This is a genomic window from Flexivirga endophytica (assembly GCF_014640635.1).
Lineage (GTDB): Bacteria > Actinomycetota > Actinomycetes > Actinomycetales > Dermatophilaceae > Flexivirga > Flexivirga endophytica.
Genome location: NZ_BMHI01000005.1, coordinates 343,067 through 399,239, shown reverse-complemented (window position 1 = coordinate 399,239; position 56,173 = coordinate 343,067). Strand labels below are relative to the sequence as shown.

The following is a 56,173-nucleotide window of genomic DNA, read 5'->3' as shown; positions in this document are numbered from 1 at the left end:
GGGCACGGTTTCGTCTTCACCATCGGCCGCGGCAACGAGGTCGCGGTCGCGGCCATCCGCGCGCTCGAACCCGCATTGGTCGGCAAGGAGGTCGAGCCGTTGCTCACGGACCTCGGTGCGACGTCCGCAGCGCTGATCGGTGACAGCCAATTGCGTTGGCTCGGACCGGAGAAGGGCGTCATGCACATGGCCATCTCCGCAGTGCTCAACGCGTTGTGGGACCTGCGCGCCAAGCGTGCCGGGTTGCCACTGTGGCAGTTGCTCGGCCGCCTCTCCCCGGAGGAGCTGGTCGACCTCGTCGACTTCCGCTATCTGTCCGATGCCCTCACCCGCGAGGAGGCGTTGGAGATCCTCCGTGCCGCCGAACCCGGGCGGGCCGAGCGTGAGGTGCAGCTGCTCCGGAGCGGCTACCCGGCATACACGACCACGCCGGGCTGGCTCGGTTACTCCGACGAGAAGCTGGCCCGCCTGGCGACCGAGGCGGTCGCGGACGGCTTCACGCAGATCAAGCTGAAGGTCGGCGCCGACCTGCAGGACGACATTCGCCGGATGACGTTGGCACGCAAGACCGTCGGGCCCGATATCCGGATCGCTATCGACGCCAACCAGCGTTGGGACATCGAGGACGCGATCGCGTGGACCCGTGCTCTCGCACCCACCGATCCCTACTGGATCGAGGAGCCGACCAGCCCCGACGACGTGCTCGGACATGCTCGGATCCGCAAGGGCGTGCACCCGGTCAAGGTGGCCACGGGCGAGCACGCCCAGAACAGAGTCATCTTCAAGCAGCTGCTGCAGGCCGAGGCGATCGACTTCGTGCAGCTCGACGCGGCCCGGGTCGGCGGGGTCAACGAGAACATCGCGATCGTGCTGTTGGCCGCGAAGTTCGGCAAACCGGTCTGCCCGCACGCCGGTGGGGTCGGACTCTGCGAGATGGTGCAGCATCTGTCGATGTTCGACTTCGTCGCGGTTTCCGGATCGATGGAGGATCGGGTGATCGAGTATGTCGATCATCTGCACGAGATGTTCGTGACGCCTACCGTCGTGTCGCAGGGGCGGTATGCCGCACCGACAGCAGCTGGCTTCTCCTCGGAGATGCATGAAAAGGCTTTGCACGACTACGAATTCCCCGACGGTTCGGTGTGGGCCGAGATCAACTCCGGAGGCAACTGATGGGTGAGTACGACGGCATCAAGGCTCTGGTCACCGGCGGTGGCAGCGGCATCGGCCGGGCGACCGCGGAGCTGCTGCACGCGCGCGGGGCACAGGTGGCGGTGCTCGACCTGGACCCGTCCGGGGCTCCGGAGGGCACCTTCGGCATACGGTGCGACGTGTCGCAGGACGACGAGGTGCGTGCAGCGGTCGAGGCCGCGGCCGAGCAGGGTGGCGGCATTGATGTCGTGGTCAACAATGCGGGCATCGGCGCGCAGGGCGACGTCACCGCGAACTCCGACGACGAGTGGCACCGGGTGCTGGACATCAACGTGCTCGGCATCGTGCGAGTGACACGTGCGGCGCTGTCCCACCTGCGCACGTCGGAACATGCTGCGGTCGTCAACACCTGCTCGATCGCCGGCTGGGCGGGGCTGCCGCAGCGGGCGCTCTACAGCGCAAGCAAGGGTGCGGTCCAGGCGCTGACCCTGGCGATGGCCGCCGACCATGTCCGCGAGGGCATACGCATCAACTGCGTCAATCCCGGCACGGCCGACACACCGTGGGTGGGTCGCCTACTGGAGGCCGCGGCCGATCCGGCGGCGGAGCGCGCCGCGCTGGAGGCTCGGCAGCCCACTGGTCGGCTGGTGTCGGCTGCCGACGTCGCCCAGGCGATCTGCTACCTCGCGTCACCGGGCTCGAGTTCGACGACGGGCACGGTGCTCGCGGTGGACGGCGGCATGTACGGCCTCCGCGTCCGACCCAGCTGAGCCTTGCGCATGACCCCGCGCCGCGTCCCGTTGCCGCGCCGGCCGCAGGTCTCGATCAGCTCGGTCGGGTTCGGCGCCGCGAGTCTGGGCAACCTCTATCACGCGATCTCCGACGAGCAGGCCCAACATACGTGTGCTGCCGTTGCCGCCGCGGGCATCACCTATGTCGACACCGCCCCGCACTACGGTCTCGGGCTGTCCGAGGAGCGCGTCGGCACCTGGGTGCGGGAGACGCCGGACGTGATGATCTCCACCAAGGTCGGTCGCGTCCTGGAGCCGCTCGACGCCCCGTGGTCACGTGACACCGAGGGTTTCGACGTGCCCGCCCGCTACCGCCGGGTGCGCGACTACTCAGCAGCGGGGATCCGCCGGAGCCTCGAGGACAGCCTGGTGCGACTCGGCGTGGACCACGTGCAGGTGGCGCTGCTGCACGACCCGGACGAGGTCTGGGAGCAGGCCGTGGAGCAGTCGATCCCCGAACTCGTCCGGTTGCGTGACGAGGGCCTGGTGGATGCCATCGGCGTCGGCATGAACCAGTCCGCGATGCTGACCGAATTCGTGCGGCGCTGCGACGTGGACGTCGTCATGTGTGCCGGCCGGTTCACGTTGCTCGACCAGTCGGCTGCGGCCGATCTGCTCCCTATCGCGCTCCAGCGTGAGGTCGCGGTGCTGGCCGCGGGCGTCTTCAACTCCGGCATCCTGACGCAACCGGAGCCGCCGGACGACGCGACCTACGACTACGAGCCTGCCGACCGTGGAATCATCGATCGGGCAAGGCGATTGGCGAGTGTATGCCGGGAGCACGGCGTGACACTTCCTGCGGCAGCCGTGCAGTTCCCACTGCTGCATCCCGCGGTGGCGAGCGTCGTCCTGGGCATGCAGTCCCCGCAGGAGGTCGCTGCGGATGCTGCGGCGGCGGGGAGCGCCATACCGCCCGAGTTGTGGCAGCAGCTCGTCCGCGAGGGGCTCCTCTCGGAGGCCGTGGCCGAGGTGCTGGCGTGACGACGATCGATGCGCATCAGCACCTGTGGGATCCACTGCTGCGAGACTACCCGTTCCTCGCCGGTGACGACCTCGCTCCGATCCGTCGACGCTACGACCTGGACGATCTGCGTCGCGTCGCAGCGGAGCTCGGCGTCGACCGGACCGTGCTCGTGCAGACGGTCGCCGATGAGCGTGAGACCCGGGAATTCCTCTCCACCGCAGCTGGATCCGATGGCCTGATCGTCGGTGTTGTCGGCTGGATCGACCTCACCGCCGACGATGTGGCCGACCGGCTCGAAGCACTCCGCGAGTCGCCCGGAGGCGAGCTGCTCGCCGGCGTCCGGCACCAGATCCAGGACGAACCCGATCCGGAATGGGCGCTGCGCCCGGAGGTGCTGCGCGCCATACAACGCATCGGCGCCGCGGGTTCGACCTTCGACCTGCTGGTGCAGACACCGCAGTGGCCTGCCGCGCTGGAACTCGCCCGTGCCTGCCCGGACACGCCCATCGTGCTCGATCATGCCGGGAAGCCACCTCTCGCGAGCGGTGCGCTGGAGGCCTGGTCCCAGTGGGTGCGCACGTTGGCCGAGCAGGACAACGTCATGGTCAAGCTCAGCGGATTGGTGACCGAAGCCGACTGGGATCATTGGCGATCAGCGGACCTGGCGCCGGTGGTCGACACGGTGCTGGACGCTTTCGGTCCGGGACGGGTGATGGTCGGCTCCGATTGGCCGGTGGCCGAACTCGCCGGCCCGGTCGAGCGCAGTTGGCGCACCATCACCGAGCTGGTGCGTTCACGCGCCGGCGAGGAACCACTCGGCGCGACTGCGCAACGGTTCTACTCACTCCCCCGCGACTGACGGTTCGGCCGCGGCGGCCCGACGCAACCAGTCCTCGACCCCCGCGATGTGTACGACGGCCGCTGCCGCGGCGACATCGGGCTGCCGGGCACGGAGTCCGGACAGGATCTGACGGTGCTCGCGGATGGTCTGCTCGGTGGCGCGTTGCTGGGTCAGCCCACGCCAGATGCGCGCGCGATGCGTCGGCCCGGCGATCGTCTCCAGCAACGAGGCGAGCACCGGGTTGCCCGATCCCTTGGCGATCGCGCGGTGGAAGACCAGGTCGGAGTCGACGAGCTCCTCGGGCGTCGGGTCATCCGGCAAGCTGTCCAGATGCGCTGCGAGCGCATCGATCTCGGCATCGGTCAGCTTCGCTGCGGCTGCGGCCGTGGCCGCCGGCTCCAGGATGCGGCGCACCTCCAGGAAGTGCAGCACGGTGTCGTCGTGGTGGAAGTCGACGACGAACTCCATGGCACTCAGCAGCAGCCGGGGCTCGAGACTGGTGACGTAGGTGCCGTCGCCTTGCCGCACGTCGAGCACATGGATCAGCGACAGCGCACGCACCGCTTCACGCAGCGAATTGCGCGACAGGCCGAGCCGCTCGGCGAGGTCTCCCTCGCGCGGCAGTTTCGCACCGGGAGTCAGCTCGCCGTCCATGATCATCTGCTTGATCCTGGTGATGGCGTCGTCGGTGACTGCCACGGAACCTCCCACGGTCGGTGTGCGCTGCTGGTGCACGCGTCGCACCAAGTATCGCGGATCCGTGTCCGCGCCCGGATTCACGCACCGCGGCAATCACAGGAGTCGGTAGTTGCCCACCATCAGCACGTCATCCCGTTGCGGCGGTGCCTCGACCCGACGCGGCAATTCCGCTCTGAACTCTTGGAATGCGGTCAGCGACGGCAACGGTGGTTCGCCGTCGGCGGCGGCCAGATGCAGGAAGGTGCTGTCCCCCAGTCGGAGCGTCGCGTAGCGGAACCCTTCGGGGGCGGAGTCGGCGAGTTCGTCATACACGGCCCGCACCAAGCGCTCGTTCTCGGCGATGTCCGCTGGATGAGTGGTGTACCGGATGGCTTGAAAGATGGTCATGCGCAGGTAGACCGGAGATCGCCGCCGCTTTCACCGGTGAAGATCGGGCTCGCGAGAAGTCGATACCAACAACTGAACTCGTGGAGGACCTCTCATGCAGATCACCGGACCGACCAAACCACGCGCATCACTCGGCTGGGTGCTGGTGCTCACCGCCGCAGCCGCCCTGGTGGTCGCACTGGACCAACTCGTCGTGGCAACGGCGCTGCAACGCATCCGAGCCGATCTGGGCGCCTCGATGAGCTCCCTCGAATGGACCGTCAATGCGTTCAGCCTCAGCTTCGCCGCGCTCCTGCTGCCGGCGTCCGACCTGGGCGATCGTCTCGGCCACAAGCGGGTCTACCTGACGGGCCTGATCGTCTTCGCGGTCGCATCCGCGTCCTGCGCGCTCGCTCCGGACGTGGGGGTGCTGATCGCGGCACGCGTCATACAGGGTGCCGGCGCGGCGCTGATCTCCCCCGCGTCACTGACCCTGCTGACCAGGGCGACGCCCGTCGCGAAGCGGGGAGCCGCGATGGGCCTGTATGCCGCGGTCATGGGCCTGGCCGTCGTCGGTGGCCCATTGGTCGGCGGCGCGGTCGCACAGGGCATCGCCTGGCAGTGGATCTTCTGGATCAACCTGCCGGTCATCGCCCTCGTACTACCGCTCGCCGCGGTTAAGCTCGGCGAGGTCAAGGGCACACCGTCCGGTCCGGATCCGGTCGGCCTGCTGTTGTCCGCGGCCTCCATGTGCGCGATCGTCTGGGCGCTGGTCCGCTCCGGCCCCGCAGGCTGGTCCAGCACGGAAGTGTTGGGCACCCTGATCGGTGGAGGTGTGCTGTTGATGTTGTTCATCGGGTGGGAGCTACGCCGGGTCGAGCCGATGCTGCCGGTACGCATCTTCGCGAACCGGGAGTTCGCCGCGGCGAACGTCTCCGCTCTGCTGCTGACAGCATCGCTCTTCGGCACCGTCTTCTTCCTCGCCCAATATCTCCAGGTGGGGCTCAGCTACTCACCGCTGGATGCTGGTCTGCGATTCCTGCCGTGGACCGTCCTGCTCTTCATCGTCGCACCCCTGGCAGGACGGTTTCAGGACCGTGTCGGCGCCCGACGGCTGATCTCGGTCGGGCTGCTGCTGCAGGGTCTGGGCATGGGGTGGATCGCGGTGACCGCACACCAGCACGAGTCGTATGGCGCCACGGCCGTCGGCCTGGTGATCTCCGGTTTCGGGACCTCGCTCGCGATGCCCGCGCAACAGGCGACCGCGATGAGCTCCACACCGTCGTCCTCAATGGGCAAGGCGGCCGGCACTTTCAACGTGCTGCGACAGGTGGGCGGAGCGCTGGGCATCGCGGTTCTCGCAGCAGTCTTTGCAGCGCACGGAAGTGACCGGACCCCAACGCAATTCGCGTCCGGATTCGCTGCGGCCATGGTCGCCGCTGGTGTTCTGGCCGGTCTCGGCGCACTGTGTGCGCTCTTCGTGCCGACTCGGCCCGGACGGACTGACGCGGGCAACGCTCCCGAGGTCGCGGTGGAAGACCTGACAATCGGTCCGAAGGAGAACCTCGGTGTCCGTTGACAATCGACCGGACGAAGCCTTCGCCGAACTCGCCGACCCTTATCGCCGCGAACTCCTGGCGCACTGCTACCGGATGGTCGGATCTGTGCATGACGCCGAGGATCTCGTGCAGGAAACGTTGCTGCGGGCCTGGCGCGGTTATCCGCGATTCGACGGGCGCTCGTCGCTACGGACCTGGCTCTACCGCATCGCCACGAACACCTGCCTGACCGCGCTCGGAAGCAGCAACCGACGAGTGCTCCCTTCCGGTCTCGGCTCGGGCACCGATGACTCGGAGCATGCCCAGTTGAGACGGCTGGAGACCGTGGACTGGCTGGAGCCGGCCCCCACAGCCGCCCTGACGGCCAATCCCAGCGACCCGGATGCCGTGGTCGCGCTGCAGGAGAGCACCCGACTGGCGCTCATCGCAGCCTTCCAGACACTGCCGGCGCGCCAGCGCGCTGTGCTGATCCTGGTCGATGTCGCGGCATACAGTCCGGCCGAGGCGGCCGACCTCCTGTCGATCACGGTGACCGCCGCCCGCAGCTTGTTGCAACGTGCCAGGGACACGATCCACGCCCGCCGGCCCTCCATGGGTGGGACCACCACAGGCCCGACGCCCGATGAGGCCGTGCTGGGACGCTACCTGCAGGCTTTCGAGTCCGCGGACATCGCACTACTCACCGAGTTGCTGCGCGCGGACGTCGAGTACGAGATGCCTCCCCACCCGGTGTGGTTCGTCGGCCGGGAAGCGGTGCTGGATCACCATCGACGACGCGTCTTCCACGAACCATCGCGAGCGCTGCCCACCTCCGCGAACGGCTTGCCTGCCCTCGCCACCTACAGCCCGTCGGCCGGCGGCAGTTTCACCGCGCACGCGATCCACGTGATCGAATCGGAGGACGGGGCGATCTCCCGAGTCACCGTCTTCCTGGACGCGGGACTCTTCGACAGCTTCTCGTTGCCCCACACACTGTGGGCCCGATGAGGAGGGGACCGACATGACCACCCGCCTCACGTTGCAACAATTCGCCGAATGGGGCGCACGGCTTCGAATTCGGTGAATAATCGAGGAAAGTCACGGAATCGCGGCTATTCGTCATAATATGTCGCCATACGATCTTTGCGTCTTTACTGCTTTTTGCAATTTATATACGGGTGATGCATGGCCACTGCTAAACCTTCCGCATGCATCCATTGATACTGCGCTTTGCAGCCCCGAAAACTCTCCTGGTCACCGGAGCAGCCGCCACTCTCGCCATTGCGTCGGCCTCAACGGCATACGCCGCCGACCTGGACACCAGCGCCACCGTGAGCACGAGCCTCAGCGCTCCGTCGATCGTCTCGGTCGGCGACAATTCCTTCACCATCTCGATCACCGCCACCGGGAATCTGCCGAGCGCTCGGTCAGGGACGGCAACCGTCACGACGAAGTACTTCATGGCTGCCGACGGCACCATCACCGCTTCGACGAACACCGCCGACCTGCAGACCCTCCACTTCTCGCCCGGCACCAACTACAGCAGTGACTGCACCCAGCCCAGTCCGGCGCTCGGCTGCTCCACGAACCCGTTCGTGGTGACGGCAGACCTGGTCGTCGCAGCAGGGACGCCGGGCGGGTCCACGGGGACACTGACCGTCGCGGGCACCGGAAGCCAAGGGTTGACGGCGGACACCTCGCCGGCCGTCGGCTACGTGAAGGTCGCCGACAGCAACCACGCGCCGACCGCGCCGGGCGCTCCGACACTCGACGCCTCGTCCACGACGCCGAACAACACCGGGGCCTTCACGATCGCCTGGGCCGCTGCCACCGACCCGGACGTAGGTGACGTCGTCACCTACGCGCTGCAAAAGCGCGACGCCGACGACACGAACTGGACGGACGTCGCAACCGGCCTCACGGCGAACTCCTACTCATTCACCGGCGAGGCCGAGGGCAGCTGGCGCTACCAGGTGCAGGCGACCGACAACCACGGCGCGACCAGCGCGTTCGCCATCGACGGCACTCCGGTCGTAGTCGTCGACGAGACCGCGCCGAATTCGCCTACCGCATCGACGGATTCGGCGCCGGCATACACCGATGGCACCGGGAACAACTGGTACAAGGACAGCGTCACGGTGTTGTTCGCCGCTGCTGGTGACGCGAACCTGACGGATGGCAGTGCGGGCAGCGGAGTCGCGTCCGTCACCCCGTCAGAGTCGTTCAGCTCCACCGGCGTGTTCCACGCACAGGGACACGCCACCGACCACGCCGGTAACTCGTCCGCAGAGGCCTCCCTGGACGGGTATGTCGATGCGACGGCCCCAACGGTGGAGGCGAACTGCCCCACGAACGTCGTGCTCAACGACTCGACCGCGACAGCCTCGTGGACCGCGTCCGACGTCGGTTCGGGTCTCGCCACCGCCTCCTCCGGCTCGGTCCCGCTCGACACCTCGACGGTCGGCGATCACACCGTCGCCGTCCCCGCCGGGACTGCGGCCGACAACGTCGGGCACCTGAGCGGTGCGGCGCAATGCAGCTATCACGTGGGTTACGCCTTCGGCGGGTTCCTGCAGCCGATCAACGACACCGCGCACTTCGTCGGTCAGACCACGAGCGTCTTCAAGGCAGGTTCCACCATCCCGGTGAAGTTCCAGCTGTTCGACGCGAACGGGACCCCGGTCCAGGCGGCCGTGGCGCCGAGCTGGCTGACGCCGGCGAAGGGTTCGGCGCTCGCCTCGACCGTCACCGTCGACGAGTCGACATACCTTGCCACCGCCTCATCGGGCTCGGTGTTCAAGTGGGATGCGACGAGCCAGCAGTACATCTACAACTACAAGACGGACAAGAGCCAGAGCGGCAACTACTGGCGCATCGGGGTCGCGCTCGATGACGGCAGCACGATCTTCGTCAGCGTTGCGCTGAAGTAATCGATCAATCCGTCCGGGAAAAACACTGGCCCGAACGTCATACCCGAGAGGCCACGCCGAGCATCGAACTCGGCGTGGCCTCTTCGGTGCGCTGTGCAGTTGAGTCCAGAAGAACGAGAAAAGGGACCAGGCAAGAAATGCCTGGTCCCTTTTTGGCGATCTGGTGGAGCATAGGGGATTCGAACCCCTGACCTCTTCCATGCCATGGAAGCGCGCTACCAACTGCGCCAATGCCCCAGAGTGGGTGTCGATCCGGAGAACCGGCGACCGACATACTGTAGCCAGCGAGTAGCTGCTGGACCAAATCGGGCTCGACCGGCGAGCGTCAACCCACGGGCGCGGCGGCGTCCTCCGCAGCCAGGTCACGCTTCCAGGTGCGGAACCCCTCCTCGGTGCGGCCGTGGCGCCAGTAGCCCGAGATCGACGCCAACGCCGCCGGGACGCCACGCTCCTTGCGCAGGTAGGGACGCAGCCGCCGCATGATGACCTCGGCCTCGCCGTGCGCGAAGACCTGGACCACACCGTCCGGCCACGGCGCGGACAGGACCGCCTCGGCGAGCGGCGAGTGATCGTCACCGACCCGACGCACCCAGTGCACCTCGAAGCCCTCCGGAAGTGGCAGCGTCACCTCGTCGGAAGCCTCACCGGTCTCGGCATACACCACCCCTCGTGCGGCCGCAGGCATCGCCCGCAGCGCCGCGCTGATCGCCGGCAGCGCGGTCTCGTCGCCGATCAGGAGATGGAAGTCGGCATCGGTGCTCGGTGCATAGCCACCGCCGGGGCCCATCATCGGCAGTTCGTCCCCCGGCTGCGCCTTCGTAGCCCACGGACCTGCGACGCCCTCATCACCATGTATGACGAAATCGACTGCGAACCGGTGCTTCTCGACGTCGACCTGCTGGATCGTGTAGGTCCGCAGCACGGGTTGCGCAGTGGGTGGAAACATCTCCTGCACCACGCCAAGATCGAGCGGTCGCGGGTAGTCGACGCCGGGCTGCAGGAACACCAACTTCACGTAGGCGTCGGTGTGAGCGCTGGCGGCGATCGCCGTGAAACCGTCGCCGGCGAACCAGACGCGGATCAGGTGTGGGGTGATCGTCTCGGTCGAGACGACGTGCAGGGCGTGCGGCACACGACTGCGTGGCATGCAGTGACTCCTCAAGTTTAGGTGAACCTAAGTTACCAGCGACCTGCCGAGCCAGTGCCGGAGGCCGGCGCGATCTATTTCGCTCCGCGACCTCGCCGAACGGGTCTGACGCCGGTCAGGACTTTGCGGGGCGCTTGCGCACGTAGACCTGCCGGCGGACGCGTGCCACCACGGTGCCGTCATCCAGCGTCAGGTCGGTCTCGAACCAGTGCAGCACCTTCTGACCGGACTCGGCCTCGGCACGGATCTGCTCGGCCACCTCACGCGGCACCTCGAAACGCCCGTGCACGGTCGACACACCCGGACTGAGGTAGTCGATCTCGGCCTTGGTGTCCCAGACGTAGTAGCCCTTGCCGAGCTGGTTCCACAGCAGCAGCGCGAAGAACGCGTCGGACATCGAGCCGATCGACCCGCCGAACGCCGTGCCCTGCTGGTTGCGGTTGAAGCGGCTCAGCCGCAACTCGGTGCGACACACCGTCCAGTCGTCGGAGAACTCACGAACCCGGATGCCGGCCCCGAGCAACGGCGGGTAGAGGCTCATCGCCCGTGCGAACCACCGCGGTGCGATGGTGCGGCGGCCGCCGAACTTCGAGGACTTCTTGTCGTTCATCGGGACATCGCTCCTGGTGTGGCGAGCGGCGCCCGCCGAAGGTTCCAGCCGGCCAGTTGCCAGCCGTCGCCGTGCTCGACGAGTTGCGCCCAGTGGCAATTGCCCATGCCCTGGAACGACCGCATCGCGATCTGTTGCGGTATGCCGGTCAGCGACGCACACAGCGCGCGTGCGGCGAAGCCATGCGTCGCGATGACCGCGGTCTCACCGGGTCGCATGGTCGCGACCACCTCGTGCGCAGCCTGCGTGACGCGTTCGGCCACCTCCACCACCGTCTCGCCGGTCTCGCCACGACGCACGTCCTCACCGGCCGCCAACCGGGCGAGGGTGTCGGCGTGCTCGACGCGGATCTCCGGGGTCGTCAGGCCGGCCCAGTTGCCGACATTGATCTCCCGGAAACGCTTGTCGAACGCCACGGGCGTGCCGGAGATCTCCGACAGGCTCCGCGCAGTGTCCGCGGCGCGGCTCAGGTCGGACGCCACGATCTGCGAAATCTCCATCCCCGCAAGGAGTTCCGCGGAGTCGGCGGCCTGCTCGCGGCCACGCTCGGACAGCGGCGCGTCGAACTGACCCTGCCACTTGCCGGCGGCGTTGTAGGTGGTCTCACCGTGGCGCCATACGACCAGACGGCGCGGTGGGGTGGAGTTCACTCGGTGAGGTCGATGGTCGGGCAGTCGCGCCACAACCGCTCGAGGGCGTAGAACTCGCGCTCCTCGTCGTGTTGCACGTGCACGATGATTTCGTCGAAATCGACCAACACCCATCGGTCTTCGCGGTTACCTTCGCGGCGGATGGGCTTGCTCCCCAACTCGTGCAGGCGCTCCTCGATGGCGTCGACGATCGCAGACACCTGTCGCTCGGTCTCGCCGGAGACGACGAGGAAGACGTCGGTCAGCCCGAGTTGGTCGCTGACGTCGATCGCAACGACCGAGGTCGCCTGTTTGTCCTCCGCCGCGGCGGCTGCGGCCCTGGCCAGATCGATGGCCCGTGCGGTCGCGGTCACCCTTACGCCTCCTTCACTTCGCCGGCTTCCGGCTTGTAGAGCTGGTATTTGCCGATGTATTGCACGACACCGTCCGGCACGAGGTACCAGACCGGCTCGTCGTCGACGACGCGTTGGCGGCAGTCCGTGGAGCTGATCGCCATCGCGGGGACCTCCATCAGCCGGACGTGATCGGGCGGCAGTCCCTTGTCGGACAGCACGTGCCCGGGCCGGGTCACCCCGATGAACTGCGCGAGCGGCCACATCTGCTCGACGCCGCGCCAGGACAGGATCTGGGCGAGCGCGTCCGCACCGGTGATGAAGAACAACTCGGCATCCGGACGCTGCTCCCGAAGGTCGGTCAGCGTGTCGACCGTGTAGGTGGGTCCGGGCCGGTCGATGTCGACGCGGCTGACGGTGAACCGTGGGTTGGACGCGGTCGCGATGACCGTCATGAGGTAGCGGTGCTCGGCGGAGGTGACGCCGCGGCCTTCCTTCTGCCACGGCTGGCCGGTGGGGACGAACACCACTTCGTCGAGGTCCAGGCGCGCCTGGACCTCGCTGGCTGCAACCAGGTGGCCGTGGTGGATGGGGTCGAACGTGCCGCCCATCACGCCCAGCCGGATGGTCAGTGCTCCTTCTCGCCTTCGGCGCCGTCGCTCAGGTTGGCGGCGGTGTTGCGGAAGGTCCACAGAATGCCGAGCAACAGCAGGAACACGGCGAACGCGATCAAGCCGTAGAGGATGTGCGGCATCGGCAGGTGATTCTCCTCCAGCTTGGGCACGGTGGAGTCTGTTGCGATCTGGACCAGGGACGACCTCATGGCGGACAGCCTATCGGGTATGGCGGGAGCTTCTCGCACCGACGGGCGTCCGGCCGGAGACCGTCAGCGCGTCTGCCCGTCGCCCTCGACGACCCACTTGGTACTGGTGAGTTCCTGCAGGCCCATCGGCCCGCGGGCGTGCAGCTTCTGGGTGGAGATGCCGATCTCGGCGCCGAAGCCGAACTCGCCGCCATCGGTGAACCGTGACGACGCGTTGACCGTCACCACGGCCGCGTCCACCTGCGCCACGAACGCGCGGGCGGCCGCCCGGTCACCGGTGACGATGACCTCTGTGTGGCCCGAGCCGTAACGGTCGATGTGCGCGATCGCCGCATCCAGGTCGTCGACGACGGCGACGCTCATCTCCAGGTCGAGATATTCGGCGGCGAAGTCGGCCTCCGTCGCCGGTGCGTATGGCGTGCTGCTCCGTCCCGCGATCTCCGAAGCGCGCCCGTCGGTGTGCAGCGCGACCTGTGCGGAGGTCAGGGCGTCATACAACTGCGGGAGGACGGTGTCGGCGATGTCACGGTGCACGAGCAGCGACTCCGCGGCGTTGCACACGCTCGGCCGGTGCGTCTTGGAGTTGAGCACGATCGCGACAGCCTGCTCGACGTCCGCGGCGGCGTCGACATAGACGTGACAGTTGCCGACGCCGGTCTCGATGACCGGCACGGTGGCGCCCTGAACGACCGCCTGGATCAGCCGGTCGCTGCCGCGCGGGATGACCAGATCGATCAGCCCGCGCGCGGTGATCAGAGCATCGACATCCTCGTGGCCGCCGTCCAGCAGCTGCACGGCATCGGCGGGGATCCCTTGCGTTTGCAAGGCGTTCCGCAGCACGTCGACGATGACGCGGTTGGTGTCGGCGGCGGCCGAGCCGCCGCGCAGGATCATCGCGTTGCCGCTCTTGAGGCCGAGTCCGGCGGCGTCGACAGTGACGTTGGGACGGGCTTCGTAGACCATCCCGATAACACCCATCGGCACGCGGACCTGACGCAGTTGCAGGCCGTTGGCCAGCGTCGAACCGCGCACGACGTCGCCGATCGGGTCGGGCAGGCCGGCGAGTTGGCGCAGTGCCTCGGCGATCCCGGACACGCGGTCCGGAGTCAGCCGCAGGCGGTCCTGCAGGCCCTCCGGCATACCGGACTCGCGCCCGCGCAGCAGGTCCGAGTCGTTGGCCGCGACGATGCGGCCGGTCGCGGTCAACAGCGCATCGGCGAGCGCGTGCAGCGCAGCGTCCTTGTCTGCGCGGGTCAGCACTGCGAGTTGCTTGGCCGCGACCTTCGCCGCTCCCCCGGCCTCGTGGACGCGGGTCACCGCGTCGGCAGCGGTGTGCTGATCGATCGTGCTCGTCATACCTTCAGGGTACGAGCGACCAGACCCCCCGCGTCACCCCATCCTGGGCTGTGGACAGGATGGGATGACGCCGAGCGGGGATCCGATCTACGGGTATGACGTCAGTGCGCTTCATCGAGCCGGCGGCGCTGGTCCCCGCTCAGTTCGAGGTCCACCGCTGCCAGCGCCTCCTCGAGCTGCGCGAGCGAGGAGACCCCTACCAGCGGCACGACCGGCAACTCGCCACCCAACATCCAGGCCAGAACGACCTGGTTCCGGGTCGCTCCCGTCTCGTTGGCGACGCCGGCGAGCGCGGCCAGCCGGTGCGGCGTGCCAGGGTGGTCATAGGCCTCGTCCAGCGGCTTGTCGTCTCGGACGTAGCCGCCGCCCAGAAGTGGCGAATAGCCGACCAGGGTCGTACCCTCCTCGGCGCGCAGGTAGCTGAGCACCGAGCCGTCCGCAATGCCGAACTCACCGTCCTGTCCGAACCTCGGATCGCCGATGTCGGTGCGCATCCGGAGATAGGTGTGGTGGTACTGGAACACGTCGGCCCGCGCTACGCCATCGGCGTCCGCCAGACGTCTGGCCCGCTCGAGCTGCCAGACCCAGAAATTGCTCAGGCCGAGCAGGCCCACGGTGCCGTCGGCGACCAGCTCGCCGAATCCGGCGACGGTGTCGGCCAGTGGGGTGTCGTGCCAGAGGTCCGGGATATGGGCGTAGTAGAGGTCGATCCGGTCCACCCCCAGACGTTCTCGACTGCGTTCGGCCTGCTCGCGCAGCACCTCCGGTGCCAACCCCTCGGCACGATCCGTCGGACCGTTCGTCGGCGTTGTCGGCCGGCCGCCGACCTTGGTGGCGATCACCATCTCGTCGTTGACGCCGCGGGCGCGCCGCCAGCGGCCGAGCAGCGCTTCGCTCTCACCGCCCAGGGTCCCGTTGACCCAGTACGCATAGTTGTTCGCAGTGTCGATGAACGAGCCGCCCGCCTCGGCGAACCGGTCCAGGATCGCGTATGACGTCGCCTCGTCCGTCGTGGTGCCGAAGCGCATCGCACCCAGCGCCAGGACGCTCACGGTCCGCGCCGTGGCGGGGTCGGATCCGATCGTTGTGTATCGCATGCGATCACACCTCTTGTGTGGGCGCGGGCACCGTCATCGCTGCCCGGTCGAGGGCCGTCACCCGCGCGGTTGCCGTGCCAGTGGCGACAACGCCGTCGGCGTCCTGCAACGTCGCCTCGAGGAATGCCAGTTGCCCCTCTCGGTGGACCACGCTACCGCGACCGACGAGCCGGCCCGGCCGTGTCGGCCGCAAGAAGCTGGTCTTCAGCTCCAGCGTGCTCTGGAACTCCTCCGCGTCCAGCGTGGCGAGCAGTGCCGGGCCGACGGTGTCGAAGACCATCGCAGCCAGGAACCCGCCGAGCACCTCACCCGCCGGGTTGGTGAACGATTCGGTCGCGGTGAACGCGATCTCTATCCAGCCGGCCCCGGGGTCGGCGTCGATGAACTCGAACCCCAGGGTCGACGCGGCAGGGGGCATCGGAGCCCGCCCTGTCATGCCGTCCCAGAACACACCCGTTCGCTCTCCGATGCTCCGCATGCGGGGACGATACGGAAACCCACCGGGCCTGTGATTGAACGAAATTCACCTGCCCGACCGGCGGACGAGCGAGGCCGGCGTCGTGCCGGCGAACTCACCGAAGTCACGGATCAGATGTGCCTGGTCGGCGTAACCGCACTCGGCGGCCAGGCGTGCCCAATCCGGCTGGACGCCCCCCGCGATGCGACCCAGGGCCCGCTCGAACCGGATCAGCCGCGCCGCACGTTTCGGCGTGATGCCGACCTCCTGCCGGAATCGGGTGATCAGGTGCTTGTGGCTCCAGCCGATGTCACGACAGATGGTGCGGATGGGGACCGAGCCGCCACTGGCCGTCAGCTCGTGCCACGCGTAAGCGACATCGCCGCTCACACTCGGCGCTGCGTCCACTCGGCCGAGCAGGAACCGGTCGACCGCGTCGAAGCGGGCCCGCCAGGTCGTGGCGTCGCGCACTGTGCTGCCGAGCCGCCGCCCCTCGGGGCCGAGGACCTCACCGAGGTTCACCAACCGCCCGGCCACATGATGCATGGGGATCCCGAAAACCCGGTATGCACCCAGCGGGGTCAGATCCGCCTGCAGATAGCGCGGCGCACAGCCGCTCTCGATCGTGGTGGGGCGGTCGGTTGCGCCGTGCACGAACTCGGGCGGGCGAAGCGCCGAATCCTCCACCTTGAGTACGAATTGCACCGACGTGTGTGCGGGCAGGACGAACTCGGCCATCCGGTCCGGCTGTAACGTCCACCCGCAGTAACCGCCGGCCACGATCGAACGCAGCCGCGGGTCCGGCGCGCCGGTGACGGCAGCCGAGTCATGCCCTCCAACCGACGTCGACGCCATTCACCAAGTATGCCGTCGCGGCATACGCGCGTCACGCGATCCGCCGCGCCGCACGCCGATCAGCGGCGCGGAGGAGAACGAGTGCGGGCAGCGCGAGGGCGCAGATGATCGCTGCCACGACGGCGATCGCACGGGCACCCGGACCGGCGAGGGTCGCGCCACCGATCAGCGCCCCGAGCGCGATGCCCGCGTTGACCGCGGACGCACCCAGGGTGGCGGCGAGATCGCTGCCGGCGCCTGCCGAACTGATCACCCGCAACTGGTACGGCGGGACGATGGCGAATCCGGCCGTGCCCCACACGACCAGCGCGACCGGGGTCAGCCACGGACTCGAACCGACGACGAACAGCCCGACCAGCGCGATCACCAGCACCACTGCGGCGACGATCATCGCGCCGAGTGGTCCGCGGTCGGCCAGCCGGCCGCCGAGCACGGTGCCCGCGACCGCGGCGGCACCGAAGATCAACAGGAAGACGCTGTCCAGCGAGTCGGGCAGGCCCGTGACGTCATCGAAGAAGGTGACCAGGTAGGTGAACGCAGTGAACTGTCCGCCGATCAGCAGCAACCCCACGCCGAGCGTGCCCAGCACCCGAGGGGCCAGCGCGGCCGTCGCCTGCTCGCGAAACCTGCCGACACCGTCCTGCGGAACCCGTGGCACGCACAGCAACGCGGCCAGTGCCACGACCCCGAGAATCGCCACCGCGACGAAGGCCGCCCGCCACCCGAGGGCGCGCCCGATCACGTTGCCCAGGGGCGCTCCGACCAGTGTTGAGACCATGATTCCGCCGAAGACCAGCGAGATCGCCTGACCGCGCCGCTCAGCGGTGACGACACGCGCAGCGATCACGGTGGCCACCCCGACGAACAGTCCGTGAAGGGAGCCGGTCACCACACGCGCCACCACCAGCGGTCCGAGACCCGCGCTGAGTGCCACGAGCACGTTGCCCGCGACGAAGGCAGCCACCGCCCCCAGCAGCAGACTGCGGCGCCCGAAACGGGTCGTGGCAACGGTCAGCAACGGTGCCCCGATGGCAATGCCGAGCGCGTAGGAAGTGACCAGTGCACCAGCGGTGCTCACTGACACCCCGAGGTCCCGCGCCACCAGATTCAACAGGCCGACCACCGCCAGCTCGGCCACTCCCACCACGAACGCGCCGAATGCCAGCGCAGCCAACGCCCACCGGCTCTGCCTCGCGTCCGATGCCGACACGGCCGTCGCCGACCCGGTCCGTGACTTGGTTCTGACGATCATGTGGTGACCGTATGATCGCCCGGCTCCGGTGCGATTGAAGGAAATTCACCTACACAAGTCCCGACGGTGCACGACCAGCCTCCGAGTGTCCGCGGCTATTCGGCGAGGAACTCCTGCGCACCGCGAAGGCGACTGCGCAGGAGTTCTTGCGTATGGCGGGAGTCCAGCCGCACGTCGAGTTGCTGGCCCGGACCGAGGTCCGCCCGCGACCCGATCCGGATGCGCTCGAAATCGAGCCCGTCGCGTTTCGCGATCAACCGGCCCATGTCGGCGCGACTGATGGCGTCGGCGCCGCCGCAGTGGAAGACGCCGGGCAGCCGCTCCCCCGCCAGCTCCAGCAACGCGGCAGCCAGATCGTCGCGGTGCACCGGGCAGCGGATCTGATCGGTGAAGAGCATGCCGTCGCCGCCGCCTGCGAGCGCGTGCACCAGACGTTCCATGGACGAGTCCGGTCCGAGGATGAGTGAGCTGCGGGCGATCGTCGCCGTGGGTAGCACTGCACGGATCGCCGTCTCGGCCGCGGCCTTCGCGGCGCCGTAGCGAGTGACCGGGTCAGGATGTGCCTGCTCGTCATACGGCGAATCGGCGCCGGAGAAGATCGCGTCGCTCGACACGAACACCAGGTGCGCACCGGCATCCGCGGCCGCGAGCGCCACGTTGACCGCACCGTCAGCGGTCACCGCCCAGCTGCGGTAGTCGTACGCCGTGTGTATGACGACGTCCGGCGCGACCTCACGCACGACCGCGTGACACCGCTCGGAGTCCGTGATGTCGAGGCGACGAGCAGACCTGCGCGATACCGCGACGACGTGGTGACCGGCGACCGAGGCTTGGGTGACCAGCTCGGCACCGAGGTAACCGGTGCCGCCGGTGACGAGCAGCCTCATCGGAACCTCAGTGCTGGGAGGTCGCGAAGCGGCGCTGCTGCCGGTAGACGCCGATGAAGACGATGATGATGCCGCCGATGGTGAGGTAGAGGCTGTACTTCGCGAGCTGGTTGACCAGGTCCTTGGCCGGCTCGCCCATGCGATAGCCGAGGAACATCCACAGTCCGCGGTAGACGAGACCGGCGAGGAAGTCGATGAAAAGAAAGCGCCGCAACGACATTCGGGCGTCGCCGACGAACGCGTAGACGATCGAGCTCGGCAGCAACGGGATGAACCACACCAGGAACACCGCCGGTCCGCCGAAGCGCCGCGCGACGCTCTCGGCCCAGTAGGCCGTGCGGGCCGCCCACTTCGAACGTGCCGCGATCATGTCGATCACGCCGCGGCCCCACAGCCGGCCGGCCCACCACCACAGCCAGTCGAACTTGATCGACGTCAGGGACGCGGCGATGACCGCCGCCCACCACAGCGGCTGGTGCTGTCCCACGCGGGACAGCGCACCGATGTCGACCATCGCGATGTTGGATCCGCTGAAGCAGGCCAGAATGTAGTCGCGGGCCGGCGCGGAGAAGTTGCCGAGGATCCACGGTCGGACCGGGATGGTCAGCAGACCGTAGGCGCCGGTGGCGATGATCAGCCCGATGCACCACATGTCGGCACGACCTGGCTTGCCCCTCCACGGCATGCGGGGGTCGTCCCACCACTCCTTGGTGGGCGGCTCCTGATTCTGCGCCTCGGCCGCCAGCCGCTCGGCCTCCGCCTCCGACTCGGGAATCGGTCGGGTCGGTTGCTCGCTCACGCCACCATCCTCGTTCATCGTCTCGTCCCCCTCGCGGCCGGTCCGCATGGTCACCGAGTCCGCCGCGCCAGCACCGTCAGATGGTCGCGGTGCACGACCTCACGCTCGTATGCCGGGCCCAGGGTGCGTGCCAGCTCGTGGGTGTTGTGTCCCAGCAGGCTCGGCAACTCCTTGGCGTCGTAATTGACGAGGCCACGCGCGACCACCAGGCCGGACTCGTCCACGAGGTCAACGGCGTCGCCGGCCGAGAAGTGCCCGGAGACCTGGCGAATCCCCGCAGGCAGCAACGATTTCCCGCGTTGGGTGACGGCGAGCACGGCGCCGTCGTCGATGATCAGCTTGCCCTGCGGCGAGGTGGCGTAGCGCAGCCAGAGCTGACGTGCACTGGGCCGGTGCCCCTGCGGGGCGAAGATCGTGCCGACGTCCTCGCCGGCCAGTGCGGCAGCTGCCTGGGCGGCCGAGGTCAACACGGTCGGCACACCGGCCGCGGTCGCGATCTGCGCGGCCTCGATCTTGGTCACCATGCCGCCGGTCCCGACAGCCGATCCGGTGCCGCCGATGTCCACCCGCTCCAGGGTGTCCTGGTCGAGGACCTCACCGATGCGACTGGCGCCCGGTTGCGACGGCGGGGCGTCATACAGGGCATCGACGTCGGACAGCAGCACCAGCGCGGACGCGTCGATGAGGTGCGCGACGAGTGCCGCCAGCCGGTCGTTGTCGCCGAAGCGGATCTCGTGGGTGGCGACCGTGTCGTTCTCGTTGATGACCGGCACCACGCCGAGCGCGAGCAGCCGCTCGATGGTCCGCCGGGCATTGACGTAGTGCCCTCGGCGGGTGACGTCGTCGGCGGTGAGCAACACCTGGCCGGTGGTCAGTCCGTGCTGCCCGAAGGCCACGTTGTATGCCGCCAGGAGCGCCCCTTGCCCCACACTCGCGGCGGCCTGCTGCGTGGCGAGGTCCCGCGGGCGGCGGCGCAACCCGAGCGGCACCATGCCGGCCGCGATCGCTCCGGAGGAGACCAGCACGACGTTGCTCCCGGCCAGCCGGCGGGCGGCCAGCGCGTCGGCGAGCGCCGTGACCCGGGCCGGGTCCAGACCCCCGTGCGTGCCGGTGAGTGAACTGGAGCCGACCTTGACCACGACCGTGCCGGCCGCGGCGACCGCGTCGCGGAGTCGATCACTCATCGCTGTCGATCACGGTGGCGTCGCGGTCGGTCCACAGGCCGGCCTTGCGCTCGGCGTCCAGCTCCTCACGTGCCTCGCGCTGGGCGTCCTTGCGGCGGTGGAACTCGTCACGCTTCTCCGAACGCGTGGCACGACCGGTGCTCCCGTCCTCCAGGCGCAGGTCGGTGCCGCGCGGGCCGAGCAACTCGGCACCGGTCGCCATCGTCGGCTCCCAGTCGAAGACCACGGCGTTCTCCTCCGGGCCGATGAGCACCGTGGACCCCGGGACCGCACCGGCCTTGAAGAGCTGCTCCTCGACGCCGAGACGATTCAGTCGATCGGCCAGGTAGCCCACCGCCTCGTCGTTGGCGAAGTCGGTCTGCCGGACCCACCGGGTCGGCCGCTCGCCGATGATTCGGAAGACGTCGTCGGTGCCGTGCTTCTCCTTGCGGATCCGGAAGCCGGAGTCGTCAACTGCCTTGGGACGCACCACAATTCGCTGCGGAATGATGTTGGACTCGATCTCCGCGCGGGCCCGCTCGACGTGCTTGGCGAGCGAGAAGCTCAGCTCCTTCAGCCCGGTGTGGGCGACCGCCGAGACGATGTGCACCTCGAGGCCGCGTGCCTCCAGGTCCGGTTTGACCATCTCGGCCAGATCGCGCGCGTCGGGGACGTCGGCCTTGTTGAGCACGACGATGCGGGTGCGCTCCGACAGCGGCTTCCCGCCGAGGGTGTCGTCGGCGACATACTCCGCGAGCTCCTGCTCGATGACGTCCAGGTCCGACATCGGATCGCGGTCCGGCTCCAGCGTCGCGCAGTCCACGACGTGCACCAGCACTGAGCAGCGCTCGACGTGCCGCAGGAACTCCAGGCCGAGACCCTTCCCCTGACTCGCGCCCGGGATCAGACCGGGGACGTCGGCGATCGTATAGCGCTGCGCGCCGGCGGTGACGACGCCCAGGTTGGGCACCAGGGTGGTGAAGGGGTAGTCGGCAATCTTCGGCTTGGCCGCGGACATCACCGACACGAGGCTGGACTTGCCGGCCGACGGGTAGCCGATCAGGGCCACGTCGGCGAGCGTCTTCAGCTCCAGCGTGATATCGGACTCGTCGCCGGGCTCCCCGAGCAGCGCGAAGCCGGGGGCCTTGCGCCGGGGTGAGGCCAGCGCCTTGTTGCCCAGGCCGCCGCGGCCGCCGTTAGCGGCGACGAAGATGGCACCGGCACCGACCAGATCGGCCAGCACCTCACCACGGGTGTTCTTGACTACGGTGCCTTCGGGCACCGGCAGGATCAGGTCGTCGCCGTCGGCGCCATTGCGCTCGTCACCGGCGCCGGGGCGACCATTCGGTGCGACGCGCTGCGGGCTGCGGTGGTATTCCAGCAGCGTGGTCGACTGCGGATCGACCTGCAGGATCACACTGCCGCCCTTGCCACCGTTGCCTCCGTCGGGGCCGCCCAACGGCTTGAACTTCTCCCGGTGCACCGACGCGACGCCGTGCCCGCCGTGTCCGGCACGCACGTGCAGGACCACTTGGTCCACGAAGTTGGTGGCCACGAAGTTCTCCTAGTAGTTGGTGCTGAACGAGCACCTCCGTTGGGGGGTGATGTATGACGGCGAAAGGGGTGGGTCCGTTCAAACTCGGACCCACCCCTTTCGACGGAGGTATTGCTGGCTGAGCCTGGCTCAGGCCTCGGCGCTCTCGACGAGCGCGATGTTGACGGTCTTGCGACCGCGCTTGGCGCCGAACTCGACCGCACCGGCGCGCAGCGCGAACAGCGTGTCGTCCTTGCCGCGGCCGACGCCCTCACCGGGGTGGAAGTGCGTGCCGCGCTGGCGAACGATGATCTCGCCGGCGTTGACGACCTCGCCGCCGAAGCGCTTCACACCGAGCCGCTGGGAGTTGGAATCCCGACCGTTGCGGGTCGAAGATGCACCCTTCTTGTGTGCCATTTTCTAAGCCTTTACTGAAGAGAAGTGGACGGAGGGAGCCCCATCAGGAATTGATGGCGGTGACCTTGACCTGGGTCAGCGGCTGACGGTGACCCTGACGCTTGCGGTAACCGGTCTTGTTCTTGTACTTCACGATGGTGATCTTCGGGCCCTTGGCCTGCTTCATCACCTCGGCCTTGACCGTGACCTTCGCCAGCTTCGCGGCGTCGGTGGTCACGGTGGTGCCGTCGACCAGCAGCAGCGGCTTGAGCTCGATGCTCTCGCCCGCTTTGGTGGCGACCTTGTCAATGGTCAGGACGTCGCCAACGGAAACCTTCTCCTGGCGGCCGCCTGCGCGAACAATCGCGTACACGTCGGAACTCTCTTTCGTCATTGATGCGCACTTGTCTTGGAACCGGCAAGCAGCTACCCCGGAAGGACCGGGACGCCTGCGCGGTGGGCACACCGAGGCACGAGTTTACGGGCCAGGCCGGTGATGCTCCAAATCGGTGGCTCACGTCGGGGTCAGTCGGCCTCGGGGGCCGGCGGACCGGCCGGTGCCACCACTCGCGCACGCTTCTTGCGTTGTGGCTTGACCGGCTCGGGTTGTGCGACGGGCGGTGCCACCGCCGTGTCGGTGGCCGGTGCGTCGGAAGCGGCCACGGTCGCCGTGGGCGCAACGCTGGGCGCCTGCACGTGCTGCGCGGCGCCCGCGGCCGAGGTGGCCCGGCGCCGAGCACGTCCGGTGGTCTTCCGGGCCGGTGCGGCAGCCGGGGCTGAGCGCTCGTCCTGCTGCGGCGCGGTGTCCGCCTCCTGCTCTGCGGGGACGGGGCTCGCGGACGCGCGCTGCGAGCCGGCGCGACCGGTCACCGTGGGACCGTCGGTCTGCTGAGCGGCCTGCTTCTTGGCGCGCTTCTTGCCCGCCCTGCCGGACTTCTTCACATCGGCGTCGATCGCCGACGCGGAGGCTGTCTCGACGGCGGGCTCGGCCGTCGAGTCAGGCGTCGTGTCGGCTGCAGTGGACACGTCGGACGAGGTGTCCGCCACGTCGTTGGTCTCGACATCTGCCGCGTCGGCCGACTTACCGCCGGACTGGGCAGCGGCATGGGCTGCCGCCGCGATCTGTGCGGCGGTGGGGCCGGACTGCTTCGGCGGCTCGTCGGCGCCCTTCTTGCCCCGGCCCTTGCGGGACTTGCTGGTGCTGCCGCTGCCGGAGCCACCGGACGGCTTGTCGACGGGGTCGGAATGGACGATGATCCCCCGGCCGCCACAGTGCTCGCACGGCTCGGAGAAGACCTCGATCAGTCCGGAACCCACGCGCTTGCGCGTCATCTGCACCAGCCCGAGCGAGGTCACCTCGGCGACTTGGTGCTTGGTGCGGTCACGACCCAGGCACTCCAGGAGCCGGCGCACCACGAGGTCCCGGTTGGACTCCAGCACCATGTCGATGAAGTCGACCACGATGATGCCGCCGATGTCGCGCAGCCGAAGCTGCCGGACGATCTCCTCCGCAGCCTCGATGTTGTTCTTGGTGACGGTCTCCTCGAGGTTGCCACCGGAGCCGACGAACTTGCCGGTGTTGACGTCGATGACGGTCATCGCCTCGGTGCGGTCGATGATCAGGGAGCCACCACTGGGCAGCCAGACCTTGCGGTCCATCGCCTTGGCGATCTGCTCGTCGATGCGGTGCACCGTGAACGCGTCGGACTCGCCGGTCCACTTCTCCAGCCGCGGCGCGAGGTCGGGGGCGACAGAGCTGACGTAGTCGTGGACCTGGGACCAGGCGTTGTCGCCGGCGACGACCAGCTTGCTGAAGTCCTCGTTGAAGACGTCACGGATGACGCGGACCGTCAGGTCCGGCTCGCCGTGCAGCAGGCTCGGCGCACTGCCCGACTTCGCGTCGGACTGGATGGTCTCCCACTGGGCCTGCAAGCGCTCGACGTCGGCGCGCAAGTCGGCCTCGGAGGCACCTTCGGCCGCCGTACGCACGATGACGCCGGCGTCGCTGGGCACGACCTCCTTGAGGATCTTCTTCAGGCGCGAGCGCTCGGTGTCGGGCAGCTTGCGCGAGATCCCGGTCATCGAGTTGCCCGGGACGTACACCAGGAAGCGACCCGGCAGCGAGACCTGGCTGGTCAGCCGGGCACCCTTGTGCCCGATCGGGTCCTTGGTCACCTGGACCAGCACTGTGTCGCCGGACTTGAGGGCGTTCTCGATGCGCTTGGCCTGGCCGTTCTCGAGACCAGCTGCGTCCCAGTTGACCTCACCGGCATACAGGACGGCATTGCGGCCGCGGCCGATGTCGACGAAGGCAGCTTCCATGCTCGGCAGGACGTTCTGGACCTTGCCGAGGTAGACGTTGCCGGCCATCGAGGCCTGCTGGACCTCGCGGGACACGTAGTGCTCGACCAGCACGCCGTCCTCGAGGACGCCGATCTGGGTGCGGCCGGCCTTCTCTCGCACGACCATCTGGCGGTCGACGCTCTCGCGTCGGGCGAGGAACTCGGCCTCGGTGATGACGGTGCGGCGACGACCGGCCTCGCGGCCCTCGCGGCGGCGCTGCTTCTTGGCCTCCAGGCGGGTCGAGCCCTTGACGGCGGTGACCTCGTCGCGGTCCTTGCGCGGCTCGCGCACCTTGGTCACGGTGCCGGGCGGGTCGTCTCCCTCGGTCGCACCGCCGCTGCGGCGACGGCGACGGGTACGACGACGGCCGTTGCCATCGGACTGCGCGTCCGAGTCGTCGTTGTCGTCGGACGTGTCGGGTCCGGAGCCGTTGGCGGAGTCCGCGGACTTCTTGACGTTCCTGTTGGTGCGGGTGCCCTTGTCTGCCTCGGACTTCTTGTTGTCCGTGTCCTTGGCAGGGCCGTTGTCGGAACCACCGTCGGAGTTGTTGGTGTCGTTCTTGGCGTCCGCCTCATCCTTGCTGCGCCGGCCACGACCGCCGCGGCGGCGGGAGCGACTGCTGCCCTGGGAATCGTCGTCACCGTCGTCCTCGGCGGCGGAGTCATCGCGCGGCTCGTCGGCCTGCTCGGCCGGCGGCTCGGGGTCACGCCGAGGTGCGATCGTCTGCGGATCGGGTGCCTGGAACAGCAGGCCGAAGTTGAGCGCGGAGGAGGAGTCCGACTGCCCCTGACCGGTGCTGCTCGCGGACTCGTCTGCTGCAGGTGTCAGGAACGGGTTTGTCTCTTGCGGGGCCATGGCCCTCATCTCTCGTCAGCATGCGGGTGACCCACAACGAGGCTGCGCCTGCACACCCGCATGTCGCGGTTGGGCCGTCACTCACGGTCGAATCGTTCGCCGTGGCGACGCGAAAGTCGTCTGTTACGTCGCGCCGAGGGTTCGCGTCAAAGCGCGGCATCCACTCGGTCGGACGCCGTCGGTCCTGCACTCGGCTGGTCGCGAGATCTCGCGGGCTCGAGTAGCTGCCGACGGGGCGTCGAACAGGTTGTGGCACTGTCGACGACCACTTGCATTGTGGCACACATCGGGCCCTCCGCCCGCCAGCGACGCTGCACCGCCGGGCCGTGGCGTCACCGCAACGGGTCGCCGATCGCGCCGTCCTCCCGCAGGATTCCCTGACTCAGCCGAGTGACCTGCGGCGGGCGTGTCGGGTGCAGCCCGCCATACGCACCCAGGGCGGTCACGACATCGTCCGGCCGCACCAGCGGGGTGAGGTGGCGCAGCACCATGGTGAGGTCCGGGCCCTCGATGGCCAGGTCCGTGATCGCCCCGCGCACGTCGAACTCGCGCTCACCGCGTTTGGTCATCCGGGAGACGGTCGCCTCCTCGCGCGCCAGGAGCTCCCGCGTGGCGGCCGTCAGCGCGGCCGCGTCCTCGTCGGCGAACACGAGGTGCCAGCAACTCGCCTCCAGCCGGTCGGCGAGCGCCCCGGGCAGCGCCTCGGCGACGTCGAGCACCGCCAGGTCCGCAGGCAGCGCGTCGTCCAGGTCGGCACGAACCTGCTCCGGCGTGCACTCCTGTGTCAACTGGATCTCGAAGTACTCGGCCTCGCTCGCTGTGCCGGTCGGTGCGGCGTTGGCGTAGCTGATCCGGGGGTGTGGGTGGAATCCCGCCGAGAAGGCCACCGGGATCCTGGCCCGGCGCACCGCGCGCTCCAGCGCGCGCTGGAAGTCACGGGTCGAGGAGAAACGCAGCCGGCCACGCTTGGCATAACGCACCCGCAGTCGTTGTACGGCAGGGTCGGGTGCGGGTCCTTCCGGGACACGTTGTCTGGCCACCGGGACACGGTAGTCGGCGTCAGCTCGCGGTCGGAGCCGGCGCCACACCGTTCTTGCCGGTGAGCGCGCCGTCGCCCATGCCCAGGTACGCCAGATCTGTGCACTTGTCACCGCCGTCGGTGGTCGCGACGACGAGGTTGTGGCCACCGTGCACGGGTATGGCGAACTTCTTCGGCGCGTCCCCGACCTTCATCGATCCCGATTGCCACAACAACTTGTTGTCGAGGTAGATCTTCAACTCGCCACCCGCCTCTCGGTCGCGGCTGTCATCGGTGGGCCCGACCCACCCGGAGAACTTCTCCCACTTGCCGGCCAGCGCCCAGCTGACCCGTGCGCCGCCATCGGAATAGCAGTAGGAGAAGGCCTGCAAGTGCTGGTAGGGGCGCCCGGCGAGCGTGGCTTCGGAATCGACGCTGTCAGGCTTCTCACTGCTCGAGGGCTCGAGGTCGCTGAGGTACTGCGTCACGGTGTCCGGCGCCCGGTCCGCCGGTGACCCTGACTCGGATCCGGCGTCGGACGTCGCCTCGTCGGTCGGCGAGGAAGGTCCCGACGCTGCATCGGCCGCCGGCGGACTCGCCGTGGACCGCTTCGCAACGTCTGTCGTGCTCGGGGTCGTGGATCCGGCCGCCGCCGCGCCGCCGTCGTCGTCTCCGTTGTTCTTCAGTGCGAAGACCCCGGCGGCTCCGGCCAGTAACAACACCGCCACACCCATGGCGGCGAGCACCAGCGGCTTCTTCGTCCTCCGGCCACCAGGTCCGCCAGCCGGAGTGATCGCGGGGCTGTCCCACGGTCCCGCCGTCCCGCCACCGGCACGCCCCTGGCTCGCCATACCCGCAGCCGGCGCTGCCGTGCGGGTGTCCTGGTTGTGCTGTGCCAGGTGCGTCCGGTCCGGGTCGACGCCCGTCACGCCCCGGCCGGCGATCCGCTCCGTCTCCGGGTCCAGACGGCCGCGCAGTGCCTGTCCCGCCGCATCAGCGAACTCGCCCGCACTGGCGAAGCGCGCCGCAGGGTCTTTGGCGAGCCCGCGGCGGATCACGGCGTCCATCGGCGGAGTCAGCCCCGTGCTGGACGGCGATGGGATCTCGTCGAACAGGTGGGCCTTGATGACAGCACCGGTCGACGTGCTCGGGTAGGGCTGCCGGCCGGTGAGCGCCTCGAACAGCACGCAGGCGAGCGCGTATTCGTCGACGGCTCGGGTCGGTTCACCATCCTCGAACCGCTCCGGCGCCATGTAACCCATCGAGCCCACCGCACCGCCGGTGCCGGTCAGCCGGGTCTGGTCGGTCTGAGTCGCGATGCCGAAATCGGTCAGGTAGGCGAAGCCCTTGGCGGTCAGCAGGATGTTGCCGGGCTTCACGTCGCGGTGCAGCAGTCCCTGCGCGTGCGCGGCGTCCAACGCCGACGCGATCTCGCCGGTCACCCGCACGGCCTCCGCCGGTTCGAGGCGCTGCCGCCGCAGGATGGAGGCGAGGTCGGTGCCCTCGATGAGCGGCATCTCGATGTAGAGCGTGCCGTCGACCTCGCCGTAATCGTGGATCGGCACCACGTGAGGGTCGTTGAGTCGTGCTGCGATGTCGGCCTCCCGGCGGAACCGGGCACGGAACTGCTGGTCGTTCGACAGCGCCCGGAGCAGCAGCTTGATCGCGACGATCCGGTCCTTCCGGGTGTCGCGCGCCCGGTAGACCTCGCCCATACCGCCCTGACCGATGCTGGCCAGCAATTCGTAGGGACCGAACTGCCGGGGCAGCCGGCCGGGTTCGTCGAGTGCCATGTGATTGATCCTCTTTCCCCTGAAGCCATGTGCGTCGATCAACCGCGGTGACGACGCCCCTCAACACGTCGCGACCACCCTAACGACGGTCGCAGACGAGTAGTGGCGTACGACGCGCGCGAACTCAGCCGCGTTGCGGCCCCGACGGATTCACGGGCTACCGACTAGGGGTGCAACCGGGGCGACCGGACCTCGACCCGGACCGAGAAGGCCCTCCGGACATACCAGGTCAGCGCGATCCCTCCGGCCAGCAGCACCACGCCGCTGATGCCGAGCGGCCAGGGCGACCACTCGTCGGCGCACGACGTCTCTTGCAGCGAGGTGTGGCACACGCTGCCCGGACCGTCCCGGTTCAACCAGGCGAGGAGGAAGGCACCGGCGGACAGCCCGCTGATTGACAGCAGCGTGAGCCACGCGGCGCGCAACTGTGCCGCCCGCAACGCCGGGACGAGGAAGATCACCGCCATACAGACTCCGGCGAGCACCAGCAGCAACGCCCCGATCGTGAGGATACTGAGAAAGCCCAAGCTCACCAGGGCGCCGACGCAGATCCAGCCGATGCCGACGACGACCGGTGCAGCGGTGCGATGTGCCATGCCCGCCCCCCCGATTCGGATCCGGGGAGACCAGGCCGCAGCGCGACGACATGACTCCCTGCGCACAGTCTGCTCCTGTCGGTCAGCGGGCGGGGCATTTCCGTCAGCGGCGACCGACCAAGGTCGCCGGTTGCGGGGCGACTGCCTTCCGCCGTGCCCCGATCATCACGACGACCACGACAGCACACACGGCCATGATCGCCGCCGCGAGCGCGAACGTGTGCCCGAGCCCGGTGACAAACGCCTCGCGCGCCGCATCACGTATGGGGCCACCGAGTTGCGTTGCGGCACCTACGGATTCACGAGCTGCGGCGGCGACCCGATCTGAGCCGACAGGCAGGTCGAGCGCGGATCGGTAACCGCCGCTCAGCACGCTGCCGAGCACCGCGATACCAAGGGCGCCACCGACTTCACGTGCGACGTCGTTCATTGCCGAAGCAACGCCCTGCTCGGCCTCCGGCAAGGCGTCGGTGATGCTCGCCGTCGCCGGCGTCATACTCCAGCCCATCCCGGTGCCGCCGACCCAGAGCAGGACCCCGATCACCCAGTAGTCGGTGTCCGTGCCGACAGTCGCTAGCCCCGCCATGGCGATCGCCACGAGCGTCATCCCGCCGCCACAGAGGACACGGACACCCACCCGCTGCACGAGGTATGGCGCCAGGCGCGCCCCGGGAAGCAGTCCCAGCGCCACAGGCGCCGCCGCGCACGCGGCGACCAACGGCGTCCAGCCGCGGACGAACTGCAGATACTGCATGAACACGAAGATGAAGCCGAAGAATACGAAGAACAGCGACGACACGGTGAGCATCCCGGCGGCGAAGCCGCGTCGGCCGAAGAGCCGAACGTCCAGCAGTGGTGCCCTGTTTCGCAGCTCCCATGCTGCGAAGACGCCCAGCACCAGCAGTCCGACGATCAGGCCGCCGAGGGTCCGCGCACTCCCCCAGCCTTCGGTCGGCGCCTCGATGATCGAGTAGACGAGGACGCCGAGCCCAGCGACCGACAACACCGCGCCGCCGACGTCGAAGGTGCCGAGTTCGGGCGCCCGGGACTCCGGCACCAGCCGCACCGTCAACGCCGCCGCGACAGCCGCGACCGCCACGGTGAACCAGAAGATCGACTGCCAGGAGAACCACTCCAGCAGAAGACCCGAGGCGAAGAGCCCGAGCACCGCACTACCGCCTGCCAATCCGGCCCAGATCGCGACGCCCCGCACCCGCTGTGCGGGCGGGAAGGTCGCGGTGATCGTCGACAGCGTCGCCGGCATGATCATCGCCGCGGCCACGCCCATCGCGACACGGATCGCGATCAGCGCTCCCGGGCTGGTGACCAGTGCGCCTGCAGCGGCCGCGAGGATGATCAGGCCCAGTCCTCCGAGCAGTACCTTGCGGCGCCCGAGCCGGTCACCGAGGTAACCACCGGGCAGCAGCAGAGCCGCGAACGTCAACGCGTAACCGTCGACGATCCAGGACAGTTCGGTCTGCGACGCTCCTGTATGTCGCGCCACGTCCGGCAACGCGACCATCAACGACGACACAGCTGACACGACCGTGGCGAGTCCGACACAGACGGCGACCAGTGCGCCCCTCGTGCGATCCATCACCAACACCCTTTCCAGCAGCGATCCGAGTGATCACTGCTGGGAACGACGGTCCGCCCTTACGAGCAATAGACTCAACGGTGATGAATAAAGTCCGCGGCCGCCGCGCCGGTAGCCCCGACACTCGCGCGCAGATCCTCGAGGCGGCACGCGACCGCTTCCTCAGCGGCGGGTATGCCGGCACGTCGATGCGCGCCATCGCCGCCGACGCCGGTGTCGACGTTGCCCTGTTGAGTTACCACTTCTCTTCCAAACAGGGGCTTTTCGCGGCTGCGATGGAGTTGCCGGTGCGGCCTGGCGAGCTGATCGAGCACGCCCTGGACGCGCCGGTCGAGCAGTGGCCGGGGCGCATCCTGCGGACCGTGCTGCGGGTCTGGGACGACCCCGAGATCGGCCCGGTGCTCGCTCAGACCGTGCTGGTGAGCGCCACTCAGGAAAGAGGCGCTGGTGGTTTCGTTGAATTCCTGGAGACCGAGCTGCTCGGTCGCATCAGGGGCCGACTGGCCGGCCGCGACGCCGATGCCCGAGCGACCGGAGTACTGATGTCGATCGCCGGTCTGCTGATGGCGCGGTACGTCGTCAAGGTGCCGTCCGTGGCGGCGAAGTCGTCCGAGGAGATCGTGCGCATCGTGACCCCGAGCATCGCCATACACCTGCGGGGCGCGCGATTGCGCGACCAATCCGCCTAGGCTGGCCGACGTGGAGTTGGAATTCGACGCGGAGATCATCGAATGGCGCGGGCCGGCGCCATATCTCTTCGCGCCGCTGCCGCCGGAGCAGGCAGACGACCTCGCGCAGGTGGCCCGCGAGCTGACCTACGGCTGGGGGTGCATCCCGGCGCGCGGGAGGATCGGTGGCACCGAATTCACCACTTCGATCTTCCCGCGCGCCGGCGGTTACTTGGTGCCGGTCAAGACCGCCGTCCAGCGAGCCGAAGGTGTCGGCCTCGGGGACGTCATACACCTGGAAATACAGCTGGAGCCGACGGTCGGTCGCTCCGATCAGGACCGGTAGACCTGCACGATCGACGGACGCGGGCCCTTCCACTCGCCCTTGCGCGCCTTCCGGCCCACGTAGTCGGGGAAGTAGGAACGCTGCTCGTCCCAGGTCCCCTCCTCACCGGGGTGCTGCACCGCGACGAAGACCAGACCGTCCTCGTCATGAACCACCGGTCCGCAGGTCTCGGCGTCCTGCGGTACGGCGAGGAACTGCTCGACGTGTCCGCGCTCCGCCCCGCTCAGCGGCATCCGGAACAGACCGTCGGCGAGCCCGATCGCGCTCGGCATGCCGTCGGTGGCGATCCACAGGTCGCCCAAACTGTCGAACGCGACGTTGTCCGGGCAGGAGATCGACGAGACCTTGTCCTTGGGGTAGCCCGCGAAGTAGGTGTCGGCCGCGGCGGGGTCACCGGCCACCAGCACCAGGCTCCACGCGAAGCGAGTCGAGCTCTGGTCGCCGATCTCGGTCAACTCCACGATGTGCCCGTGTTTGTTGGCGTTGCGCGGGTTCGGCTCGGTCGCACCTTCCTTGCCGGCCTTGCCTCGGTCGGTGTTGTTCGTGCAGACGACATACACCTTGCCGGTCTGCAGGGACGGCTGTACGTCCTCGCAACGGTCCATCTTGGTGGCGCCGACCTTGTCCCCGGCCAGCCGCGTGTGGACCAGCACCTCCTCGATCGACATACCGGGCACCAGGGACCGGCCGTTGTCGGTCAGCGCGATCCACTCCCCCGAGCCGTCGAACTCGCCATCGGCGGGCAGCGTGCCCGTGCCGTCGATCTCGCCGGCCGGCGAGTCGCCGCTGAAGCGGGCGACATACAGGCTGCCCTGCGAGAGGAGGCTCTTGTTGTGCTCCCGGGCGGCGCGGTCGTCGCCTGGACGGTAGGTGCCGGAGGACACGAACTTGTAGAGATAGTCGAAGCGCTCGTCGTCACCCATGTAGGTGACGGCCTTGCCCGCGTCGGACAGGATGACGTTGGCACCCTCGTGCTTCAACCGGCCCAGCGCGGTGTGCTTCACCGGCGTGGAGTGCGGGTCGTGCGGGTCGATCTCGACGACCCAGCCGAAGCGGTTCGGCTCGTTCTCGTAGCCGGTGCCGGATCGGGCGTCGAAGCGCGGGTCGATCGTCTCGAAGCCGTATGACGACGCCGCGTCCTTCAGGCCGTAACGCTTGTCCGCCGCACTGGTGCCGTCGGTGCGGAAGTAGCCGTTGAAGTTCTCCTCACCCGACAGGATCGTGCCCCACGGGGTGGTGCCACCGGAGCAGTTTCCCAGCGTGCCCAGCGCCTCGCGCCCGGCCGGGTCACTCTTGGTGCGCAGCAGCTCGCTGCCGGCAGCGGGGCCGTCGAGCGCGAACGGGGTGCTGCCGGTGATCCGGCGGTTGCGGCGGGCTTTGCGAACGTCCTTGGTACGCCACGGCTTTCCTGCGCGGGGACGTTCCAGCTCGACGACCGAGAACCCGTGAGCTGCCAACGAGATCTCGCGCTGCTCGGCGTCGGACAACGTCGGTGGGTACATGATCGCCGGGTTTACGTACTCGTGGTTGCACACGAGCAATCCCTCGCGGCGACGGCGGTCAGTGGTGATGATGTCCGTGTAGTCGTTGTTGTAGCCGAACTGCATCGCCTGTGCGGCGGCGCTCTGGTTCGACGGATCGAACTTCGGCGCACCGGACAGCACCGGGTCGCCCCAGCGAATGATCGGGTCCCACCGCCATCCGTCCGGAACACTCAGACTGTCAACGGTCTTGGCCACTGGATCGATCGGGCGGAACGACATACCAGGGCGCGTTCTGCGCCCGGTCGGCGTCGCAGCCGCCGCGGGAGATCCAGCGGCAACCGCAGTCGCGACAGTGATCGCACCTGCGCCGGCCAGGCCGAGGATCGACCGGCGGGTGAGCGCGGCGCCGGCGATGTCACGGAAAGTGGAGTTGTCCGAGGTGTTCGGGACCGGCGCGAGACAGGCGTTCGCGCACTTCAGCTGGCAGGTTACGGGCGATCGCTTGCCGACGACGTGCTCGGCCATGGGCAGGCTGCGGGGTTCTACAGACACAGAACAACTTCCTCACGAGGAGACGAAACAGTGACGGGGTGGTTCGGCCGGCCCGCTTCCCCGGACCGGCGCTGCCCGAACGCTAAGGTCGCCTGCGATCCGCACGGTGTCTGCTTCCTGACAATTCGGTGAACAGCACCTGTGAGGTGTCGGTTGCCCGCTCCTGTCCGGTCAGCAATCGTAGGTCCGGTGACACGGATCCGCCTACGCTCCGCCGATCAGGAGTGGGACACCGAAACCACCGCAGGAGAAAGCTGGTCGGCCGCTGCCCGGCGGATCGCGGCACCGGCCGTGCCTGTCGCCGGTGATCTGTCCGGGGAGCCGAAGCGCTTCGTCGTGGATGGGGACCCGCGGATCACGCTCCGGCCGATGACGCACGGCGACCTGCGTGACGTGCAGCGCTGGCGGCAGGCGGAGCATGTCCAGCGCTGGTTCGGTCCGGCCCCGAGCCGGCAGGAGATCATCGACCGGTACGCGCCGCGGATCGACGGCAGCGAACCGACCCGGATGTCGGTCGTCGAGGCGATGGGTCGATCTGTCGGCTTCATCCAGGACTACCTGATCAAGGATCATCCCGGATATGCGCTCCTGACTCCCGATCCGGAGGCGATCGGCGGCGACTACCTGATCGGCGAACCAGCCTGGCTCGGCAGAGGTTTCGGTACCAAGCTGCTCTGGATCTGGCTGACCGGATTGCCGACTGCGTATGGCGAGGGCAGGACCGTGTTCGTCTCACCGGATCACCGCAACGGGGCGTCCTTGCGCATCCTGGCCAAGGCAGGTTTCGAGCAGGGCATCTGGTTCGACGAACCCCAGCGAGACGGCTCCGTGGCGACCCTGATCGGCTGCCATCTCGATCTCGCCGTGGTCGTCGGGCGCGGAGCCTGACGTCAGGCGAGCAGTCGATCCAACGACTCGACGAAACCGCCCCACATGATGGCCGTGTCCGCGGTCTCGTCGTGTGGAGCGGCGAAATCGGCTGTGTAGAGACAAATCTCGGCGAGGTCCCAAACGCGGCGGAAGTGGTCCAGCTCGTCCTGTGGGACGCTACGCCCGGTCAGCTCCCGGTAGTTGTCCTGCTCGGGCGCGCCACCGACCTGCCAGACGTCGCGCGCTGCTGGTGCGACGAGCGCGGTGTCCCAGTCGATGAGGTGCAGTCCGTCGTCACCGCTGATCAGATTGTCGCCGTGCGGCTCGCCGTGCGTCACGACCCACGTTCCTTGGTTCGCAAGCATTTTCGCCGCTTCCCTGTCATGTATGGCGAGCAGGTCGCCCAACCCACCGCGGTGCTCGCGTAGCAAGGAGCGAGCCCTCTCGCCATACGGACCGGGCCAGGTGGTGTCGATCTGCTGCAGCGCTGCCTCGAAACCGACGCGCCCCTGCACGACCAGGTCGGCCCTTCGGGCCGGCACCGTGGCGAGCGACGCGGCGTGCAGCCTCGCCAGCAGGGCGGTCGTCGCCGCGTGCGGCACGTCGTCGAGTGACGAAACCACCGTGCCGTCCAGCCATTCGTGGACGACGAGGGTATGGCCACCCGCCACCGTCTGCAGTAGTCCACCACTGGTATCGGGCCGCGGAGCGTGCACGAACTCCAGCCCCTGTGCTCTCAGCGCCGCCGCGGTGCCGAGCGCTGCAGCCAGCTGCGCCCCGTCCCGCACCACATCGACGGTGACGAAGAGCCATTCGGCCCCCGACCGCACCCGCCAGTGATGACTGCCGAATCCGACCGGCACATAAGCGATCTCGTCGACGTGCACTCCCCAACCCGACGCGACGCATTGTGCAACGTCGGCGTCGGAGACATCCGGAGGTGGGACTCGCATGCCGCCACGCTAGCCAGCGACTGGCGCCACGTCGCCCGAGTTTTCGGCGGAGCGCCTCAGACCACGGTCAGCGGCAACAGCTTCTTGCCGGTCGGGCCGATCTGGATCTCAGTGTTCATCTGCGGACACACGCCACAGTCGTAACAGGGCGTCCACCGGCAGTCGTCGAGCTCCTGCTCGTCGATCGCGTCCTGCCAGTCGTCCCAGAGCCAGTCCTTGTCCAGACCGGAGTCGAGGTGGTCCCACGGCAGCACTTCGTTCTCGTCGCGCTCGCGGGTGGTGTACCAGTCGACCGACACCGCTGAACCATCGAAAGCCGTTGCCGCGCAAGCCATCCAACGGTCGTAGCTGAAATGCTCGCTCCACCCGTCGAAGCGACCCCCGTCGCGCCATACGGCCTCGATGACTGCGCCCACCCGGCGGTCGCCGCGGCTGAGCAGTCCTTCGACGATGCCCGGCTTGCCGTCGTGGTAGCGCATGCCGATCGACGAACCCAGTCGGCGGTCGGACTTGATCTCCTCGCGCAGCTTCGCCAGCCGCGCGTCGGTCTCCTCGGCGCCGAGCTGCGCCGCCCACTGGAACGGCGTGTGTGGCTTCGGCACGAAACCGCCGATCGACACCGTGCATCGAATGTCCTTGCGGCCGCTGACCTTCCGGCCGGTCTCGATAACTCTCTTGGCGAGGTCAGCGATCTGCAGCACGTCCTCGTCGGTCTCGGTGGGCAGACCGCACATGAAGTAGAGCTTGACCTGCCGCCACCCGGCAGAGAACGCCGCCGCGACGGTGTTGATCAGATCGTCCTCGCTGACCATCTTGTTGATGACCTTGCGGATCCGCTCCGATCCGCCCTCCGGGGCGAACGTCAGGCCGGATCGCCGGCCGCCGCGCGTCAGCTCGTTGGCCAGGTCGATGTTGAAGGCGTCGACGCGGGTCGACGGAAGTGACAGTCCGGTCTGGCTGCCCTCGTAGCGGTCCGCGAGTCCCTTGGTGATGTCAGCGATCTCGGAGTGGTCAGCCGACGAGAGCGACAGCAGCCCGACCTCCTCGAATCCTGTTGCGTCCAGGCCCTTCTGGACCATCTCGCCGATGCCGGTGATCGACCGCTCGCGCACCGGGCGGGTGATCATGCCGGCCTGACAGAAGCGGCAGCCGCGGGTGCAGCCCCGGAAGATCTCCACCGACATGCGCTCGTGCACCGTCTCGGCCAGGGGCACCAGCGGTTGCTTCGGATAGGGCCAGGCGTCCAGGTCCATGACCGTGTGCTTCGAGACGCGCCACGGCACGCCGTGCGCCGTGGGCGACGGCGCGACCCGCTTGATCCGGCCGTCCGGCAGGTAGTCGACGTCGTAGAACGCGGGCACGTAGACCCCGCCCGTGCGCGCCAACCGCAACAACAGCTCATGTCGCCCGCCCGGTCGGCCCTCGGCCTTCCAGGCCTTGATGACGTCGGTGATCCGCAGCAGCGCTTCCTCACCGTCTCCCAGCACGGCCGCGTCGATGAAGTCGGCGACCGGCTCGGGGTTGAAGGCCGCGTGGCCGCCGACCAGCACGATCGGGTCCTCGTCGGTGCGGTCCGCGGCGTGCAGCGGCAGACCGGCCAGATCGATCGCGGTGAGCATGTTGGTGTAGCCGAGCTCGGTCGACATCGAGAAGCCGAAGACGTCGAAGTCACGCACCCGGCGGTGCCCGTCGACGGTGAACTGTGGAACGCCCGCCTCGCGCATGGCGGCTTCCATGTCGGACCACACCGAGTAGGACCGCTCGGCGATCGTGTCGGGGCGTTCGTTCAGGACCTCATAGAGGATCATCACGCCCTGGTTGGGCAGGCCGACCTCGTAGGCGTCGGGATACATCAGCGTCCAGCGGACGGTCTGCTCCTCGCCGCCGGCGCCGAAGCCGCCGCAGTCCCAGTCCTTGACGGTCGAGTTGAGCTCGCCACCGACGTACTGGATCGGCTTGCTGACCCGCTCCAGCAGCGGCTCGAGCCGGGGGAAGAGTGACTCACCTGCCATGCGGACCAGAGTATGGCGCCAGCTACTCGCAGGGAAACTTTGGGCGCCCAGTCCTCGCGTCGAGAGGCTCACATGAACGTCGAGCGGCTCAGAAAATCGGGCGATCAAGCTCGCTTCATCTGAGCCGCTCGGGCGCTATCCGAGCCTCTGCGAGTGAAGTGGCTCAGTCGTAGAGGTGGTCCAACTCGTCCTTGAACTTGCGGGTCACCACGGTGCGCTTGAGCTTCAGACTCGGGGTGATCTCACCCTCCTCGACCGTCAGGTCACGCGGCAGGATGATGAACTTCTTGATCTGCTCCCAGCGGTTCAGGCCGAGGTTGAGCTCGTCGACATACCCCTGCACCATCTCGCGGGCGGCGTCGGAGCACACGATCGTGTGGTAGTCGGCGCCTTCCATGCCGTTGACCGCGGCCCAATCCACGATGGCCTCCTCGTCGAGCGTGACGAGAGCCGACACGAACTTGCGGCCGTCGCCCTCGACCACGAACTGCGAGGCGTAGGGGCAGATGCCCTTGAAGGTCGCCTCGATCAGGCTCGGCGCGACGTATTTGCCGTTGGAGGTCTTGAACAGATCCTTCTTGCGATCGGTGATGCGCAGGTGCCCGGTCTCCAGCACCTCGCCGATGTCACCGGTGTGGAACCACCCGTCGACCAATGTCTCCGCGGTCACGTCGTCGAGCCCGCGGTAGCCCTGCATGACGCCGGGTCCCTTGATCAGGACCTCACCGTCGCCGGCGATCTTGACCTCGGTGCCCGGGATGGGCCAGCCGACGGTGCCGACGATATTGGCGTCCGGGCGGTTGACGCAGGAGGCCGCCGAGGTCTCGGTGAGGCCGTAGCCCTCGAGGATCGGCATACCCATGGCGTCGAACCAGCGCGCGACGTCCTGGTTGAGCGCCGCGGAGCCGGAGATGAAGAAGCGCACGCGTCCCCCGAAGCGTTCGCGGATCTTGGCCAGCACGACCTTGTTGCCGACGGCGTGCTGCGCGGCGAGCACGGGACTGACCTTGTCACCGGCGGCGCGTGCGGTCGCGACCTTGCGGGCGTTGCCGCTGGCCCAGTCGAACATCTTCGCCTTGGCGCCGCCCTCACCGGCCATCATCGTGGTGATGCGGCCGTAGACCTTCTCGAAGATGCGCGGCGCCGCGCCCATCCAGGTCGGTTGCACGGTCGGGAGGTTCTCGACGATCTTGTCGACGCGGCCGTCGATGGCGGTCGGGAAGCCGATCTGCAAGGGCAGGGTGAGCAGGATCTTGCCGAAGACGTGTGCGAGCGGCAGCCAGAGGTATTGGACGTCGTCCTCGCCCAGGATCCGGACCGAGTCGACGGCCGCAGCCTCGTAGGTCCACGCGTCGTGCGACAGCCGCACGCCCTTGGGCCGACCCGTGGTGCCGGAGGTGTAGATCAGCGTCGCCAGCGACTGCGGCGTCAGCTTCTCCATGCGCGCCTCGAGCAGGCCGTCGTGCTCAGCGAGGTGTGCCGCGCCGAGCTTCTCCAGCTCGTCCAGGCCGATCACCCAGTCGCCGTCGCCGTCGCCGTCGATCTGCACGACCTTGGTCACGGACGGTATGGCGTCACGACCGCCGCGCAGCTTGGCGACCTGCTCTTCGTTCTCGGCGAAGACCACGGTGCTGCCGGAGTCGGAGACGATGAAAAGAACCTCGTCGGCAGTGGTCGAGGGGTAGATCGTCGTCGTCGCCGCAGCGGCCAGCATGATGCCGAGGTCCGCGAGCGCCCACTCCAGGCGCGTCGCCGACGCGACCGCGACCCGGTCCTCGGGCGCGACGCCGAGCGAGACCAGGCCGCCCGCGATCCGCCGGGCGTGTTCGTCGACCTCGCTCCAGGTCATCGACTGCCATTGCTCCCCCACCGGATAGCGGAACGCCTCACGGGTCGGACTCTTGGCAACACGGTCCACGAACAGGTGGGCCACGGAGCGGGCACGGCCTTCGACCACCGTGAGATCGGGCTGCTCTTCGCTGAGGGACTTCGTCATGGGCCGGAGCCTACCCGTCAGTTCACTGTTTGGTCAGCCAGCGTCTCACTGGGTCCGACATATCTCCCGAGCCTGATCCACATCGCGATGCATCTGCGCGATGAGCGCGTCGATCGAGGTGAACTTGGTGTTGCCACGCAACCGGCGGACGAACTCGATCCGGATCGTTTCGTCGTAGAGATCGAGATCGTCCCGATCGAGCACGTAGGCCTCCACGGTGCGCTCGGGAACGTCGTCGAACGTCGGGTTGGTCCCGACCGAGATCGCTGCCGGCATCCGGTATTCGGGGTCATCGAGCGCGACGCCCTCACGGACCAGCCAGCCGACATACACGCCGTCGGCGGGGACCAGACCTTCCGGTTTGGGCCCGAGATTGGCCGTGGGGAATCCGAGCTCGCGGCCGCGCTGAAGCCCGCGCACGACGACGCCACGCACATCGTGCAGGTGGCCGAGCGCGCGGGCAGCCCTGTCCACGGCGCCTTCGGCGAGCGCCGAGCGGACGTCGGTGGAGGAGATGCGGTGTCCTTCGCCGACGTCCGGCATCACGTCAACGGTGAAGTCGTACTGCTTGCCGAGCTGGCGCAGCGTCGAGACGTCCCCGGCGTTCTTGGCGCCGAACCGGGTGTCGCCCCCCACCACGGCCTCGGCGACGTGCAGTCCGTTGACGAAGACGTCCCGCACGAACTCCTCCGGAGTCATGGCGGCGAGTTCCGGGGTGAAGTCCAGCACGAGGACGGCATCGAGGCCGGTCTCGGCCAGGCGCGCGAAGCGGGTGGCCGAGGATGCGATCAAGTGCGGTGCGCGCTCGGGGTGCAGGACCTGTAACGGGTGCGGATCGAACGTCACCGCGCAGGACCGGACGCCGCGAGCGCGGGCCCGCTCGACGACCTGGTGCAACAGTGCCGCATGCCCGCGGTGTACTCCGTCGAAATTACCGATGGTGACCACGCATTCACCGAAGTCGGCGGGGATCTCGGTCAGCTTCGAAAGGCGTAGCACGGACGCTTACTCTGCGCTCGCTGCGCCAGTCGCAAGCTCCTTGCGACGCGAGCGCATCCCAAGCGGTCCGTGGCTGTGTTGAATTGACTTCACCGCGCAACTTTAACGCGCCGGTAGTTCCTCCTCCGACAGGCGCAGGAACCGCCACGCAGCGACCGCGAGCAACCACGTCACGAGGAACACCCCGACGATGACGAATCCGACTCCGTCCAGGTCGATCGAGCCGATGGCGGCGACGGGCCCGTCGGTCCAGGAGAAGCGTTCGGAGATCACCGAGCACAGCTCGATCGAACCGATCACCAGTGCCACGAAGACCGACAGCCAGGTGACGGTCGCGTTGTAGTAGAGCCTGCGCAGCGGCTTGGCGAACGCCCAGCGGTAGGCCTTGGCCATGAAGACGCCGTCGGCCGCATCGAGCAGGCTCATCCCCGCGGCGAACAGCACCGGCAGCGTGAGTATGGCGTACCACGGCAGCGAGACAGCGGCGCCGCCGGCGAGGACCAGCAGGCTGACCTCGGTCGCGGTGTCGAAGCCGAGGCCGAAGAGGAAGCCGATCGGATACATGTTCCACGGCTTGGTCACCGACTTGGTCAGGCCGCCGAGGATCCGGTTGACGAAGCCACGCGAGTTGAGGTGGTGCTCCAGCGCCTCCTCGTCGAAATGGCCCTGCCGGGCCCGGCGCCATACGCGGATGATGCCGATGAACGCGATCAGGTTGAGGATGCCGATGATCCAAAGGAACAGGCCTGACACGGTGACACCGATGACACCGGTGACTGCGTGCAGCGTGGAGCCGTCGTTCTCGACCGAGCCGGCGAGCGCCTTCATCCCGAGGGCGAGCAGGAAGCAGAGCCCGAAGACGACGCTGGAGTGGCCGAGGGAGAACCAGAAGCCGACCGACATCGGCCGTTTGCCGTCGGAGAGCAACTTGCGGGTCGTGTTGTCGATGGCGGCGATGTGGTCGGCGTCGAAGGCGTGCCGCATGCCGAGGGTGTATGCCGTCACACCAAGGCCGATGCCGAAGGCCTGCGCGTGCGCTGTGTCGGCCCCGAGCTCGAAGTGCTGCGGCGCGACCACGAACAGCAGGGTGCCCCAACCGAGCACGTGCAGCGCGAGCACCGCGGCCGACATACCGAGGACCGAGCGGCGTTCTGCCGGAGTGAAATCGGCGAGGAACGCGCGGGCGCGGTCGACCTTGGAGGTCCGCTGTGCGGTGACGGTAGCCATGATCCGCCGAGCATATCGACAAAGCGCGACGACGTCGCATGTGGAGCAGAAGACTGTCCGAACGATCAGGGGCGCCGGCCCGATCGGTGGGGTTCCTCAGGCCGGAAAGACCACCCGCGAGACGGGCACCGGGCCGCTCTCGTCGAGCATCGCCACCAATTCGCCGGATTCGGTGATCGCGGCGGACAACTCCACCGGATCCGCCCGCCGGGTGAGCCGCTTGCCGTGGCGCAGGTCGACGGCCTCCTCGGCACTGATGCGACGCACCGGGAACTGGGCGGCGGCCGCCTCGCCCATGCCGATTACCGGCAACGGATCGTCCCGGTCGGCCCGCGCGGCGAGCTCGTCCAGCGCCGTACAGTCCTCGATGCCGAACCGACCGACGCGGGTCCGCCGCAGCGCGGTGAGGTGGCCGCCGATGCCGAGTGCCTCACCCAGGTCCCGCGCCAAGGCCCGGACGTAGGTCCCCGACGACACCTCGACCTCGATGTCGATGTCCCGCAACGTGCCTGTGTCGGAAGGGATCTCACGCTCGTCGAGGACGTCGAAGCGACTCACCCGCACCGGTCGAGGCTGCAGCTTCACATCGTCTCCCCCGCGCACCTTGGCGTAGGAGCGGACCCCATCCACCTTGATGGCGCTGACCGAGCTGGGCACCTGCTCGATGTCGCCGGTGAGTCGTCCGACGGCAGACGCGACCTGCTCCGGTGTCAGCCCGGCGGCGTCATACGAGGCGGTGACCTCGCCCTCGGCGTCGTCGGTGACGGTGGACTGCCCCAGCCGGATCGTGGCCGTGTAGGTCTTGTCGCACCCGACCAGGAAGGTCAGCAGCTTGGTCGCCTTGTTGATGCCGAGCACCAGCACGCCGGTCGCCATCGGGTCCAGCGTGCCCGCGTGACCGACCCGGCGGGTGTGTGCCAGCCGCCGGCTGCGGGCCACGACATCGTGGCTGGTCCAGCCGGCTGGTTTGTCGACCAGCAGCAGGCCGTCTGCGGTCATGCCGGGTCCCCGCGAAGTATGCGGAGGAGCGAAGCGGGGGAGAAACTTCGTGGGGTGCTCACTCTTCGTCGGCTGCGTCGGCGGGCTTCTTGTAGGGATCCGCGTCGCCGGCGTATGACGCGGCGGACTTGCTCCGGGCCAGCTCCTCGTCGCGCTCACGTGCCGCCTTGAGCGCATCCTCGATGTTCGCGGCGCCTTCCGGGATCGCGTCGGGGATGAACTCCAGCGAAGGAGTCAACCGGATGCCGAGCCCCTTGCCTACGTGTGAGCGGATGCGTCCGCGCCAGTCTTCAAGCGCCTCAGCGGTGTTCGCGCGCTCCTCGTCGGAGCCGAACACGGTGTAGAAGATCGACGCGTGCTGCAGGTCACCGGTGACACGGACGTCGGTGATCGTCACGAAACCGAGGCGCTCGTCCTTGACCCGGCGCTCGACGAAGTCGGCGACAAGGGTCTTGGTGCGCTCGGCGATCTTGCGGGCGCGTGCCGGGTCAGCCATCTCAGCCTCCAGGTGGTTTCGGGTTTCGGGTTCGGGAGCAACGCACCACCCTACGTTCACCCTTCCTTGCGGGCCACGATCAGGTCACGGTCTATCGAGGCGTCGACCCGGTGGCGGAACTCGTCGGCCGGTCCGCCGACCGGGGTCAGCCCGTGCGCGCCGAGCAGCGCGGCCAGCTCCTCGCGCGGTGCGACATGCCGGTTGTAGGACAGCCCGACGGCCCCGCCGGTGCGCAGCAGCCGCTGCCACTGGGGCAGTGCGTCGTCGAGCAGCGAGAGCGGACTCCGTGCGAGCCGGTCGCCGTGCGAGCCGTGCTGCACGCCGTATGGCGTGTCGGTCACGACCACGTCGACGCTGCGCGGCTTCATGAGCCCGTCGATGTCGGTGGTGTCGGTCGACAGGTAGGTGACGTGCTGTGTATCGCCCGCCTTGTAGGCGTCCTTGGAGGCCGCGACCTCGACACGTAACTGCTTGCCGCGGCTGCGCCCGCTGGTACGCAAGCTGGAGTCGTCGGCCGAGTGCTTCAGCCGGTGCTGACGCATCCAGGTCTTGATGAACGCCGAATAGGCCTGGAAGTCCTTGGTGTCCAGTTCGATGCCGGTGACGTCGAGGCCGAGTGACAACGCGATGTTGAGGGTGGTGCCGCGTCCGCACATCGGGTCCAGCACGTGCAGGGTGCCATCGAGCAGGCGCTCGGGCGAGCGCGCAGCGGCAGCCGTCACGTTGAGCAGCAGCCGGGTCCACTGCTCGTTGGTCTTGCCCTGATATTTCTGGATCGTCACCAGATCGCCCGGGTATGGCGCGCGCCGCTGCACCGGGACCGGGGCGAGCAGGTCGCCCTCCCGGCGGAAGATCGCGTGGGCGGCGGACAGCTCCGACAGAACCCGGGTGTCCAGGTCGGTCAGTTCACTCCCGGTGTGCAACGCCAGATAGTCGACACCCGCGACCCGGGTCGCCGACACGTCGGGATCCAACAGGCCGAAACCCATGGCCATGGTGCGGAGTTCGGCTTCGGCCAGGCGCGGAGCGTCCGCGGCATACACACGGTTGGCGGAAGGTGCGAGCAGGATGAGGTGATCGGGCACGCGTCAACGCTAGCTGCACCCACCGCGGCTAATCGGTGCCGGAGTGCACGCGGTCGCGGTAGGCGCCGGGAGACTCCCCCACCAGCGCGGCGAAGTCGCGCCCCATGTGCGCCTGGTCGAACCAACCCAACTCGACGGCCAGCTCGGCGAGTGTGTCGTAGTCACTTGCGTTCAGTCGCGCGATGGCCGTGTGCACCCGAGCACGGGCGACCAGCCATTGCGGTCCGACGCCGATGTAGTGGCGACAGAGGCGTTGCAGCGACCGCAGCTTCAGCCCGCAACGGTCGGCGAGCTCCGCCGCGGACATCGCCGGCGCGGAGTCCTCCAGCGTGGCGATGACCCGGCCGACCGTGTCGAGCTCGGCATGGTCGCCGGTGGCTCGCGCCAGCAGGAACGCGTCGAGCCGGTCCAGCGCATCGGGCCGGTCCGGGGTCAGACCGAGCAACGCGTCGGCCCCGGCGAGAACAGCGGTCGCCGGTCGCACCCGGTCGCGCAGGTCGGCTGCCTCGATGCCGGTCAGTGCGGTCAGCGCCCCGGGGCGGAACTTCGCACCGACGACGCCGCCGGTCCCCGTCAGAGTGACGTCGAAACGGCTGCGGCTGACGACCCCGGTGACGAACACGCCGGGGCCGTCCGCGCCGGCGCGATCGGAGCCCGCGGTCTCCACGGTGAGATTGGCCTGCGCCACGGGCACCAGCGATGAGCGGTATGACGCTCCCGCTGGCAGTTGCCACTGCACCGTCCAGTAGTGCTCGACCCACGGCTCCAGCGCAGGGTGGCACGCCGGCCTGGTCAACGTCGCGTGCTCGGCGAAGCTCCGTGGATCCAAGATCACCCCGTCACTTGTCGCGATTGTCCTATGCGGCATACCCGGCAGCTTAGAAGGATGGGCGGACAGACCCATCAACGATTTCGAGGAGCCACAGATGACCGACACCACCACGCCGACCATCTCCATCGGCATGGTCACCATCGATTGCGACGACGCCGCCGCGATGGCCACGTTCTACAGCGCGGCGCTCGGCTGGGACATCACGGCCCAGGGCGACGGTTACGCGATGTTGCAGCACGGGGACCAGCGGATCGGCTTCGGCGCGACACCCGACTATCAGCGACCGTCGTGGCCGGACGACGGGCACAAGCAGTTCCACCTGGATCTCGCGGCCGAGGACGTCGAGGCGGCCGTGGCGCGCTGCGTCGAGCTCGGCGCCACCAAGCCGGAGCAGCAGCCCGGTGAGACCTGGACGGTGCTGCTGGACCCAGCGGGTCATCCCTTCTGCATCACCAATCTCGCGAACTGGGGCTGAGCCAGTCGCTCAGCCCGCGGCCGGGGTCGTGATCACCAGCACGGCCTCGGCCGGGCCGCCGATCGCGGCATACGAATGCTTCCGGTTGCTGGTCCAGGTGGTCGATTCCCCCGCCCGCACCAGGAGCGACGTCGTCATACGCACCCGTATGGCGCCGCCCGTCACCACCAGATGCTCGGTGACCTGCCGCCCGTGTGCCGGTGACGTATGGCGAGCACCCGCAGGGAAGTCGAGGCGGAAGACCTCGACCGTCGTGCCGTCCGGCCGACGGCGCAGGTCGAGCAGCACGGTGCGCATCCCGCCCGCGGCCGCGGCCCGCGAACCTTCGACCTCACCGACCAAGGCGGACAACGGCACACCCAGCGGACCGCAGATCGCGTAGAGCGTCTCGATCGTCGGGTTGCGTTCTCCTGCTTCGAGTTGCGACAGCGTGGCCTTGCCGATGCCTGCATCGCGGGCCAGTGCGGACAGGCTGATCCCGCGGCGCTCCCGTGCTTCCCGGATGCGTGCGCCGACCGCCGCCGACGTCTCGCCTGCGCTCATGTGGTGGACCCTCGTCGCGGTGACAGGTCGTCGGCGCTAGCGTTCTGCAAACAGAACGTTTCGCGAACGGAACAGCACATGCTCGACACTCTACCCGCGCAACGCAGCGACTCCGCAACCCCGGTCATCGCCGGAATCGTCTGTGCGCTCGTGGGATTCACCAGCTCCTTCGCCGTCGTGCTCACCGGCCTGCGCGCTGTGGGTGCCAGCCCTGCGCAAGCGGCTTCAGGCCTGCTCGCGGTGACGATGCTGCAAGGCCTCGCCGCGATAGCCCTGGCAACACGTTTCCGGATCCCCATCACCATTGCCTGGTCCACGCCTGGCGCGGCACTGCTCGCGGGGTCCGGTGCAGTGTCGGGAGGTTGGCCGGCGGCGACCGGTGCCTTCGCCATCACGGGAATCCTCATCGTCGCGACCGGGCTCTGGTCGGGATTGGCCGACCTGATCGCGCGCATCCCGACGACCATCGCGCAGGCGATGCTGGCCGGCGTGCTGCTGCCGTTGTGCCTGGAGCCCGTGCGCGCCGTCGCCATACATCCGTGGGACGTGCTGCCGGTGATCCTCGTCTGGCTCGTCCTCGTGCGCATCGCACCCCGGTGGGCCGTGCCGGGCGCCTTCCTCGCGGCGAGCATCGTGATCGGCGTCGAACTTGCCCGCACCGGAACGTCGTTCGGCGATCACCGGATGCTGCCCGCACTCGCGCTGGTCGCGCCACAACTGTCGGTGCAGGCCGTGCTCGGCATCGCTCTCCCTCTCTACGTCGTCACGATGGCCTCACAGAACATTCCCGGCGTCGCGGTGATCCGCGGCTTCGGCTACACCGTGCCGTGGCGCCCCAGCATGCTGGTCACCGGCGCCGGTACGGTGCTCGGCGCTCCAGCGGGTGGTCACACGATCAATCTGGCGGCGATCAGCGCCGCATTGGCCGCGGGGCCAGATGCCGGACCGGACACCACTCGTCGATGGTTGGCAGCAACCTCCAGCGGCATCACCTACCTCGCGCTCGGCCTCTCCTCCGCCGCGCTCACCACGCTGGTGACGCTGGCACCGTCCGGGGTCATCGAGACCGTCGCCGGGCTCGCACTGCTCGGGGCGTTGAGCGGCGCTCTGCAGGGTGCGCTGGGCGGGCGAGGACCCGGAAACGCCGGGGTCGCAGAGACGACGGCGGCGGTCCTCACCCTGGTCGTGGCCGCCTCGGGCACGACCATCGGCGGCATCGAAGCCGCTTTCTGGGCGCTGCTGGCGGGACTGGCGGCCCGCTGGTGGTTGCTGCGCGGCGTCGCTCGTCCCACGGGCCACTGAACCGGCGGTCCGGCTCGTAGGGTGGAGACATGCTTGCCGCGTATGCCGCCCGACTCGACCGCAACGATCCGCTCAGTGCACTCGAGGTGGGCGAGCGGCCCGATCCGGAGGTGCCGGACGGCTGGGCGCGCGTGCACCTGCGCGCGGCGGCCCTCAACCGGCACGACCTGTGGTCCCTGCAGGGGGTCGGGCTCGGCGAGGACAAGCTACCGATGGTTCTCGGCTGCGACGGCGCAGGCGTCACCGACGACGGTCGCGAGGTGATCCTGCACAGCGTCATACCGAGCCCCGGGTGGTCGGGCGACGAGACACTCGACCCGCGCCGGACACTCCTGTCCGAGCTGTATGACGGCACACTCGCCGAGCAGGTCGTCGTCCCGACCAACCACCTGGTGCCCAAGCCGGACGGGATGTCCTGGGAGCTGGCGGGCTGCTTGTCCACGGCGTGGCTCACGGCATACCGGATGCTGTTCAGCAATGCCGGCGTCTCCCCCGGCGACACGGTGCTGGTGCAGGGCGCCGGCGGTGGCGTTTCCACCGCGCTGGTGCAGCTCGGATCCGCCGCGGGGCTACGGATGTGGGTGACGTCGCGCGACGAGGCACGCGGCGCCCAGGCCGTCGAGCTCGGCGCGGACCGCGCGTTCGCCAGTGGCGAGCGGTTGCCGGAGCGGGTCAACGCCGTGATGGAGTCGGTGGGTGCGGCGACCTGGAGCCACTCGGTCAACTCGCTCAACCCCGGCGGCACGATCGTCATCTGCGGAGCGACCTCCGGGGACGCACCGGAGAAGGCCGAGCTGACCAAGATCTTCTTCAAGCAGCTGCGGGTGATCGGTTCGACCATGGGGTCGTTGCCCGAAATGCGTCGACTCGTCGATTTCGTTGCACGGGAAGGCATCTCGCCCGTCATTGATCAGACGCTGCCGCTCGGGCAGGCGCGGGCCGCGTTCGAGCGGCTCGCTGCCGGCGACAGCTTCGGCAAGATCGTCCTGACGACGGGCGACTGACCGCTCAGGCGCCGTCGGCCGGACCGCGGCCCAATTGTCTTGCGGCGTCTGCGAGTAGCTCGACGACCCGGACGCCGAAGTCGAGTCCGAGCGGGTGCTCACGTCCCTCGGACGCTGCGGACGCGAGCTCGTCGGCCGCCGTCGCGAGGGCCAGCGGCGCGGAGGTCGACCGGGGCGGCGCGGCGCTGATGCCCGACTCACCCCACATGCGTATCCCCCAGGTGTATGCCGCAGGCGGCCCCCAGAGGGCGATGGTCGCCGTGCTCACCGCGCCCGTCTCATGGGTCAGTGTCAGGTGCACGGCATCGCCGACGCCCGCTACCGCCACGACGGCGTCGACCGGTCCGAGCGCCGGGACGAGCGTGCCGAGCAGATGCGGTCCGAGATCCCAGAGCGCGCCCTCCCGCTGTCGCCACGGCGAGTCCTTGTAGGGACTCTCCGGCCGCTGGTTGGCCGCGATCCACTCGGTCCACGATCCGCGCCACTGATCCTCGGCGGCCAATTCGGCCAGCCAGGAACGCGTTTCGGGCGTGTATCGCGCGGTGAAGAACACCACCGACCGTGACCCGGATGCCTTTGCGGCAGCCCGCAGCTCTCGTGCGACTTCCGCGTCAAGTGCGACCGGCTTGTCCAGCAGCAGGTGCTTGCCGGCGCGCGCCGCGTCGAGTGCCAATGGTGCCTGCACGTCGGGCGGCACGGCATACGACACGGCCTCGACAGCGTCGAGCAATGCGTCATGACTCGAAAATGCTTCGACGCCAAGGATTTCCGCTGCCTCTGCTGCCTTTGCCGGGTCGCGTCCCCACAGTCCGACCAACTCGTTGCTCGATGCCTGTATGCCGGGCCCGTGTGTCTCGCGTGCCCAATAGCCGGTGCCGACCAGTCCGAATCGCATACCCACAGCCTGGCATACGGCCTGGCGATCGACCGGCATACCAATGCATTGAGCGGCACACCGATTCGGGCTGAACCGGTGTGCCGCTCAATGCGTGCGTATGCCGCTCAATCAGAGCAGCCTTGCATCAGTCGCGGGGCTTCTCGCGCATCTCGTATGTCGCGATCAGGTCGCCCAACTGCAGGTCGTTGTAGGACCCGAGGTTGATACCGCACTCGAAGCCCTCGCGGACCTCGGTGACGTCGTCCTTGAAGCGCCGCAGACCGGCGACCTCGACGTTCTCGGACACGACCTTCCCGTCGCGGGTGATCCGCGCCTTCGAGCCACGCTTGATCTCGCCGGACCGGACGATCGAACCGGCGATGTTGCCGAACTTGCTGGACCGGAAGATCTCGCGGATCTCCGCAGTGCCGAGCTCGACCTCTTCGTACTCCGGCTTGAGCATGCCCTTCAGCGCCTGCTCGATCTCCTCGATGGCCTGGTAGATCACCGAGTAGTAGCGGATCTCGACGCCCTCCTTGTCGGCATACTCGGCGTTCTGACCCTCGGCTCGCACGTTGAAGCCGATGATCACCGCATCCGAGGCGACCGCAAGGTTGATGTTGTTCATCGTGATGGCGCCGACGCCACGGTCGATGATCCGCAGGTCCACGTCGTCGCCGACATCGATCTGCAGCAGCGCGTCCTCGAGAGCTTCGACCGAACCGGACACGTCACCCTTGAGGATGAGGTTGAGGGTCTCGATCTTGCCGGCCTCGAGCTGCTCGTTGAGGTCCTCCAGGCTGATCCGCTTGCGAACCTTCGCCAGCGCGGCCTGCCGGTCGGCAGCCTCACGCTTCTCGGCGATCTGCCGGGCGGTGCGGTCGTCCGGGGCCACCACGAAGGTGTCACCCGCACGCGGCACCGACGCCAGACCGGTCACCTGTACCGGACGTGACGGCGTCGCCTCGTAGACGTTGTTGCCGTGCTCGTCGAGCATGGCGCGGACACGTCCGTGCGCGGTGCCGGCCACGATGCCGTCACCGACCCGCAGCGTGCCCTGCTGCACCAACACCGTTGCGACTGAACCGCGTCCGCGGTCCAGGTTGGCCTCGATCGCGACGCCCTGGGCGGGGCGGTCCGGGTTGGCACGCAGGTCCAGCGCCGCATCCGCGGTCAGCAGCACAGCCTCGAGCAGCCCGTCGATGTTCGCGGCCTGCTTGGCCGAGACCTCGACGAACATCGTGTCGCCGCCGTACTCCTCGGCGATGAGGTTGTATTCGGTCAACTGCTGACGGACCTTGTCGGGGTTGGCACCGTCGACGTCGATCTTGTTGACCGCGACCACGATCGGCAGACCGGCGGCCTGTGCGTGGTTGAGCGCCTCCACCGTCTGCGGCATGACGCCGTCGTCGGCGGCCACGACCAGGATCGCGATGTCGGTGACCTTCGCACCACGAGCACGCATGGCGGTGAATGCCTCGTGACCCGGGGTGTCGATGAAGGTGATCGCGCGGTCGTTGCCCTCGTGCTCCACATGCACCTGGTAAGCACCGATGTGCTGCGTGATGCCGCCGGCCTCACCGGACTGCACGTCCGCGTGACGAACGGCGTCCAGCAACCGGGTCTTACCGTGGTCGACGTGACCCATGACGGTCACGACCGGCGGACGCGGCTTGAGGTCGTCATCCTCTTCCTCGGCCTCGAGGTCGATGTTGAAGGAGTCGAACAGCTCCTTCTCCTCCTCCTCCGGCGAGACGATCTGGATGTTGTAGCCGAGCTCGGAGCCGAGCAGCGCAAAGGTGTCCTCGTCCAGCGACTGGGTGGCCGTGGCCATCTCGCCGAGGTGGAAGAGCACCGTCACCAGCGACGCCGGGTTGGCGTCGATGCGGTCGGCGAAGTCGGTCAGCGACGCACCGCGACGCATCCGGACCACGGTCGAACCGTCACCGCGCGGAACAGTCACACCGCCGACGGACGGCGCCTGCATCTGCTCGAACTCTTGACGCTTCGCGCGCTTCGACTTGCGACCGCGGACCTTTCCGCCGCCTCGACCGAACGCACCCTGCGTGCCGCCGCGGCCACCTGGGCCACGACCGCCACCAGGACGGAAGCCACCACCGCGAGCACCGCCGGGTCCACCACCGGGACCGCCACGGCCACGGGCCGGACGCTCACCGGGGCGGACCGCTGCGCGGTCGGGCATCATGCCCGGGTTGGGGCGAGGTGCACCAGCACCTCCGGGACGCGGAGCGGCCGCCGGACGTGCACCGGCAGCACCGGTGCCACCGGGACGCGGAGCGCCCGGACGCGGGCCAGCGGCGCCGCCCGCACCGCCACGGCCGGAGGCCGGACGCGGCATGCCCTGGCTGGGCGCGAACGGGTTGTTGCCCGGACGAGCCGGGCCACCCGAGCGCATGCCCTGGCTCGAGGAGAACGGGTTGTTGCCCGGGCGCGGGGCGCCCGGACGCGGAGCGCCTCCGCGGCCACCACCGGAACGCTGCGAACCCTGCTGACGCTCCGGTCGCGGACCGGGAGCGGCCGGACGCGGACCTGAGGCACGCGCCGCCGGAGCTGCCGGCGCGGAAGCTGCCGGGGCGGAAGCTGCCGGGGTCTCCGGCTTGGCGGCCGGTGCCGGAGCAGGGGTCGCCTTCTCGGGTGCCGGAGCCGGTGTTGCCGCCGGAGCCTCGGGTGCCGGCTTGGGGGCAGCCTTCGGACCGGGCTTGGGACCCGGCTGCGGGGCAGCCTTCGGGGCCGGCGCCGTGGGCGCCGTCGTCGTGGTCGAGCTCGACTTCTCGGCGGTCGGCGGCGTGGGAGTCGCCTTCTTGGCCGGAGTCTTCTTCTCGGTCGCTCCATCGTCGGCACCTGCGCCGGCGGGAGGATTTTCCTTGATCTTGCGCACTACCGGAGCCTCGATGGTCGAGCTCGCCGTCTTGACGAACTCGCCCTGCTCCTTGAGGTAGGCAAGCAGATCCTTGCTTGGCATTCCGAGCTCTTTCGCGAGCTCGTGAACCCGAACCTTAGCCACACTTCTCCTTGTCGGATTGCGGCGGTCCGGGTCGGCCGGCCAAGTCAGCCGGGCAGCACGAACCGCCAGTTTGGGTGCTTCATCGCTGAGTACTCATCGGGTGCTCATCAGCGTCAAAACCCGCCTTCGGTCGTTGTTGCCAGCGCGGACGTCACCGTCCACGTGTCACAGTTCACTCGTCATACGGGATGTATGACGGGCTTCATCGCCCGGCGATCCACTCCCTGACCGGCGTGAGGTCCACCGCGTGGGTGATCCGTAACGCACGGGGAAATGCTCGCCGCTGGTCCGCCTTGTCGAGACAGTCCGGCCGGGGATGCAGCCAGGCCCCGCGGCCCGGCAAACGGCCACCTCCATCGGGCACGAGCAGCGAAACATCCGTCTGCGCTGCGTCATTCCCGACGAGTGCGACCACCCGTAGCAATGCTGATCGTTCGTCGCGAGTCCGACATCCCACACAGGTCCGCAGCCCGGCATGCCGGGTTGCGGTGACAGGTGGGGTGCGGCGGCCTCGCGTGCGACCGCTCACCATCAGCCTACCGCAGTCAGTCGGTTACCCCGGCATCGCCGGGGGCGTCGGTGTCCGGTCGGATGTCGATACGCCAGCCGGTGAGCTTCGCGGCGAGGCGGGCGTTCTGGCCCTCCTTGCCGATCGCGAGGCTCAACTGGAAGTCCGGCACGACGACGCGAGCCGACCGCGCACGGTCGTCGATGATGTCGACCGACTCCACCCGGGACGGGGACAACGCCGCGGCGATGAACTGCGCGGGGTCCTCGGAGAAGTCGACGATGTCGATCTTCTCGCCCCGCAGCTCGGTCATCACTGCGCGCACGCGCGAGCCCATCGGGCCGATGCAGGCGCCCTTTGCGTTGACCCCCTGCTGCTTGCCGTGGACCGCGATCTTGCTGCGATGCCCCGCCTCGCGCGCCAGCGCCGAGATCTCGACGGTGCCGTCGGCGATCTCGGGCACCTCGAGCGCGAAGAGCTTGCGGACCAGGTTGGGGTGCTTGCGCGAGAGCATGATCTGCGGTCCCTTGGGTCCGCGCTTGACGCTCACGACATAGGCACGCAGCCGCTCACCATGGACGTAGCGCTCCCCCGGAACCTGCTCGGCCGACGGCAACAGCCCCTCGACGGTGCCGAAGTCGACGTGCACCGCGTGCGGGTCACTGGACTGCTGGATGACGCCGGCGACGATGTCGCCCTCGCGGCCGCGGAAGTCGCCGAGGATCGCCTCGTCCTCCACATCACGCATCCGCTGCACGATGACCTGGCGGGCCGTCGCCGCGGCGACGCGTCCGAAGTCGCTCGGGGTGTCGTCGAACTCGGGTCCGGGCTCGCCGCGATTGCCCTCCTCGTCGACCGGAGCATCCTCGCGCGCCCAGACGACGACGTGACCGGATTTGCGGTCCAACTCCACGCGCGCATTGCGGTAGGTGCCGTCCTCCCGGTGATACGCCGTCAGCAGTGCCTGCTCGATGGCGGGCACGATCACGTCCATCGGGATGTCCCGCTCGCGCTCCAATGCGCGCAACGCGGCCATGTCGATGTCCATCAGTGGTCCTCTCCGGTGGTGTCGCTGCTGCGATTGAACTCGACCTGCACGGCGCCGTGCAGGCCGTCGTCATACGAGAAGGCCTGCTCGCTGGTGGCGCCCTTCTTACCGGTCACCGTCAATGTGAAACCGGCGTCGTCAGCGCGGGTGATCCGGCCGGTGACCGGCTCGGCGTCGGGCACCGAGAGTTCGATCAGCCGGCCGACGTTGCGCCGGAAGTGCCGCGGCAGCGTCAGCGGACGGTCGGTGCCCGGTGAGCTGACCTCGAGAACATAGGCGTGCTCCCCCATCGCGTCCGTCTCGTCGAGCCGGTCGCTGACCAACCGGGTCACGTCGGCGACCTGATCGAGGTCCAGTGGCGGGACCGCGGCGGTGGGATCCGTATCGGCGGGCAGGTCGCGATCGACCAGCACGCGCACCAAGCGCCGCTTGCCCGCGGGCATAACGGTGACGTCTTCGACCAGCAGGTCCAACGGCGCGAGGACCTCGGCGAGATCTGCGGAGATACGGTCCGTCCGGGCGGATTGCTTCTCGCTCATTCCTGACGCGCTCCTGCTGTTCTCGAGTGGAGTGATCACCCTACCGTGCGCCGAGAGCGCTCCCGGGCGAGCGCGACACGCGCCCGGCCCTTGCGACAGCGGGCGCCATACCCAATACTGAACCTTATGGTTCAGCAAATGGCGGATGTGTTCGCCGCGCTCGGGCACCCGACCCGCATGCGGGTCATGACCGAGTGCGGACGGGCCGTGCGGTCCACGTCGCAGCTGCAACGCTCCTGCGCGCCGATCAGCCTCCCCGGGATGCGCAAGCACCTGCAAGTGCTGGAGGACGCCGGCCTGCTGCGGCGGACGAAGGTCGGCCGCACCGTGTGGTGTTCGGCTGTCCCCGGCTCCACCGACGCGGCAGCGGACTATCTGCTGCGTTTGCAGTCCTTCTGGACCGATCAGCTCGATTCGTTGGCCAACAGTCTGGAGAAGTGATGCCCGAGTTCTCGTTGCACCGTCATGTTGCCGTCGCGCCCGATGTCGTATGGCGTGCCTGGACCACCCGGGAGGGCCTCGCGTCGTGGTGGTGGCCGCAGTTGCCGGACACGACATACGAGATAGATCCGCAGGTGGGCGGGCACTATCTCTTCGAGTCGAAGGCGGCGGGCTTCGGTGTGCGCGGCGAATTCACCGTCGTGAACGCGCCGCTCCGGCTGGAGATGACCTGGCACTGGATCGGTGGAGACACCCAGGAGGTCCCCGACCGCGTGCAGGTCGAGTTGCAGCCGGACGGGGACGGGACGTCGGTCACCGTCACGCACCGGATCGATCGGCCGGACGACACCGGCGCGGGACTGCGACAGGGCTGGGGCGACGTGCTCGACCGACTGGCCAGGCTGGGCGATTAGGTCAGACGCCGGTCGGCGCCAGACCTCGATCGCGCAGGATCTTGCGCTCGATCGGAGCGAAGACACCGAGTTCGACGACGACGCCGACCAGCAGGATCAGCACCATGACCGCGATCACGGTGGGCATGTCGCTGAGGTTGCGCCCGTTCTGCATGACCTGACCGAGACCGACACCGAGCTCCGGACTATTCACGATCAGCTCGGCCGCCATCAGCGAACGCCACGAGAACGCCCACCCCTGCTTGAGGCCGGTCAGGTACGTGGGCAGTGCCGCGGGCACCAGCACGTGGCGGACGAGCGACAGGCCGCGCGCACCGAGCACCGTTCCCGCACGACGCAGGATCGGTGGGGTCTGGTCCAGCCCACCGATCAGGCCGTTCGCGATGGACGGCACCGCACCGAGCAGGATCACGAAGTACATCGCCGACGGGCTCAGCCCGACCAGCAGCACCGCGAAGGGCACCCACGCCACCGACGGCATCGACTGCAGCGCCGAGAGGATCGGCCGGAATCCCTTGCGCAGGAACGCGATCTGACTGACCAGCAGGCCGAGCGCCGTCCCGATCACCAGGGCCAGCAGGAAGCCGACGACACCCCGCCGCAGGCTGGTCCAGGTTGCGTCCCAGGCCGTCCCGTCG

The 56,173-nt window shown here is 68.4% G+C and carries 56 protein-coding genes and 1 tRNA gene (2 of these 57 cut by a window edge); 15 read left to right on the top strand and 42 right to left on the bottom strand.

Features of this window, described 5'->3' with window-relative positions; all coding sequences use genetic code 11:
* The 4 genes in view from IEX71_RS17185 to IEX71_RS17170 are tightly spaced (at most 9 nt apart) and all read left to right on the top strand, a layout consistent with a single transcriptional unit that may run on beyond the window.
* On the top strand, positions 1-1,173 hold the 3' portion of the coding sequence (locus IEX71_RS17185) for an L-fuconate dehydratase (protein ID WP_188838255.1). 144 nt of this gene lie to the left of the window's left edge; the window shows 1,173 of its 1,317 coding nt (coding positions 145-1,317); its start codon lies beyond the left edge, outside the window; it ends in the stop codon at positions 1,171-1,173.
* Positions 1,173-1,922, top strand: a complete 750-nt coding sequence (locus IEX71_RS17180; RefSeq protein ID WP_188838254.1) for an SDR family NAD(P)-dependent oxidoreductase — start codon at positions 1,173-1,175, stop codon at positions 1,920-1,922. The genes IEX71_RS17185 and IEX71_RS17180 overlap by 1 nt, the downstream gene beginning before the upstream one ends.
* A 9-nt stretch (positions 1,923-1,931) precedes the next feature.
* Entirely contained in the window at positions 1,932-2,924 is a 993-nt protein-coding gene (locus tag IEX71_RS17175) for an aldo/keto reductase (protein WP_188838253.1), read from the top strand.
* Positions 2,921-3,766, top strand: coding sequence for an amidohydrolase family protein (locus IEX71_RS17170; RefSeq protein WP_188838252.1), 846 nt, complete (start codon positions 2,921-2,923; stop codon positions 3,764-3,766). Before IEX71_RS17175 ends, IEX71_RS17170 begins: the two co-directional genes overlap by 4 nt.
* Here IEX71_RS17170 and IEX71_RS17165 read toward each other — a convergent pair.
* The gene (locus IEX71_RS17165; RefSeq protein WP_188838251.1) at positions 3,749-4,447 is read right to left on the bottom strand and encodes a FadR/GntR family transcriptional regulator; all 699 of its coding nucleotides are present in this window, start codon (positions 4,445-4,447) and stop codon (positions 3,749-3,751) included. The two genes, IEX71_RS17170 and IEX71_RS17165, sit on opposite strands and share 18 nt — an antisense overlap.
* Before the next feature lie 93 nt (positions 4,448-4,540).
* Positions 4,541-4,834 carry a hypothetical protein gene (locus IEX71_RS17160; protein ID WP_229749825.1) on the bottom strand — a complete coding sequence of 98 codons (294 nt, stop codon included), beginning with the start codon at positions 4,832-4,834 and terminating at the stop codon, positions 4,541-4,543.
* Positions 4,835-4,928: 94 nt separating this feature from the next.
* Between IEX71_RS17160 and IEX71_RS17155 the strand changes: the two genes are divergently transcribed.
* The 3 genes from IEX71_RS17155 to IEX71_RS17145 all read left to right on the top strand — a co-directional run bounded on the left by IEX71_RS17155 (position 4,929) and on the right by IEX71_RS17145 (position 9,281).
* Complete coding sequence (locus IEX71_RS17155) at positions 4,929-6,392, top strand: DHA2 family efflux MFS transporter permease subunit (RefSeq protein WP_188838250.1); 1,464 nt, start codon at positions 4,929-4,931, stop codon at positions 6,390-6,392.
* Complete coding sequence (locus tag IEX71_RS17150; RefSeq protein ID WP_188838249.1) at positions 6,382-7,359, top strand: RNA polymerase subunit sigma-70; 978 nt, start codon at positions 6,382-6,384, stop codon at positions 7,357-7,359. Before IEX71_RS17155 ends, IEX71_RS17150 begins: the two co-directional genes overlap by 11 nt.
* Positions 7,360-7,559: 200 nt before the next feature.
* A complete protein-coding gene (locus tag IEX71_RS17145) occupies positions 7,560-9,281 on the top strand; it encodes a PxKF domain-containing protein (protein WP_188838248.1) in 1,722 nt (573 codons plus the stop codon).
* 161 nt (positions 9,282-9,442) lie between these two features.
* On the opposite strand, the gene IEX71_RS17140 is transcribed toward IEX71_RS17145, so the two are convergent.
* From IEX71_RS17140 to IEX71_RS17030, 23 genes are all read right to left on the bottom strand, one after another.
* A tRNA-Ala gene (locus tag IEX71_RS17140) sits at positions 9,443-9,518 on the bottom strand.
* Between the two features lie 88 nt (positions 9,519-9,606).
* Positions 9,607-10,428, bottom strand: coding sequence for a siderophore-interacting protein (locus IEX71_RS17135; RefSeq protein ID WP_188838247.1), 822 nt, complete (start codon positions 10,426-10,428; stop codon positions 9,607-9,609).
* Positions 10,429-10,543: 115 nt separating this feature from the next.
* Entirely contained in the window at positions 10,544-11,038 is a 495-nt protein-coding gene (locus IEX71_RS17130) for a DUF4442 domain-containing protein (RefSeq protein ID WP_188838246.1), read from the bottom strand.
* Complete coding sequence (locus IEX71_RS17125) at positions 11,035-11,688, bottom strand: histidine phosphatase family protein (RefSeq protein ID WP_229749824.1); 654 nt, start codon at positions 11,686-11,688, stop codon at positions 11,035-11,037. Before IEX71_RS17125 ends, IEX71_RS17130 begins: the two co-directional genes overlap by 4 nt.
* On the bottom strand, positions 11,685-12,041 hold the full coding sequence (rsfS, locus tag IEX71_RS17120; protein ID WP_188838244.1) for a ribosome silencing factor: 357 nt from the start codon (positions 12,039-12,041) through the stop codon (positions 11,685-11,687). Before rsfS ends, IEX71_RS17125 begins: the two co-directional genes overlap by 4 nt.
* A gap of 2 nt (positions 12,042-12,043) precedes the next feature.
* Entirely contained in the window at positions 12,044-12,646 is a 603-nt protein-coding gene (nadD, locus tag IEX71_RS17115) for a nicotinate-nucleotide adenylyltransferase (protein ID WP_268235973.1), read from the bottom strand.
* A gap of 2 nt (positions 12,647-12,648) precedes the next feature.
* Positions 12,649-12,843, bottom strand: a complete 195-nt coding sequence (locus tag IEX71_RS17110) for a hypothetical protein (RefSeq protein WP_188838242.1) — start codon at positions 12,841-12,843, stop codon at positions 12,649-12,651.
* A 63-nt stretch (positions 12,844-12,906) separates the two neighbouring features.
* Entirely contained in the window at positions 12,907-14,199 is a 1,293-nt protein-coding gene (locus IEX71_RS17105; RefSeq protein WP_188838241.1) for a glutamate-5-semialdehyde dehydrogenase, read from the bottom strand.
* Positions 14,200-14,300: 101 nt separating this feature from the next.
* Entirely contained in the window at positions 14,301-15,296 is a 996-nt protein-coding gene (locus IEX71_RS17100; RefSeq protein WP_188838240.1) for an aldo/keto reductase, read from the bottom strand.
* Positions 15,297-15,300: 4 nt separating this feature from the next.
* The gene (locus IEX71_RS17095) at positions 15,301-15,774 is read right to left on the bottom strand and encodes a PaaI family thioesterase (RefSeq protein WP_188838239.1); all 474 of its coding nucleotides are present in this window, start codon (positions 15,772-15,774) and stop codon (positions 15,301-15,303) included.
* A 45-nt stretch (positions 15,775-15,819) separates the two neighbouring features.
* Positions 15,820-16,608, bottom strand: a complete 789-nt coding sequence (locus tag IEX71_RS17090) for a helix-turn-helix domain-containing protein (protein WP_188838238.1) — start codon at positions 16,606-16,608, stop codon at positions 15,820-15,822.
* Positions 16,609-16,639: 31 nt separating this feature from the next.
* Positions 16,640-17,860 (bottom strand): MFS transporter, encoded by a 1,221-nt coding sequence (locus IEX71_RS17085; RefSeq protein ID WP_188838237.1) that lies wholly within the window; start codon positions 17,858-17,860, stop codon positions 16,640-16,642.
* A 95-nt stretch (positions 17,861-17,955) separates the two neighbouring features.
* Positions 17,956-18,747, bottom strand: a complete 792-nt coding sequence (locus tag IEX71_RS17080; RefSeq protein WP_188838236.1) for an SDR family oxidoreductase — start codon at positions 18,745-18,747, stop codon at positions 17,956-17,958.
* Positions 18,748-18,754: 7 nt separating this feature from the next.
* Positions 18,755-19,546, bottom strand: a complete 792-nt coding sequence (locus IEX71_RS17075) for a DedA family protein (protein WP_188838235.1) — start codon at positions 19,544-19,546, stop codon at positions 18,755-18,757.
* Between the two features lie 50 nt (positions 19,547-19,596).
* Positions 19,597-20,730, bottom strand: coding sequence for a glutamate 5-kinase (gene proB, locus IEX71_RS17070; protein ID WP_188838234.1), 1,134 nt, complete (start codon positions 20,728-20,730; stop codon positions 19,597-19,599).
* A complete protein-coding gene (obgE, locus tag IEX71_RS17065; RefSeq protein ID WP_188838233.1) occupies positions 20,723-22,264 on the bottom strand; it encodes a GTPase ObgE in 1,542 nt (513 codons plus the stop codon). Before obgE ends, proB begins: the two co-directional genes overlap by 8 nt.
* A 129-nt stretch (positions 22,265-22,393) precedes the next feature.
* Positions 22,394-22,660 (bottom strand): 50S ribosomal protein L27, encoded by a 267-nt coding sequence (gene rpmA, locus IEX71_RS17060; RefSeq protein WP_188838232.1) that lies wholly within the window; start codon positions 22,658-22,660, stop codon positions 22,394-22,396.
* Positions 22,661-22,703: 43 nt separating this feature from the next.
* The gene (rplU, locus tag IEX71_RS17055) at positions 22,704-23,012 is read right to left on the bottom strand and encodes a 50S ribosomal protein L21 (protein WP_188838511.1); all 309 of its coding nucleotides are present in this window, start codon (positions 23,010-23,012) and stop codon (positions 22,704-22,706) included.
* A 152-nt stretch (positions 23,013-23,164) separates the two neighbouring features.
* On the bottom strand, positions 23,165-25,837 hold the full coding sequence (locus IEX71_RS17050) for a ribonuclease E/G (protein ID WP_229749823.1): 2,673 nt from the start codon (positions 25,835-25,837) through the stop codon (positions 23,165-23,167).
* 332 nt (positions 25,838-26,169) lie between these two features.
* Positions 26,170-26,877 carry a TIGR03936 family radical SAM-associated protein gene (locus IEX71_RS17045; RefSeq protein WP_188838230.1) on the bottom strand — a complete coding sequence of 236 codons (708 nt, stop codon included), beginning with the start codon at positions 26,875-26,877 and terminating at the stop codon, positions 26,170-26,172.
* Between the two features lie 19 nt (positions 26,878-26,896).
* The gene (locus tag IEX71_RS17040; RefSeq protein WP_188838229.1) at positions 26,897-28,648 is read right to left on the bottom strand and encodes a protein kinase domain-containing protein; all 1,752 of its coding nucleotides are present in this window, start codon (positions 28,646-28,648) and stop codon (positions 26,897-26,899) included.
* 164 nt (positions 28,649-28,812) lie between these two features.
* Positions 28,813-29,244 (bottom strand): hypothetical protein, encoded by a 432-nt coding sequence (locus IEX71_RS17035; RefSeq protein WP_188838228.1) that lies wholly within the window; start codon positions 29,242-29,244, stop codon positions 28,813-28,815.
* 103 nt (positions 29,245-29,347) lie between these two features.
* Positions 29,348-30,841: an MFS transporter gene (locus tag IEX71_RS17030; protein ID WP_188838227.1), complete on the bottom strand. Its 1,494-nt coding sequence runs from the start codon at positions 30,839-30,841 to the stop codon at positions 29,348-29,350.
* A gap of 83 nt (positions 30,842-30,924) precedes the next feature.
* Between IEX71_RS17030 and IEX71_RS17025 the strand changes: the two genes are divergently transcribed.
* Positions 30,925-31,530 carry a TetR/AcrR family transcriptional regulator gene (locus tag IEX71_RS17025; protein WP_188838226.1) on the top strand — a complete coding sequence of 202 codons (606 nt, stop codon included), beginning with the start codon at positions 30,925-30,927 and terminating at the stop codon, positions 31,528-31,530.
* Positions 31,531-31,540: 10 nt separating this feature from the next.
* Positions 31,541-31,855, top strand: a complete 315-nt coding sequence (locus IEX71_RS17020) for a DUF1905 domain-containing protein (RefSeq protein ID WP_188838225.1) — start codon at positions 31,541-31,543, stop codon at positions 31,853-31,855.
* Here IEX71_RS17020 and IEX71_RS17015 read toward each other — a convergent pair.
* Positions 31,843-33,864, bottom strand: coding sequence for a PhoX family protein (locus IEX71_RS17015; RefSeq protein ID WP_188838510.1), 2,022 nt, complete (start codon positions 33,862-33,864; stop codon positions 31,843-31,845). The two genes, IEX71_RS17020 and IEX71_RS17015, sit on opposite strands and share 13 nt — an antisense overlap.
* A 216-nt stretch (positions 33,865-34,080) precedes the next feature.
* Here IEX71_RS17015 and IEX71_RS17010 point away from each other — a divergent pair, with 216 nt between their 5' ends.
* Complete coding sequence (locus IEX71_RS17010; RefSeq protein WP_188838224.1) at positions 34,081-34,779, top strand: GNAT family N-acetyltransferase; 699 nt, start codon at positions 34,081-34,083, stop codon at positions 34,777-34,779.
* Positions 34,780-34,781: 2 nt separating this feature from the next.
* On the opposite strand, the gene IEX71_RS17005 is transcribed toward IEX71_RS17010, so the two are convergent.
* From IEX71_RS17005 to IEX71_RS16965, 9 genes are all read right to left on the bottom strand, one after another.
* A complete protein-coding gene (locus tag IEX71_RS17005) occupies positions 34,782-35,714 on the bottom strand; it encodes a phosphotransferase (protein WP_188838223.1) in 933 nt (310 codons plus the stop codon).
* A gap of 56 nt (positions 35,715-35,770) precedes the next feature.
* Positions 35,771-37,726 (bottom strand): TIGR03960 family B12-binding radical SAM protein, encoded by a 1,956-nt coding sequence (locus tag IEX71_RS17000; RefSeq protein ID WP_188838222.1) that lies wholly within the window; start codon positions 37,724-37,726, stop codon positions 35,771-35,773.
* Between the two features lie 163 nt (positions 37,727-37,889).
* Entirely contained in the window at positions 37,890-39,722 is a 1,833-nt protein-coding gene (locus tag IEX71_RS16995) for an AMP-dependent synthetase/ligase (RefSeq protein ID WP_188838221.1), read from the bottom strand.
* Positions 39,723-39,767: 45 nt separating this feature from the next.
* Entirely contained in the window at positions 39,768-40,721 is a 954-nt protein-coding gene (locus IEX71_RS16990; protein WP_188838220.1) for a bifunctional riboflavin kinase/FAD synthetase, read from the bottom strand.
* A gap of 102 nt (positions 40,722-40,823) precedes the next feature.
* The gene (nicT, locus tag IEX71_RS16985; RefSeq protein WP_195826151.1) at positions 40,824-41,948 is read right to left on the bottom strand and encodes a Nickel transporter NicT; all 1,125 of its coding nucleotides are present in this window, start codon (positions 41,946-41,948) and stop codon (positions 40,824-40,826) included.
* Between the two features lie 96 nt (positions 41,949-42,044).
* Positions 42,045-42,947 carry a tRNA pseudouridine(55) synthase TruB gene (truB, locus tag IEX71_RS16980; RefSeq protein ID WP_188838219.1) on the bottom strand — a complete coding sequence of 301 codons (903 nt, stop codon included), beginning with the start codon at positions 42,945-42,947 and terminating at the stop codon, positions 42,045-42,047.
* Between the two features lie 58 nt (positions 42,948-43,005).
* Positions 43,006-43,443, bottom strand: coding sequence for a 30S ribosome-binding factor RbfA (gene rbfA, locus IEX71_RS16975; RefSeq protein ID WP_188838218.1), 438 nt, complete (start codon positions 43,441-43,443; stop codon positions 43,006-43,008).
* 56 nt (positions 43,444-43,499) lie between these two features.
* Positions 43,500-44,528 carry a TRM11 family SAM-dependent methyltransferase gene (locus IEX71_RS16970; protein ID WP_188838217.1) on the bottom strand — a complete coding sequence of 343 codons (1,029 nt, stop codon included), beginning with the start codon at positions 44,526-44,528 and terminating at the stop codon, positions 43,500-43,502.
* A gap of 28 nt (positions 44,529-44,556) precedes the next feature.
* The gene (locus IEX71_RS16965) at positions 44,557-45,396 is read right to left on the bottom strand and encodes an AraC family transcriptional regulator (RefSeq protein WP_188838216.1); all 840 of its coding nucleotides are present in this window, start codon (positions 45,394-45,396) and stop codon (positions 44,557-44,559) included.
* 58 nt (positions 45,397-45,454) lie between these two features.
* Between IEX71_RS16965 and IEX71_RS16960 the strand changes: the two genes are divergently transcribed.
* Positions 45,455-45,835 carry a VOC family protein gene (locus IEX71_RS16960; protein WP_188838215.1) on the top strand — a complete coding sequence of 127 codons (381 nt, stop codon included), beginning with the start codon at positions 45,455-45,457 and terminating at the stop codon, positions 45,833-45,835.
* 9 nt (positions 45,836-45,844) lie between these two features.
* On the opposite strand, the gene IEX71_RS16955 is transcribed toward IEX71_RS16960, so the two are convergent.
* Positions 45,845-46,378 carry an XRE family transcriptional regulator gene (locus tag IEX71_RS16955; protein ID WP_188838214.1) on the bottom strand — a complete coding sequence of 178 codons (534 nt, stop codon included), beginning with the start codon at positions 46,376-46,378 and terminating at the stop codon, positions 45,845-45,847.
* A gap of 78 nt (positions 46,379-46,456) precedes the next feature.
* Here IEX71_RS16955 and IEX71_RS16950 point away from each other — a divergent pair, with 78 nt between their 5' ends.
* Complete coding sequence (locus tag IEX71_RS16950) at positions 46,457-47,680, top strand: benzoate/H(+) symporter BenE family transporter (protein WP_188838213.1); 1,224 nt, start codon at positions 46,457-46,459, stop codon at positions 47,678-47,680.
* A 29-nt stretch (positions 47,681-47,709) separates the two neighbouring features.
* Positions 47,710-48,684, top strand: a complete 975-nt coding sequence (locus IEX71_RS16945; RefSeq protein WP_188838212.1) for a zinc-binding dehydrogenase — start codon at positions 47,710-47,712, stop codon at positions 48,682-48,684.
* Between the two features lie 4 nt (positions 48,685-48,688).
* Here the strand turns inward: IEX71_RS16945 and IEX71_RS16940 are convergent, their stop codons facing one another.
* The 5 genes from IEX71_RS16940 to rimP all read right to left on the bottom strand — a co-directional run bounded on the left by IEX71_RS16940 (position 48,689) and on the right by rimP (position 54,681).
* Positions 48,689-49,579, bottom strand: a complete 891-nt coding sequence (locus IEX71_RS16940) for a Gfo/Idh/MocA family protein (protein ID WP_188838211.1) — start codon at positions 49,577-49,579, stop codon at positions 48,689-48,691.
* A gap of 127 nt (positions 49,580-49,706) precedes the next feature.
* Positions 49,707-52,586 (bottom strand): translation initiation factor IF-2, encoded by a 2,880-nt coding sequence (gene infB / locus IEX71_RS16935; RefSeq protein ID WP_188838210.1) that lies wholly within the window; start codon positions 52,584-52,586, stop codon positions 49,707-49,709.
* A 202-nt stretch (positions 52,587-52,788) separates the two neighbouring features.
* Entirely contained in the window at positions 52,789-53,118 is a 330-nt protein-coding gene (locus IEX71_RS16930) for a YlxR family protein (RefSeq protein ID WP_188838209.1), read from the bottom strand.
* A 13-nt stretch (positions 53,119-53,131) separates the two neighbouring features.
* Complete coding sequence (gene nusA, locus IEX71_RS16925; RefSeq protein ID WP_188838208.1) at positions 53,132-54,142, bottom strand: transcription termination factor NusA; 1,011 nt, start codon at positions 54,140-54,142, stop codon at positions 53,132-53,134.
* On the bottom strand, positions 54,142-54,681 hold the full coding sequence (gene rimP, locus IEX71_RS16920; protein ID WP_188838207.1) for a ribosome maturation factor RimP: 540 nt from the start codon (positions 54,679-54,681) through the stop codon (positions 54,142-54,144). The genes nusA and rimP overlap by 1 nt, the downstream gene beginning before the upstream one ends.
* Before the next feature lie 138 nt (positions 54,682-54,819).
* On the opposite strand from rimP, the gene IEX71_RS16915 reads away from it, so the two are divergent.
* Together IEX71_RS16915 and IEX71_RS16910 are read left to right on the top strand one after the other, a co-directional pair.
* On the top strand, positions 54,820-55,122 hold the full coding sequence (locus tag IEX71_RS16915) for an ArsR/SmtB family transcription factor (RefSeq protein ID WP_188838206.1): 303 nt from the start codon (positions 54,820-54,822) through the stop codon (positions 55,120-55,122).
* Positions 55,122-55,535: an SRPBCC family protein gene (locus tag IEX71_RS16910; protein ID WP_188838205.1), complete on the top strand. Its 414-nt coding sequence runs from the start codon at positions 55,122-55,124 to the stop codon at positions 55,533-55,535. The genes IEX71_RS16915 and IEX71_RS16910 overlap by 1 nt, the downstream gene beginning before the upstream one ends.
* 1 nt (position 55,536) lies before the next feature.
* Here IEX71_RS16910 and IEX71_RS16905 read toward each other — a convergent pair whose 3' ends face one another.
* Positions 55,537-56,173 carry the 3' portion of an ABC transporter permease gene (locus IEX71_RS16905; protein WP_188838204.1) on the bottom strand. The gene runs 242 nt beyond the window's last position, so only the last 637 of its 879 coding nucleotides appear in the window; the start codon falls outside the window, past its right edge — the gene reads right to left on this strand; the stop codon is at positions 55,537-55,539.

Excerpts from the sequence above, each read along its gene's own strand:
- IEX71_RS17180 (WP_188838254.1), top strand. The coding sequence starts at position 1,173 with ATGGGTGAGTACGACGGCATCAAGGCTCTGGTCACCGGCGGTGGCAGC.
- IEX71_RS17175 (WP_188838253.1), top strand. The coding sequence starts at position 1,932 with ATGACCCCGCGCCGCGTCCCGTTGCCGCGCCGGCCGCAGGTCTCGATC.
- IEX71_RS17160 (WP_229749825.1), bottom strand. The coding sequence starts at position 4,834 with ATGACCATCTTTCAAGCCATCCGGTACACCACTCATCCAGCGGACATC.
- IEX71_RS17155 (WP_188838250.1), top strand. The coding sequence starts at position 4,929 with ATGCAGATCACCGGACCGACCAAACCACGCGCATCACTCGGCTGGGTG.
- IEX71_RS17145 (WP_188838248.1), top strand. The coding sequence starts at position 7,560 with ATGCATCCATTGATACTGCGCTTTGCAGCCCCGAAAACTCTCCTGGTC.
- IEX71_RS17135 (WP_188838247.1), bottom strand. The coding sequence starts at position 10,428 with ATGCCACGCAGTCGTGTGCCGCACGCCCTGCACGTCGTCTCGACCGAG.
- IEX71_RS17130 (WP_188838246.1), bottom strand. The coding sequence starts at position 11,038 with ATGAACGACAAGAAGTCCTCGAAGTTCGGCGGCCGCCGCACCATCGCA.
- IEX71_RS17110 (WP_188838242.1), bottom strand. The coding sequence starts at position 12,843 with ATGAGGTCGTCCCTGGTCCAGATCGCAACAGACTCCACCGTGCCCAAG.
- IEX71_RS17105 (WP_188838241.1), bottom strand. The coding sequence starts at position 14,199 with ATGACGAGCACGATCGATCAGCACACCGCTGCCGACGCGGTGACCCGC.
- IEX71_RS17100 (WP_188838240.1), bottom strand. The coding sequence starts at position 15,296 with ATGCGATACACAACGATCGGATCCGACCCCGCCACGGCGCGGACCGTG.
- IEX71_RS17095 (WP_188838239.1), bottom strand. The coding sequence starts at position 15,774 with ATGCGGAGCATCGGAGAGCGAACGGGTGTGTTCTGGGACGGCATGACA.
- IEX71_RS17090 (WP_188838238.1), bottom strand. The coding sequence starts at position 16,608 with ATGGCGTCGACGTCGGTTGGAGGGCATGACTCGGCTGCCGTCACCGGC.
- IEX71_RS17085 (WP_188838237.1), bottom strand. The coding sequence starts at position 17,860 with ATGATCGTCAGAACCAAGTCACGGACCGGGTCGGCGACGGCCGTGTCG.
- IEX71_RS17080 (WP_188838236.1), bottom strand. The coding sequence starts at position 18,747 with ATGAGGCTGCTCGTCACCGGCGGCACCGGTTACCTCGGTGCCGAGCTG.
- proB (WP_188838234.1), bottom strand. The coding sequence starts at position 20,730 with ATGAGTGATCGACTCCGCGACGCGGTCGCCGCGGCCGGCACGGTCGTG.
- rpmA (WP_188838232.1), bottom strand. The coding sequence starts at position 22,660 with ATGGCACACAAGAAGGGTGCATCTTCGACCCGCAACGGTCGGGATTCC.
- IEX71_RS17050 (WP_229749823.1), bottom strand. The coding sequence starts at position 25,837 with ATGGCCCCGCAAGAGACAAACCCGTTCCTGACACCTGCAGCAGACGAG.
- IEX71_RS17040 (WP_188838229.1), bottom strand. The coding sequence starts at position 28,648 with ATGGCACTCGACGAACCCGGCCGGCTGCCCCGGCAGTTCGGTCCCTAC.
- IEX71_RS17035 (WP_188838228.1), bottom strand. The coding sequence starts at position 29,244 with ATGGCACATCGCACCGCTGCACCGGTCGTCGTCGGCATCGGCTGGATC.
- IEX71_RS17030 (WP_188838227.1), bottom strand. The coding sequence starts at position 30,841 with ATGGATCGCACGAGGGGCGCACTGGTCGCCGTCTGTGTCGGACTCGCC.
- IEX71_RS17025 (WP_188838226.1), top strand. The coding sequence starts at position 30,925 with ATGAATAAAGTCCGCGGCCGCCGCGCCGGTAGCCCCGACACTCGCGCG.
- IEX71_RS17015 (WP_188838510.1), bottom strand. The coding sequence starts at position 33,864 with ATGGCCGAGCACGTCGTCGGCAAGCGATCGCCCGTAACCTGCCAGCTG.
- IEX71_RS17005 (WP_188838223.1), bottom strand. The coding sequence starts at position 35,714 with ATGCGAGTCCCACCTCCGGATGTCTCCGACGCCGACGTTGCACAATGC.
- IEX71_RS17000 (WP_188838222.1), bottom strand. The coding sequence starts at position 37,726 with ATGGCAGGTGAGTCACTCTTCCCCCGGCTCGAGCCGCTGCTGGAGCGG.
- IEX71_RS16995 (WP_188838221.1), bottom strand. The coding sequence starts at position 39,722 with ATGACGAAGTCCCTCAGCGAAGAGCAGCCCGATCTCACGGTGGTCGAA.
- nicT (WP_195826151.1), bottom strand. The coding sequence starts at position 41,948 with ATGGCTACCGTCACCGCACAGCGGACCTCCAAGGTCGACCGCGCCCGC.
- truB (WP_188838219.1), bottom strand. The coding sequence starts at position 42,947 with ATGACCGCAGACGGCCTGCTGCTGGTCGACAAACCAGCCGGCTGGACC.
- rbfA (WP_188838218.1), bottom strand. The coding sequence starts at position 43,443 with ATGGCTGACCCGGCACGCGCCCGCAAGATCGCCGAGCGCACCAAGACC.
- IEX71_RS16965 (WP_188838216.1), bottom strand. The coding sequence starts at position 45,396 with ATGCCGCATAGGACAATCGCGACAAGTGACGGGGTGATCTTGGATCCA.
- IEX71_RS16960 (WP_188838215.1), top strand. The coding sequence starts at position 45,455 with ATGACCGACACCACCACGCCGACCATCTCCATCGGCATGGTCACCATC.
- IEX71_RS16955 (WP_188838214.1), bottom strand. The coding sequence starts at position 46,378 with ATGAGCGCAGGCGAGACGTCGGCGGCGGTCGGCGCACGCATCCGGGAA.
- IEX71_RS16950 (WP_188838213.1), top strand. The coding sequence starts at position 46,457 with ATGCTCGACACTCTACCCGCGCAACGCAGCGACTCCGCAACCCCGGTC.
- IEX71_RS16945 (WP_188838212.1), top strand. The coding sequence starts at position 47,710 with ATGCTTGCCGCGTATGCCGCCCGACTCGACCGCAACGATCCGCTCAGT.
- IEX71_RS16940 (WP_188838211.1), bottom strand. The coding sequence starts at position 49,579 with ATGCGATTCGGACTGGTCGGCACCGGCTATTGGGCACGCGAGACACAC.
- IEX71_RS16930 (WP_188838209.1), bottom strand. The coding sequence starts at position 53,118 with ATGGTGAGCGGTCGCACGCGAGGCCGCCGCACCCCACCTGTCACCGCA.
- nusA (WP_188838208.1), bottom strand. The coding sequence starts at position 54,142 with ATGGACATCGACATGGCCGCGTTGCGCGCATTGGAGCGCGAGCGGGAC.
- rimP (WP_188838207.1), bottom strand. The coding sequence starts at position 54,681 with ATGAGCGAGAAGCAATCCGCCCGGACGGACCGTATCTCCGCAGATCTC.
- IEX71_RS16915 (WP_188838206.1), top strand. The coding sequence starts at position 54,820 with ATGGCGGATGTGTTCGCCGCGCTCGGGCACCCGACCCGCATGCGGGTC.
- IEX71_RS16910 (WP_188838205.1), top strand. The coding sequence starts at position 55,122 with ATGCCCGAGTTCTCGTTGCACCGTCATGTTGCCGTCGCGCCCGATGTC.